The following is a 57,671-nucleotide window of genomic DNA, read 5'->3' as shown; positions in this document are numbered from 1 at the left end:
CTGCAGCTGATACGATTGTATCTAACGCTTCTTGTACTACTAACTGTTTAGCACCTTTAGCTAAAGTAATTAACGATAACTTTGGTATTGTTGAAGGTTTAATGACTACGGTTCACGCTACAACAGCAACTCAATTAACAGTTGATGGTCCTTCTAAGAAAGACTGGAGAGGTGGTCGTAGTGCCATTGCAAACATTATTCCTTCATCTACAGGAGCAGCAAAAGCAGTAGGTAAAGTGATTCCAGAATTAAATGGTAAATTAACAGGAATGGCATTTAGAGTTCCAACTCCAGATGTATCTGTTGTAGATTTAACAGTAAGAACTGAAAAAGCAGCATCCTGGGATGATGTAAAAGCTGCATTAAAAAATGCTTCTGAAAACGAATTAAAAGGTATTTTAGGATATACGGATGAAGCGGTTGTTTCTCAAGATTTCGTATCAGAATCTATGACAAGTATTTTTGATGCTGAGGCAAGTATTGCTTTAAACGACAATTTCCTTAAATTAGTGTCTTGGTACGACAATGAGTTTGGTTATTCAACTAAATTAGTTGACCTTGCTCAGCACATTAGTAAAATATAATTTAAGTAGAATATAAGATTATTAACAACTCCACAGGTTTATTGTACATGGTTACTAACTGTGGAGTTTTTATTTTTAACATATGATTTTAATAGTTGATAGTGGTTCTACCAAATCAGATTGGATAGCGGTAGATTCAAATGGTAATAAATTACTTGAAAAAATACGTACGAAAGGTTTAAATCCAAATATTATTTCTGAGAGTAAGATCAAGAAAATAATAAAAGGAGATGAAGATCTAAAAGCTAACAAAAAGGTAGTAACACACGTATTTTTTTATGGAGCTGGATGTGGCACAGAGAAAACTAGAAATATTTTAAAATCGGCGTTAGAAGATGTCTTTAAAAATGCCGAAGTTCATGTGCAAGAGGACACTATGGCTGCTGTTTTTGCGACTATCAATAACGAAAGTGAAGCTGCAGTTGTTTGTATTTTAGGTACAGGATCAAATTGTAGTTACTATGATGGTAAAGAGTTGCATCAACGTGTAAACTCTTTGGGATATATCATTATGGATGATGCCTCAGGTAATTATTATGGACGTCAGTTAATTAGAGATTACTACTTTAATCGTATGCCAGAAAATATTAAAATTGCTTTTGAAAGTAAGTATAATATGGATACCGATTATATTAAATACAATATTTACAAGAAGCCAAATCCAAATGCTTACTTAGCTCATTTTGCTGAATTTATGTTTTTAAATAAGGATTCAGAATACATTATTAATCTGATTAAAGATGGTATTCGTTTATTTACAAAAACGATGATAATGCAATACAAAGAAGAGCTAAAAACCGTACCTGTACATTTTGCAGGATCCATAGCGTATTTTGCGCAAGACCAAATTAAAGAAGTTGCTCAAGAAATGGGCTTTGTTGCTGGTAACTTCGAGCGTCGTCCTATAGAAGGTTTGGTAGCTTTTCATACCAGTAAATTATAATATTCAGTTTAATAAAAGTAGCTTTTGAATCATCATATAGCAGTTTATATAAACAATAAGAATAATAAAGAACATCTTATTGATTGTATTCAAACAGGCGATTTTATTTATGATTTTTCAGAATTGAATGGTGTACTTTTTTCAGAAATAACATTAAACAAATTTATTTCAGAAGAACGTATTCATGGACATTACGAAGTATTTACCGATACCAAGAACACTTTAGAGCATGCTTCATCAGGTGAGAGAAAAAAGGCATTACTTAAGTATCTTATTGCTCAGAATCCGGAATATATTATTGTTGATAATGTATTTGGAAATTTGGATGTAGCCGCTCAAAAAGATATTATAAATCAGATTTCAGATTTAGCTGCATGTATTCCTGTGATTCAAATTACCAATAGAAAACAGGAAATATTGCCTATTGTAAATAAGGTTTATCAAATAAAGGAAGACAATACTCTAGTATTGTTTGATTCAAGTTTTAATACTGTAGCCTCTTCAAATACTAATTTTATTAACGCTTTACCACAAGATTATCAGTTCAAAAAAGAGCGCTATAATCCTGTGGTAAACTTTAAAAATGTTTCAGTAGCTTATCATGAGCGCCCTATTATAAATGGCATTAACTGGGAAATTAAGACTGGGGAATTTTGGCAACTTATAGGACCTAACGGTTCAGGAAAGAGTACGATGTTGAGTATGATTTTCGGAGATAATCCAAAAGCATATGGGCAGGATATAATCTTATTTGGCAGGCAAAAAGGTAGTGGCGAATCGGTTTGGGAAATTAAAAAGAAAATCGGTTATTTTTCTTCAGATATGTTGCGAGGTTTTAACCGTCGAGATTCTATTGGAAATATGATCGTTTCGGGTTTTTTTGATACCATTGGATTATATAAAACGCCAACCAATCAGCAAATTAAAATTGCGCATCAATGGTTACGGGTTTTAGGAATGTTTGATATAAGAAAGCAATGTTTCTTAACCTTATCTCGAGGGCATCAGGTATTAGTTTTAATTGCCCGCGCCATGGTGAAACATCCACCGTTATTAATTTTAGATGAACCTACCAATGGTTTGGATGATTTCGATGTTAAAATATTTACAGAATTGGTAAATAAAATAGCTTTAGAAACAGAAACTGCTATATTATATGTTTCTCACAGAAAAGAACAAGGATTGGAACCTGATTATATTTATAAATTAACCCCAAATGAAACTGGCTCAATAGGTCAGGTGGTGGAATAAATTATATTTATAAGGGTCTAATACCAACGGGAATCGTTATTTTGTTTTTGCTAGCACTGTAAATACCCCGTTTTAGAGGAGGGACATTATTATAATTACAACCTCACACCACAATGATATGTTGGTTTTGAGGTATTTCGTTATTTGTTGCTCTGAAATTTACCCGTCCAAAGCCAGGAAAAAAGTTCTGTTCAGGCATGTAAATAAAAAAGTATAAAAGAATGCAAAAGGCTTAATTTTCAGTTATTTGAATTATTAACGATTTAAACATGAGTCATATTTTTAAGTGAAATATTGATAATTTAAAGGTTACTCGACGTTATTATCGAGCGATTCAAACTACCTAAAATATTTACATTTAGAATAGCTGTGAATTCTTCGACGTCTGCTTAACACACATCACTTTAATTAGTAAGTATCAACACCTTTAAATGTTAAAATTTATTACATTTAAAATGGGCAGCTGTAATTATTATTCAGTGTATACTCTGTTTTCTTGTTCGTTTACTCTAATAAAAGTGGTGCATTTGGTTAGATCTTTTAGACGTTGTGCCCCAACATATGTACAAGTACTTCTTAAGCCTCCTAAGATTTCTTGGAGGGTGTTTTTAACCTCACCTTTAAAAGGTATTTCCACCGTTTTGCCTTCACTAGCTCTGTATTCTGCAACACCACCAACATGTTTATTCATAGCTGTTGAGGAACTCATTCCGTAAAATTTCCGATAGGGTTTTCCTTGTTTTTCAATAATTTCACCACCACTTTCAGTGTGTCCGGCAAGCATACCTCCAAGCATAACAAAATCCGCACCACCTCCAAAGGCTTTAGCGACATCACCAGGTGTTGCGCAGCCCCCATCGCTTATAATTTGTCCACCTATACCATGTGCAGCATCGGCACACTCAATTATAGCTGAAAGCTGAGGGTATCCAACACCTGTTTTTACTCTTGTGGTACATACAGATCCGGGACCAATGCCAACTTTTACCACATCAGCACCTGATAATAATAATTCTTCAACCATTTCTCCGGTAACAACATTACCCGCAATAATAACACAATCTGGATATTTCGAACGAGTATCACGAACAAAATGAGCAAAATGTTCAGAATAACCATTAGCTACGTCGATACAGATATATTTTAAGTAACTATTATTTTCAATAATTGAGGCTAATTTTTTTGAATCGTCCTTACTGATTCCAGTACTAACAGCTATGAGGTCTTTAGCGTTATCGGGTAACGTGGATGAGAATACACTCCAGTCGTTTAAGGAATAGTGTTTATGTATAGCTGTAAATAAGCCTTGCTCTGATAAAGCTCTAGCCATTTCAAAGGTGCCAACCGTATCCATATTAGCAGCAATAATTGGGACTCCGGTATACACATGTGGACTGTGTAAAAATTTAAAACTTCGTTCTAAGGAAACTTCCGATCGGCTCTTTAATGTAGATCGCTTTGGGCGTATCATAACATCTTTAAAGCCTAATTTAATATCATATTCAATTCGCATAGTTCAATTCAATTGATGAACTCTAAATTTAAGGTTTTTTAAATGAAAAAGTTAAAACTTTAAGGGGAATAAATTCCGTTTATAATTTATATCTTTAAATATTATTACGACAAATATTCAACATTAGTTGAGCTTTATATAAATGAAAAATAACAATTTTAGAAAAGTATTATTCTTTATAATTACAGGATTAATCACTGTAGTCCTGTCTATTGGATACCTGACTGTTGAGCATAATTTACCCACTAAAGTCCTTTTAATAACCCTTTTTGTGATTATCTCAATTCAAATAGTTGTATTGCAATATTTTTATAAAAAGCAGTTGAAATACGACATGTTAATTTCTAAAATGAAGGATAAGGTAACTAAGCTTCAGGGTGAACAAGATGCTACAGCTAAAGAAGTAGATTTGAATAACTTATATCTAAACAATTTAAGTTATGAAATAAGAACGCCTTTAAGTACTGTGATGGGTATGCTCAATATGCTGAAGGAAACTAATTTAGATGCAGACCAGAAAGCTCAGGTTGAAATTGCGGCGTATTCGTCTAAAAATATGATGCAGTTAGTAGAAATGATAAGTAATAATGCTGAAGTAGATGAAGGAGAAATTAGTTTAAATTTAAAAGCGGTTGATTTAAAAGCGAATCTGATACATTTGTTTAAAATGTTCGAATATCAGGCCTGGGAGAAGGACCTTCATTTTAAAGTTGAATTTTTAACAGGAACAGAAAGTAAACATTTATTAATTGCGGATGCCTTTAGAATTCAGCAAGTATTGGTTAATTTAATAAGTAATGCCATAAAATTTACAGATTCGGGTCAGGTAACGGTTATTGTAGACCAAACCGTATCAATAGAAAACGATCAGATAGTTAGCTTTTATATAAAGGATACAGGCATGGGGATTCCACAGGAGGAATTACATCCCATTATAAATACTCCATCGAATGATAAGTTAGAAAAACAGAAAGTAACAAGTTCGCAGGTAAAGCGAATGGGTTTAAATATAGCCAAACAATTAGTAGAGTTAATGGGAGGAGAATTAAACGTTGAAACCAGAAAAGAACAAGGTTCAACCGTTTATTTCAGTTTACAGCTTAAAAAAACGCTTAACATAAAATCAGATAAAGAAGCCTTTAATCCTACGTTGGTTAGTAATTTTAATGTTTTGGTTGCTGAAGATAATAGAATGAACCAGAAATCCATTAAATTTCTGTTAGAGCAACAAGGTGCGGATTGCACATTTGTTAAGAATGGCGTTGAAGCTCTTGATTTGTATGAAGTGCTTGATTTTGATATGGTCTTTATGGATATTTTTATGCCTGATATGGATGGTTATGAATCTACTAAGGCTATTAGAAACACGAATAAATTCAAAGTAAATAAAACACCTATAATAGGGATTTCTGCAAGTGCCTTTGAGGACGATATAGAAAAGGCTAAAACAGCGGGAATGGTAGGGTTTTTATCAAAACCAATTGATGTAGCAAAACTAAAATCAATTTTGTTGAAGTACAGTGAAAAAGATCAACCAGCCTAGGAAAATAGGCTGGTAAGATATATTATTTCATTGCGATTACACTAATTTCTACATTTACATTTTTAGGTAATCTGGCAACTTGAACGGTTTCACGTGCTGGAGCCGTAGCATCATCAAAATAACTGCCATAAATCTCATTTATTAATCCAAAATCATCCATGTTACTAATAAAAATAGAAGATTTAATGACGTTGCTAAAATTCATGCCTGCAGCTTCTAATACGGCACTAATGTTTTTCATTACCTGTGTGGTTTCAGATTGAATATCTTCTAAAACTAAGTCACCAGTTTCTGGATTAATGGCTATTTGACCAGAGGTATAAAGGGTGTTTCCGTATAATATAGCCTGGCTATAAGGCCCTATAGGAGCAGGGGCTTTTGAGGTGTTAATTATTGTTTTCATTTAAGTAAAATGTCAGTTTTTAAAGTTGAATATCTGGTTGTCGACGTTTTTCGTATTTAAGATCCTTAAGCATGCTAGATTTAATACCTATAAAGAAATTCCAGGAGCTACGTTCGCTAAAAGGTACCCAGCTAAAATTCATTCTCCAACTTAATAAATCACGCTCAAAGCGTAATTGGGTATAGGTGAAGCCAAGATTTTTTAAATCGTAACCTGATGAAGCACCCACAGACCAACGATCTGATAATTTAATATCTCCAGAAAACATAAGCGAATGTGAGGATATTTGATTTTCTCGTCTGGAGTTTGAATAGTTTACTGCATAAGCTACTCTTAAACTCCAAGGTATCTTATAATTATAAAGCGAGTTTTTAGCGTTGTTTTCATCATCATCTTCATCGTTATCTTGGTTGTTAAATTGTTCACTGGCGAAATCTTGAGAAATACCAAATAAATCGTCATCACGACCCCCGTTTCTAACATTTTCTTCAATAGCACGCTCTTTACGTTTATCAGATTTTGAGTCTTTACTTGAAATAGACCAACTTGTAGTTAAGTTTGCACTAGTAAGTCTAAATAAACTTCCGCCGTTATTGATGTTAAATTCGTCAATCCTATTGTTATTATTATCTAAAGCATAAGGGTCTAATGTAGCTCCAAAATTAACGCTCATTTTGTTGTTAAAAAACTGTGTACCACCACTGACTCTTACAGGATTCCATTGTAATGAATCGCCAGCAAAATTATAGGCAGTAGAAAAGTTTAAATTATTAAGTAGAATCACTTTTTTTGGTTCTGTGGCTGTACTGTCTTTATCCCGTACTTTGGCTTCAAAATTATTTGAAAGTGATAAGCCCATAGAACTAGAGAAATTTTTATTTGGTGTACCAAATAATCCTTGTTCAAATCTGCTATATTCTACTTCAGAAGTGGTTAATCCATCCGCGCTAATAACTTCATAGGTGTCATAATACTTATCAAATCCTGGATTTACGTTATAACTCACAGACGGACGCATAACATGTCGGATGGCTTTTATTTTTCGATTTGTTCCTTCCTTTTCGAAATTGAACATACCGTAAACAGTAGTTCCTAAACTGGTACTGAAATTGTAAGTTCTGAATAAGTCGAAACCTTCAACATCTTCAATAATCGTTTCACGTTCTATAGGATCGAAAGATTTGCTGATGGTTTTAAAGGTCCAAACTTCGTTATAGTTAGTACTAGCACTTAAACTGAAATGTTTAAAAACTTTAAAGTTAGTGCTTAAAGGAATGGAGTGTTGAAAACCAGCCTTGGCATCGTCGAACATTTCTTTCTTAAAAAATAAAGAATCTGTAGTTGTTATTCGATTCTCACCACGGATATTATATTGTAAATTTACATTTTGAATGATACCTTTTTTCGATCCCGATTTTGAGGCAAACGGGTACATTCTTCCAATACTACCTTGAAATGTTGGCAGGGTCATATTAATAACTTCGGTGTTTGTATTTTGAGAATGCGTTGCCGTTAAACTCATATTTACCTGTGGTTCTCCGGGAAAAGTTTTAGAGTAAGATACCGAAGACGACAACGTATTGTTCAAGAACGAACCTGAATTGTTTTGGTTTAAAGTATTACGATAGTATTTACTACTACCAAGGTTTACAGAAGCCGAAAATCGTGAATTGGGACTTGCTTTAGAATCTTGACTATGCGACCATCTAAGATTGTATATGGTACTTTTGCTATAATCCGGAAAGCCACGTTCACTGTTAATTAAACTTTCAAACCTTACAGCTAAATTTCCTCTAAATTTGTAACGTTTCGCATAACTACTTTCCAATCGCATACCATAACTTCCATTCGTATAATAATCACCTAAGGCTGCTAAATCAACATAGTCGCTAATAGCAAAGTAATAACCACCATTTTGTAAAAAGTAACCTCTATTGTTTTGTTCACCAAATGTTGGAATAATAATTCCTGAAGTTTGTTTTTCCGATTGAGGAAAGAATCCAAAGGGAAGCCCCAACGGAGTAGGTACATCGTAAATATATATGTTAGCTAAACCTGTAACTATCTTTTTTCCGGGAACAACTTTTGCTTTACGAAGTCTTATATAATACTCTGGATCTTCTAAATTTTCAGAGGTTGTATATTTGGCATTTTTAATAAAGTAAACCGAGTCGTTTTCTTTTTTAGTAACATTAGCGACCACGGTTCCTTCGCCCTGTGCTGATTTACTATTATAAATAAGTGCTTTTTTTGTTTTAGTGTTAAAAACAATAGAATCAGGTTCTACTACATTAGAACCTTGTGTAAAAACGGGTTTTTGGGTATACACATCTGTAGTATCCATAATACCTTTTGCGTAAACGGTATTTTTTGTATAATCGATTATGATACTACCCGCTTTAATATTCATATCGCCATAGTCTATTTTAGCCTCGTTATAGAGATATAACTTGTGTTCTTTTTGATTAAAGGTGGTGTAATCGTTGGCATGATAAGTAACCGTATGTTCTAAAAGTTCTTTTTTAGGTTTTACCGAATCTACCAAAGTAGTATCTTGACTTTTTTCTGACAGTTGTGGGTTAATAAGACTGTCTGCAGATATGACCAAGCTGTCTTTCTCGCTTCTCTTTATGGTTCGACCTTTGGATGGAATATCTTGGGCAAAGCTCAACATGTTAATAAACACTGTGAAACTTAATGCAAAAAGTATTTTAAAGTTGTTTGTATGCAACGCTTTTAAATGTATTTTTGTAAAAGTATGGCTCGGTTTTTGAAAAGTCAAAATTACATATATTTTTCTGTGAATGATTGATAATTCAATTAAAATTTAAATTTTAAACAGTTCCTCGATTTTGAAATTTCTTGATTTAAGAAAGTTCGAAATGCATTAAAAAACGTAACTGTTTAAAATCTAATTAAATAATGGAGTTGTAAGCTTAACAATATAATTAGTCCCATGAAAACGAACAGCAAATTACTTTTCGTATCTTTTATAACATTATTAACGTTTTCCTTATTTACAAAGGGTTTTGCCTCTAATCCACCTAAGAAATTTGTTGTTGTGTTGGATGCAGGCCATGGAGGTGACGACCCTGGTAATATGGGAAATGGTTATAAGGAGAAGGATATTGCCTTGAAAATTATACTTGAAGTAGGTAGTATTATTGAAAAGAACCCTAATATAAAAGTCGTTTATACACGTAAAACAGATGTTTTTATTAGTTTGAAGGAGCGTGGAAGCATAGCCAATAAAGCCGATGCCGATTTATTTGTATCGGTGCATTGTAATGCTCATGGTTCGCAAGCTCATGGAACTGAGACTTTTGTTTTAGGAACTCACCGAAATCAAACCAATTTTGAAGTGGCAAAACGCGAGAATTCTGTTATTTTTTTAGAAGATGATTATGAGGAGAATTACGGTGGTTTCGACCCAAATTCCCCAGAATCTGTAATGAGTATTTTGTTAAGTCAGGAAGAATATTTAGATCAAAGCATTCAATTGGCTAGTTTGATTCAAGATAAGTTTACAGCGAAATTAAAACGCAAAAATCGTGGTGTGAAGCAAGCTGGGTTTGTAGTTCTACATCAAACCGTAATGCCAAGTGTTTTGGTGGAAACTGGTTTTTTAACTTATAAAGAAGAAGGACGCTATTTAAATTCAAAAATAGGACAACGAGAGGTTGCTACGGCCGTAGCAGATGCTATTTTAGAATATAAGCACACGATCGATGGCAATATTGGTTATTATAGTGGGGAAGATGCGATAGCTGCCGCAGAAGATAAAATGGAATCGGACGTTAATTTTTCAGATACCGTTATATATAAGGTGCAGATTGCTGCAAGTTCTAAGGCTATTGAAACAAAGGCTTATAATTTTAAAGGACTCGAAGATGTCTCAAGAGTTAAAGAAGCGAATCTTTATAAATATTTTTATGGTAGCACTTCAGACTATAATGAAACAAATAAATTACAGCTTGAAGCTCAAAATAAAGGTTATAAATCTTGTTTTGTAGTCGCGTTTAAAGATGGTAAAAAAATAAGCTTAAACGAGGCTTTAAAATCAACTAACAATTAGGCGAGATCTTTTAAGGTTTGTCTTAAATTTATCTTAAATTTGTCTCATAAAATTTTTTGCATTTGAAAATATCTAGAGAAGTAAAAACGGGTACATTAGTATTAGCAGGGATTGCCCTGTTTGTTTTTGGGTTTAATTATTTAAAAGGTCAAAATTTATTTGAAGCGAACGCAGTTTATTACACAAAGTTCGATTATAATGCCTTAACTAAATCTTCGGTAGTTACTATTAAAGGTAATACAATTGGTAAGGTTCAGGATATATCATACGATTTCGAGACAGGAAAAACACTAGTGTCTTTTTCCGTCAGTAAAGATTTGAAATTTTCTAATCAATCAAAAGTACGTATGTATGAAACCGGATTGATGGGGGGTAATGGATTGGCTATTTTAATAAGTAATGAAGGAGAGCCTGCTAAACCAGGTGATATGTTAGAATCGGAAGTACAAGTGGGTTTAGTAAGTAGTTTGTCGAAAAACTTTTCTGGATTGAGTATGGATTTGGAATCTACTTTGAAATCGGCAGACTCCTTAATAGTGAGTTTAAATAAGGTTGTTAACGATCAGTCTGAAAGTGGTTTAAGACGCACTGTTGCACAATTAAATGAAACTTTAAAAGCATTTGAGAAAACTTCTGATTATTTAAATGGATATTTAATAGATAATAAGAAGACTATTGCCTCTACACTAGATAATTTTGAAACTTCTAGCGAAGATTTGTCTATAATGCTTGCCGATTTAAAGGAAGCAGATATGGGGAGCACGGTTGAGTCGCTGAATATAACTTTAACCCGTTTGAATAACGTGTTAGCCAATTTAGAAGCAGGAAAAGGTTCAGTAGGAAAGCTGTTAAAAGATGAGGCTTTATATAATAACCTTGAAGGTGCTACCAAAGAGATGGAAGAACTGCTTAGAGATATAAAATTACATCCAAAGCGCTATTTTAGAATTTTATCCAAAAAGGAAATCCCATATCAACAGGAATAACCTATAATTGTTACGCATGCAATATTTACCAAACATACTTTTTCTAGTTTTACTTGTTTTAGGAATTGGATATTTTACTCGAAATGTAAAAAAGCTTATTCGTAATATTAAACTTGGACATAAAATAGATGTGTCAGATAACAAATCTGAACGTTTTAAAAATATGGCCTTGATTGCTTTTGGGCAGAGTAAAATGGTAAGGCGGCCTGTAGCTGGTATTTTACACTTTATAGTATATGTTGGTTTTATTGTAATAAATATAGAAGTATTAGAGATTATTATCGATGGTATATTTGGGACCCACCGTATTTTTTCGCCAATAGGTTCTGTTTATAATATATTAATAGGAACATTTGAAATACTAGCCCTTTTGGTTTTTGTTTCGGTGGTAATATTCTGGATTCGTAGAAATATTATAAAATTACAACGCTTTTGGAAAACTGAGATGACGAGTTGGCCAAAGAATGATGCAAATTTCATACTGTATTTCGAGATGGTGTTAATGACACTATTCTTAATTATGAATGCGACTGATGTACATTTTCAAGCTATGAATTCTGGAAATGTTGTAAGCCAGTATATAGCGCCATGGTTTAGCGAACTTTCAGAAAACACACTTCATATTATAGAGCGCACGGCCTGGTGGTTGCATATCGCTGGAATCCTAGTATTTTTAAATTATTTATACTTTTCTAAGCATTTACATATATTATTAGCGTTTCCAAATACTTATTTTGGCAAGTTAAGACCAAAGGGTGAATTGAATAATTTGGAAGCCGTTACTAAAGAAGTAAAAATGATGATGGATCCAAACGTTGATCCATTTGCTGAACCTGCTGAGGATTCGGATGAAGAAATACCTGCAAAATTCGGAGCGAGTGATGTTACCGATTTAAACAGAATTCAATTATTGAATGCTTACACATGTACAGAGTGTGGACGTTGTACGAGTGAATGTCCGGCAAATCAAACCGGTAAAAAATTATCGCCGCGCAAAATTATGATGGATACCAGAGATCGTCTGGAAGAAGTTGGAAAAAATATAGATGCCAATAGTGGAGAGTTTAAAGATGATGGCAAACAATTATTAGGCCATTATATAACAAATGAAGAAATTTGGGCTTGTACAACCTGTAATGCTTGTACTGAAGCATGTCCGGTAAGTATAGATCCTTTATCGATAATATTAGAAATGCGTCGTTATTTGGTAATGGAGCAATCGGCAGCGCCTATGGAGTTAAATAATATGATGACAAATATTGAAAACAATGGTGCGCCATGGCCTTACAACCAAATGGATCGATTAAATTGGAAAAACGAATAAACTCTTAATCATGAGTGAATTACTTAAGGTGCCAACAATGGCAGAATTTATGGAGCAAGGAAAGCAACCTGAAGTTTTGTTTTGGGTTGGTTGCGCTGGGAGTTTTGATGACAGGGCAAAAAAAATTACTAAAGCATTTGTAAAGCTTTTAAATAAAGCAGGTGTTGAATTTGCTGTTCTGGGGACCGAAGAGAGCTGTACTGGAGATCCGGCTAAACGGGCGGGAAATGAATTTTTGTTTCAAATGCAGGCAGTAACAAATATCGAGATTCTTAATGCTTACGAAGTAAAAAAAATAGTAACGGCTTGTCCGCATTGTTTTAATACCATCAAGAATGAATATCCTTCATTAGGAGGTAATTATGAAGTAATGCATCATACCCAATTTTTGAAAACCTTATTAAATGAGGGGAGATTAACGGTTGAAGGAGGTAAATTTAAAGGCAAGCGAATTACCTTTCATGATCCTTGTTATTTAGGTCGTGCTAATGATGTGTATGAAGCTCCTCGTGATTTAATTCAGAAGTTAGAGGCAGAATTGGTAGAGATGAAAAATTGTAAACGCAATGGATTATGTTGTGGAGCAGGAGGCGCACAGATGTTTAAAGAAGCCGAAAAAGGGGATAAGGAAGTAAATGTAGAGCGTACCGAGCAGGCCTTAGAAGTAAAACCTGAAATTGTAGCAGCCGGCTGTCCGTTTTGCAACACCATGATTACCGATGGGGTAAAATCAAAAGAAAAAGAATCAGAAGTAGCTATTATGGATATAGCTGAGTTAATTGCAAACGCTCAAGATTTGTAAATTTGCAGTAAAAAAGAATTATGCTAGTAGATTTTAATACATTACCTGAAGAATCACGCGTTTGGATATATCAAGCCAATCGTTCGTTTACAGAGCAAGAAATTGAAGAAATTGAATGGAAATTAAATGTTTTTATTGAGAATTGGACTGCGCATGGTAGTGATTTGCAAGCAGGCTATTTAATAAAATATAAACGGTTTATTGTAATAGCTTTAAATCAAAATTTAAATAAAGCAACAGGGTGTTCTATCGATGCTTCAGTGCGTTTTATTCAGCAATTGGAACAAGATTATAAGGTGGATTTGATGGATAAAATGAATGTGTCTTATAAACAAGGTGAATACATAGCCCATAAAACATTGGCCGATTTCAGAAAAATGGCTAAAGATAAAGCGGTTTCTAAAAACACGATTGTATTTAATAATTTGGTGACTAATATTGCAGAGTTTAAGGAAAACTGGGAAGTTCCTGCAAGTGACAGCTGGCATAGTCGTTTTATTAAATAATATTCTAGTCATACTTGCTTTTTAAGCTTTAGATAGATTAAGCGCAAGTCTTATCATGATTCTAATTGGTTTTAAACCGGTCAATCATGAATAAAAAGTGAGAATTTAAAGTGTAATAATTACACATGTAATAGAGGGTTAAAGGCAAATATATTGTCTGCTGGAATTAAGCTTGTAATGGATTAACTGTTTTTGTAATTCTATATTAAAATACTTCTATTTTCCTATTAAAAGTGTTAATTTGGCACGGTTATTAGTATGTAAAGAATACCTAATTAATCCGTTTTATGCGTCAAATCTTAACTTTATCATTTTTCCTATTTATAAATATTATTTCTTCAGCACAAAGTTCTGTAAATCCTTTATTAGCGCCTGATGCTGAAGCTCAGAAGAAATGGGTAGATAGCGTATATAACAATATGACCTTGCTTGAAAAAATTGGTCAGTTGTATATGGTACAAGTCATGTCTAATCAGGATGAAGCTTCAAAGAAAAAAATAGAGAACCTGGTAAAAAATCATCATATTGGCGGAATAATCTATTCAAACGGGGGGCCAGTACGTCAAGCAAAATTAAACAATGAACTTCAGGCTATGTCGCGGGTTCCGATGTTAATTGGTATGGATGCGGAATGGGGACTGAGCATGCGATTGGATTCTACTTATGCCTTTCCATGGAATATGACATTGGGCGCGATTAAAGATAATGATTTGGTTGAACAGACGGGAAGACAAATAGGAGAGCACTGTAAGCGTTTAGGAGTGCATTTTAATTTTGCTCCAGTGGTTGATATCAATACCAATCCTGATAATCCTATAATAGGAAATCGTTCGTTTGGGGAAAATAAAGAGAATGTTACCGAAAAAGCACTAGCTTTTATGAAAGGGATGCAGAATGCTGGTGTTTTGGCAAATGCAAAACATTTTCCAGGTCATGGTGATACAGATCAGGACTCTCATAAAACATTGCCAACAGTAAATTTCTCCAAAGAACGCATTGATAGCATAGAACTATATCCGTATAAAAAGCTTATAGATAAAGGCTTATCCAGTGTTATGGTAGCTCATCTCAATGTACCTAGTTTAGAGTCGCGTGAAGGATATCCTTCGTCCCTTTCAAAATTTATTGTAACTGATATTTTGCAAGAAAGATTAGGGTTTAAAGGCTTAATTTTCACAGATGCTTTAACCATGAAAGGAGCTTCTAATTTTAGTGAGTCTGGTGATATCGATTTGGCGGCTTTTAAGGCAGGAAATGATGTAATGCTAATGTCTGAAGATGTTCCATTTGGAATTTCAAAATTTATGGATGCCTATATACGATCTGAAATTACGGAGACACGTTTGGCACACTCAGTAAAGAAGATATTAATGGCTAAGTATAAAGTTGGGTTAAACAACTACAAGGCTGTTTCAATTAAAAATTTGGTTTCCGATTTAAATAGGGTTGAAGATGATTTGTTGTATGAAACCTTGCTAGAAAATGCCATTACTGTGGTAAAGAACACTGAAGATCTTGTTCCATTTCGTGAACTAGAAAAAAGAACATTTGCTTATGTACCGCTGGGTGACGATAGTGGTTCAGACTTTTTTACTGCTTTAAAGAAATACACCAAAGTACATCAGATAACTGGAGAAACTCTAGAGGAGTTGCAGGCTAAATTACATGATTACAATACTGTTATTATTGGTTTTCATCGTTCTAATGCGAATCCGTGGAAAAGTTATGAGTTTAGTGAGGATGAGTTATTGTGGATTGATGAAATTGCTAAAACGCATGATGTGGTGTTAGATGTTTTTGTGAAACCATATGCGCTTTCTAAATTAAAATCAATAGATAACATTAAAAGTATTGTTGTTAGTTATCAAAATAGCATTATAGCTCAGGAGAAATCGGCACAGGTGCTTTTTGGAGCTATACCATCGATGGGGGAGCTACCAGTTTCGATTGGCACCTATTTTAAAGTAGGTGAAGGAGTGGAGAATAATGGATTAAAGAGGTTGGGTTATGCGTTACCAGAACATGTAGGACTTGATTCTAACATTTTAAAAGGTATTGATTCTATTGCATTGAGTGCCGTAAGACGCGAAATGACACCAGGGATTCAATTGCTTATCGCCAGAAAAGGCAAGGTTGTTTATAATAAAAACTTTGGAAAGCATACCTATGAGGGTAAAGAAATTGTGAAGTATGATGATATTTATGATGTCGCTTCACTTACCAAAATTTTAGCCACTTTACCTTTGGTTATGGAACTTGAGGAAAAAGGCGAAATGAGTTTGGATACGACACTTGCCGATATTTTACCGGAATATAAAGGTTCTAATAAAGAAAATATTACCATTCGGGAAATGCTTTCTCATTACGCTAGATTGCGCCCATGGGAGCCTTTTTACTATCACACGTTGGATTCAGTTACAAAAAAACCTAGTGAAGCCTATTATCGGTCTGTGAAAACCGATGAATTTAATATTGAAGTGTCTAAAAATATGTATTTGCGCTATGATTATCCAGATACAATTCAGAAGGTTATAAGAGATTCGGAATTACTGGAAAATCTAAAATACCGTTACAGTGATTTCCCTTATTATATTCTAAAGAAATTTTTAGAAGAGTATTACGACAGAACTTTAGAACAATTGGTTCAAAGTCATTTTTACGAGTCTCTCGGGGCAAACTATACCATGTATAATCCGTATTATAAAATTAGCAGTAAAAAAATCATACCAACTGAAATAGATAACTATTATCGTTTTCAAGAAGTACATGGCTATGTACATGACATGGGGGCTGCTATGCAGAATGGTATAGGTGGTCATGCCGGTATTTTTAGTAATGCCAACGATGTTGCTAAAATTATGCAAATGTATTTACAGAAGGGTTTTTACGGAGGTAAGCGTTACTTAAAAGCAGAAACCATTGATAAATTTAATACCTGCTATTACTGTGATGCCGATAATAGACGCGGTGTAGGTTTTGATAAGCCTCAACTGGAAGGTGATGGCCCTACCTGTGGGTGCGTGTCGTTAACTAGTTTTGGGCATTCAGGTTTTACAGGAACCTATGCCTGGGCAGATCCGGAGGAGGAAATTGTGTATGTTTTTTTGGCGAATCGTACGTATCCCAATTCAGATCATAATTTATTGTTAAAGGAGAATATTCGAACCAATATCCAGGAAATTATTTACGAAGCTATAATCGATTAATTTAAATTTGTAGAAAAGACAAAAAAGCGCATGAAAATAGGAATTGTATGCTACCCAACATTTGGAGGTAGTGGGGTTGTGGCTACTGAATTAGGTTTGGAACTTTCAAAACGAGGACACGAAATTCATTTTATCACTTATAATCAACCAGTTCGGTTAGAGTTAATAAGTAATAATGTACATTATCATGAAGTGAATGTGCCTGAATATCCACTATTTCATTATCAACCATACGAATTAGCTCTATCAAGTAAGTTAGTCGATATGGTGAAACTTCATAAAATTGAAATTTTACATGTGCATTATGCTATTCCACATGCTTACGCAGCATATATGGCAAAGAAAATGTTGTTAGAGAATGATATATATGTGCCTATAGTTACCACTTTACATGGCACCGATATTACGTTAGTGGGTAGTCATCCGTTTTACAGGCCTGCGGTAACTTTTAGTATCAATAAATCTGATGCGGTTACAGCGGTTTCACAAAGTTTAAAAGATGATACCTTACGACTTTTTAATATAGAAAATGATATACATGTGGTTCCTAATTTTATCGATTTAGATAAATATCATGAAGGTTTTGAAGGTTGTAGACGGGGTATGTTAGCACAAGATCATGAAAAGATTATAACGCACATTAGCAACCTGCGTGCCGTAAAGCGGGTTCAGGATGTAATAAAGGTGTTTTATAACATACAAAAAGTAATGCCTGCAAAGTTAATGTTGGTGGGAGAAGGACCGGAACGAGAGCACATTGAAATGCAATGTCAGGAGCTCGGGATTATGGATAAAGTTATTTTCTTCGGAAAAAGTAATGAAATAGATAAAATTTTAAGTTATAGTGATTTGTTTATATTACCCTCAGAATCTGAAAGCTTTGGATTGGCGGCATTAGAAGCGATGGCCTCGGGAACTCCTGTAATTTCAAGTAATACAGGTGGTCTACCTGAGGTTAATATACAAGGTGTATCAGGATATTTGAGTGATGTTGGAGATATTGAAGACATGACAAAAAATGCTATACATATTCTGAGTGATGATAATCGACTTAGAAGTTTTAAAGACAACGCACGTAAAGAATCATTAAAATTCGATTTGCATAAAATAGTACCGCAATATGAAGCCATCTATCAAGATACATTAGCAAAATGCGTGGTGAGTTAATTTTACTTGTAGTTCGTTGAAATTAATTATTATCAGAATCAAATAAATAATGAATGCTATCCAGACTGGATGTTCAATTAGCATTTTTCTTTCTTATTTTTTTAGGTTTCATATCTCTTCATCCTAGATTTAGGATTTACTTTAAATAAAAAAAGCACCTTAGAGGTGCTTTTAATAATATATTTATTTCGAATTAGAATTGGTAGCGAATACCTAATGCTATATCGAAATCTAAATCATTGTTATTGTAAGTGCTATTACCAAAACCAAGTTCTGGTCTAAAATCTAAGGATATTAATAGCGGGATATCGAAGTTGTATTCAATACCAATGTCTCCTGCAGCAAAAACGAATGTATCGCTATAATCTTTACTAGGATCTGTTGAGCTGTCATAATTGAAAGACCCAAATCCACCACCAGCACCAACATACCAGTTAAAACTGCCATCTAGTGGAAATACCCATTGGTATAAACCGGTTAATTTAAATCCATCAAAGTTGTTACCATCTCGCCATCCTAAATCCACTTCTAAGCGATTAGCTGTGCTTAAAGCATGTTGGTAAGAGATTTCAGCTCCAAATCCATCGCTATCGCCTAATCTTAAACCAATGGCGTTTTTAGAGATTTCTTGAGCATTTGATGTTAAAGCAAATCCTAATACTGTAATTGCAAATAAAAAAAGTTTTTTCATAAAGTGTAAGTTTTTGTGTACTTGTTCATATTTACGATACTTTTAAAAAAAAAGATCATATTTTTTTAATATTCATTGGTCAAACAAAAATAACACCAAAAATGTGTTTATTTTTAAACATTCAATAGAATTATTAACAATTTTATTTAGGTAATGGTGGAAAATATTCATTTACAACAATTAAGCGGTGAGCTATCAGGAGAATTATATTTCGATGATTTAATAAAATCCATTTATGCTACCGATGCGTCGGTGTATAGGAAACTTCCTTTGGCTGTGGCTTATCCAAAAAATAGTGATGATTTAAAGAAATTGATAGCTTTTTCTACTAAGCACAAAACCTCTTTAGTGCCAAGAACGGCAGGTACATCATTAGCGGGACAATGTGTTGGTGATGGGATTATTGTAGATGTTTCAAAATATTTCACAGAAATTATTGATTTTAATGAAGAAGAAAAAACAATAACAGTTCAACCTGGTGTGGTTCGTGACGAACTGAATAATTACTTAAAACCCTTTGGACTATTTTTTAGTCCCAATACATCAACATCCAATAGATGTATGATAGGAGGCATGGTTGGGAATAATTCATCTGGAACAACCTCTATTCAGTACGGGGTTACACGTGATAAACTTGTAGAAATGCAAGTTATTTTAAGTAATGGGAGTGAAGTTGTTTTTAAAGCAATTAGCCCTGAAGACTTTCATGAAAAAACGAAGCAAGGTGATTTAGAAGGTGAAATTTATAAATGTATTTATGCAGAACTTCAATCGTCAGAGGTCCAAAAGGAAATTGATAAACAGTATCCTAAACCTGAAATACATCGAAGAAATACTGGGTATGCCATTGATGAATTAATAAAATCACAGGTGTTTTCAAATGGCGAAACACCTTTTAATATGTGTAAACTGCTGTCGGGGAGCGAAGGAACCTTAGCATTTACTACCCAAATAACCTTAAAACTTGATAAACTGCCTCCACAAGAGAGTATTATGGTGGCTGCACATTTTGAAAGTATTGAGTCGTGTTTAAATGCCGTAGAATTAGTCATGAAACACAATTTGTACACCTGTGAAATGATGGATAAAACAATTTTGGATTGCACGAAACAGAATAAAACGCAGCAGGAAAATAGAAGTTTTATTATTGGTGATCCTAAAGCTATATTGATGTGCGAAGTTAAGGCAGATACTCAATACGAGGTAAATTCATTGGCTGCAACCCTAATAGAAGATATAGTAAAATCCGGTTTATCTTATGCGTATCCACTATTATTAAATGAAGACATTAATAAGGCGAATAACTTGCGTAGCGCAGGTCTGGGGTTGCTGGGTAATATTATAGGAGACAAAAAATCTGCTGCATGTATCGAGGATACTGCCGTAGCATTGCCAGATTTATCAGCCTATATTTCTGAATTTACAAAATTGATGTCCGATTACAATCAGGAGGCTATTTATTATGCACATGCTGGTGCTGGTGAATTACATCTAAGGCCAGTATTAAATTTGAAAAAATCGGAAGATGTTGCCTTATTCAGGAAGATAACAACTGATGTTGCTCATTTGGTTAAGAAGTATCAGGGAGCTATGAGTGGTGAACATGGCGATGGAATTGTTAGGGCAGAGTTTATTTCATTTATGATTGGAAAACGGAATTACGACATATTAAATCGCTTAAAATATGCTTTCGATCCACATAATATTTTCAATCCCGGAAAGATAGTGGATGCTTTACCTATGGACGAAAGTTTACGATATGTCCCAGACAGGATAGAACCAGAAATTACAACGCTTATGGATTTTTCTGCATCTCAAGGGATTTTAAGAGAAGCGGAGAAATGTAACGGTTCAGGTGACTGTAGAAAATCAACTCAATTTGGAGGGGTTATGTGTCCTAGTTATCGGGCAACGCGAAATGAAAAAGATACTACAAGGGCACGAGCGAATGCATTACGAGAATTTTTAACTAATTCGGAGAAAAAAAATAAATTCAATCACAAAGAATTAAAGCAGGTGTTCGATTTATGTTTAAGTTGTAAGGCCTGCGCAACTGAATGCCCAAGTAGTGTGGATGTGGCAAGTTTAAAAGCAGAATTTCAATATCAATATCAGAAAGCTAATGGCGTTTCCATGAGGAATAAAATTATGGCTTATAATAACCTAATTAACCATGTGGGAAGTATAACACCTGGTGTAGTGAATTTTATGTTTAGTAATGCAATGACCTCAAAAACATTAAAAAAAATGACAGGTATTGCAACTAAAAGGAGTTTGCCTTTGATTTCAAGTAAAAGTTTAATTAAAATATTTCAAAGTATTAAAAATAAGTTTAATAATAGTATTTTTATTAAAACAGTTTATTTGTTTAATGATGAATTTACAAATCATTTAGACGCTTCTATTGGTGAAGATGCCATTAACTTGTTGTTAGGGTTGAATTATGATGTTCGCCTTGTTAAACATGATGAATCGGGACGCGCATTTATTTCTAAAGGGTTATTAAAACAAGCTAAAAAATGTGCAAATAAAAACATTGACATATTTAAAGACTTAATTTCTGCCGAGAATCCATTAATCGGAATAGAGCCTTCAGCTGTTTTAACCTTTAGAGATGAATATTTGAAATTAGCAGATGATAAAAATTCGGCATTAAATATTTCTCAAAATTCATATTTAATTGAGGAGTTTTTACAACAAGAAATACGATTGGGGAATATCAAGCCTTCTCAATTTACAAAAGAATATAAAACCATAAAATTCCACGGACATTGCCATCAAAAATCATTAAGTAATCAATCTTGTAGCTTCGATGTTTTAAATCTTCCAGAAAATTATAAAGTAACAATTATTCCAAGTGGTTGCTGCGGCATGGCAGGGAGTTTTGGTTATGAAAAGGAACATTATGAGGTTAGTATGAGTATTGGAGAGCAAACCTTGTTTCCTGCGATTCGAAACACTTCAAGTGATGTCGAAATATCGGCGAACGGTACGAGTTGTAGACATCAGATAAAAGATGGTACAAGAAGACATTCAAAACATCCAGTAACAATTTTAAGAGAAGCTTTATTGTAATTGTTATTTACTATGTCTATCAATAATGGTTATGGCGGCTATTAATTCTTTTATTTCCATATTGTTGAATTCATCATCTATTACAAAAGGCGCTAATTTATCTTTGTTATAGTTATAAATTTTCCAACGTTTAAATTGGTATTCGAGTGCTGTGAAATTTTCAACCCAATCACCAGAATTTAAATACATTGTCTTACCAAACTTATTTTCGAAGTATGCCATTTTAGGTTGATGGATATGCCCACAAATGACATAGTCGTAAGCATTTTCAATGGCAATATCAGATATAATGCGCTCAAAATCATTGATATATTTTATTGCACCTTTAACGCCGTTTTTCACTTTTTTTGACAGGGAATAACGTTCTTTTCCTCGACGTTCTAAATACCAATTTATTAAGCGGTTCACCAAAGTTAGTAAATCATAACCATAGCCACCTAGCTTAGCTAACCATTTAGCGTTTTGTATGGAGACATCAAAAACATCACCATGAAAAAACCAGGCCTTCTTACCATCAAGTTCTAAAGACAACTTATTAACTATTGATATGTTTCCAATAGTAGTGCCGCTAAATTTTCTAAGCATTTCATCATGGTTTCCAGTAATGTAAATGATTTCGGTACCACAAGCGGATAGATCCATAATTTTTTTAATAACCTTTAGATGTGATTTCGGGAAATATCGCTTGCTAAATTGCCAAACATCAATAATATCACCATTAAGAATTAATTTTTTAGGCTCAATGCTGTTTAGGTAAGTTAATAAATGTTTGGCGTGACATCCGTAGGTGCCTAAGTGTACGTCTGAGATAACAGCAATTTCTATTTTTCTTTTAATTTTCAAAAATTTCTGATTTTGATAATGTAAAATACGCTTATAAATATTACTCAATGATTATTTAATAATTATTTAATTATAAGCGTATTGTTAAATGATTGTTACTTAAAACAGGGATATTTTAGTGCGCTTTATTCAAAATCATTTTAATATCTCTAATAATAAATTTACTTTAGCGACAAATTTTTATTTATGGCTGGGAATTCTTTTGGAAAACTGTTTACTTTAACTACATATGGTGAGTCACACGGACCTGCATTGGGAGGTGTTATCGATGGTTGTCCATCTGGTATTGAGTTAGATTTAGAAGCAATACAGAACGAATTAAATAGAAGAAAACCGGGGCAATCAGCAATTGTGACACAACGTAAAGAGCCTGATACCGTGAAGTTTCATTCAGGGATTTTTGAAGGAAAAACAACGGGGACTTCTATAGGTTTTGTTATTGAAAACACGAATCAGAAATCTCACGATTACTCTCATATAAAAGACAGCTATCGTCCAAGTCACGCCGATTACGTTTACGATCAGAAATATGGTTTTAGAGATTATCGTGGAGGTGGTCGCAGTTCGGCAAGAGAGACCGCTTGTCGCGTCGTTGCTGGAGCCGTAGCTAAACAAGTGCTCAAAGGTATTCAAGTTGATGCTTATGTGTCTGGGGTAGGAACTTTAAAGCTAGACAAACCATATAATCAGTTGAATTTGGGGCTTACTGAAACCAATCCAGTAAGATGTCCAGATAGCGAAATGGCTAAAAAAATGGAATCTTACATTAAAGAAGTTCGCTCAAAAGGAGATACCGTTGGAGGCATTGTTACCTGTGTGATAAAAAATGTACCCGTAGGTTTAGGAGAACCTGTCTTTGATAAATTACATGCTGAATTAGGAAAAGCTATGCTGTCTATTAATGCTGTTAAAGGTTTTGAGTATGGCAGTGGCTTTGAAGGCAGTACTATGTTTGGTAGCGAACATAACGACGCATTTAATACCGATGGTACAACGAAAACTAATTATTCTGGAGGTATTCAGGGAGGAATTAGCAATGGTATGGATATTTATTTTAATGTAGCCTTTAAACCAGTGGCAACTTTAATTCAAAAGTACGAAACCATCGATAAAGAAGGTAAGGTAGTTCAGATGCAGGGTAAAGGACGTCATGATCCATGTGTGGTTCCAAGAGCGGTTCCCATAGTTGAAGCTATGGCTGCTCTGGTTATAGCTGATTATTTACTGCAAAGCAAGGTTGCAATGTTGTAGAAAGTTCCTGCTATTGGTATTCTTTTTACTTGAGTATTCTCTAGTAAACATGAAGCATTAATTCGCAAAAAAGAGCTTCTGTATAGTTTTAATATAAACTAAACAGGAGTTCAAATAATTTATTATAATCTATTTCGAAAATTAAATCAATTTATGAAAAAGCTCGCGTTACATTGGCAGATACTATTAGGAATGGCTCTAGGGGTTGTTTTTGGATTGCTAATGAGTACGTTCGATGGAGGTAGAGAAATTATTCAGGATTGGATAAAACCCTTTGGTAATATATTTATTAATTCTTTAAAGTTAATTGCGGTGCCTTTAATATTAGCATCGCTTATTAAAGGAGTTTCCGATTTAAAAGATATATCGAAGCTTTCTAAGATGGGAGGTAGAACTATTGGAATTTATATTATTACCACAGTAGTTGCGGTTTCAATAGGCTTATTAGTAGTTAATACTATTAAGCCAGGAAATTCTATCAGTGAAGAAACACGTTTAGAATTAGTTAGTAGTTATGAGGCAGAAGCGGGATCTAAAATAGCAGCTGCTGAAAAACAAAAAGAATCGGGACCGTTACAAGCATTGGAGGATTTGGTGCCAAGTAATATTTTTAGAGCAGCAAGCGATAATGGTAATATGCTTCAGGTAATCTTTTTTGCAATCTTTTTTGGAATTGGGTTAATTTTAATACCTGAAGAAAAAGCGAAACCCGTAAAAGATTTTTTCGATGGATTTAACGAAGTTATATTAAAGCTAATCGATATTATCATGTTAGCAGCTCCTTATGGAGTGTTCGCTTTATTGGCAGCATTAATTGTTGAATCGCCAAGTGTTGACCTTTTTAAAGCCTTAGGATGGTATGGTTTATGTGTTATATTGGGGCTTGGGTTAATGATATTTGTATATGTGATGTTGGTTTATGTGTTTACTAAAACTTCACCAAAGACATTTTTTGATGGTATTGCGCCGGCTCAATTATTAGCGTTTTCTACAAGTTCTAGCGCCGCTACCTTACCGGTAACCATGGAACGAGTTGAAGAGCATTTGGGAGTCGAAGAAGAAGTGACAAGTTTTGTTTTACCTATTGGAGCTACCATTAATATGGATGGAACCAGTTTATATCAGGCAGTGGCAGCCGTATTTATAGCGCAGGCTTTTGGTATGGATTTAAGTTTTAGTGTGCAATTAGGCATTATTGCAACGGCTACATTGGCTTCTATAGGAAGTGCAGCTGTACCAGGTGCAGGTATGGTTATGTTGGTTATTGTATTAGCTCAGGCGGGAATTCCAGAAGCTGGTTTAGCGCTTATTTTTGCAATAGATAGACCGCTGGATATGTGTAGAACAGCGGTTAATGTTACTGGTGACGCATCAGTATCTATGATAGTGGCGAAATCGATTGGGAAATTAGGCGTTCCAAAAGTTAAGAACTGGAATGATCATATTAAGAAATAGATTTGATGTATGAGTTCTGATATTAATATTCCAAGTCCGATAGTAACCGTTGATTGGCTTTATCAACATTCTAATGCTGAAAATTTAATCATCTTAGATGGAACGATTAATAAGGTTTTTGATAGTGCTTTAGGGCAAATTCCAAAAGCTAGATTTTTTGATATTAAAAATAAATTTAGCGATATAAACGAACCGTTTCCAAGTACATTTCCTACCACACAACAGTTTCAGGAAGAAGCCCGCAACTTAGGTTTGAATAATAACAGTGCTATTGTTGTTTACGATGATAAGGGTATTTATTCCAGCGCGCGCGTATGGTGGCTTTTAAAAGCGTTCGGGCATGAAAATGTAGCTGTGCTTAGTGGCGGCCTGCCTGCTTGGAAAGTAGCTGGATATAAAACGGAGCCTATGGAAAAATACACCGGAAACAAAGGTGATTTTGTTGCTATTTACCAAGCTAAATCTATGCGCTTCTTTTATGATGTAAAAAAGGCTTCGGAAGATAAAACACATACCATTGTTGATGCGCGTTCTGCAGCACGTTTTAATGGTATTGAAGGTGAACCGCGTGAAGGACTGCGCAAGGGAACCATTCCAAATTCTAAAAACCTACCCTTTACCGAATTATTAAGTCAGGGGTTGTTAAAACCTAAAGAGGAATTAGAAGAACTATTTGAAAAGGTAGCTAAGAAGGATGATGATATTATTTTTTCCTGTGGATCAGGTATTACCGCCTGTGTTTTAGCATTAGGAGCTACTATTTGTGATTACGAACACATTTCTGTTTATGATGGTTCATGGACGGAGTGGGGTAGTATAGAGCCAGAATAATTACTCCAGAAATTTACTTTTTAAGTCGGGAGTAGGAATCATACAACGATCTCTTTTTCCAAACCACCTATACCTGTTTTTCGCTATAAAATCGTAGATTCCATCCCGAAGACTGCTTGGAATAACTAGAAAAACACCTAATAAGTTATTTGGGAATTTTAGGTGGTACGCAATTTTTAGGGCTGCCGTAGATTTTGTTACGATGCCTTTGTCTCGGTGATATAATAAAATAGAATCAGTCTTTTCAATATCTATTTTATGTGATGTTATAATAGTTTTCGCAATATCACTTTGTAGTGTAGAGAACATGAAAATGTTGTTTTTATCATGTTTTATTACGTATTGCACACTATAATTACATAGATTGCAAACCCCATCGAATAAAATTAGTTTCTTATGTTTGGGTAAGGAATTAGGCATGTAATAGGGGTTAATTTTTCTTTACGGCCTCTACTAATTCCAGTTCATCTAAACTTACATTTGTGGTAAAAATGCCGTAATTTACAATGGCTTTATTCTTTTCAATTTTATCAATACTACCTATAGCACGACCATCGTTCATTCTTACACGATCACCTATTTTTAAAATAGGCTTTGGTTTTGGTCTCTCGATAGCTTTTTTCTTAACTTCTTTTTTCTTCTCGCGAATAACTGTAACTGCTTGTTCTACCTCTTGTTTTACTTGTTTTTCCTTTGCTTTAACAGCTTTCTTTTCTTTAGGAGATACTTTTTTTCGTTTTGAGTTTTCTATTTGTACCATTTTAAACAGTTCGCCCATTAAATCACGCTTCTGTTTGTTTTCGAAGTATTTTTCGGCTAAATCATTAACTTTTTGTCCAAGATAAATTAAGCGTTGATTACTATCGTATAACTCCTGATAGCTTTCCAGTTTCTTTTGAATTTTTGAATTAATTTCTTCAAGTCGGTCAGCCTCCTCAATTTTTTTCTTTTCATTTAATTTTAATGATTGCCCCGTTTTTTCAAGTTTAGAGCGCTCTTTTTGAAGTTTCGCTATAGTAGCATCAAAACGTACCTTGCTGCGTTCAATCTTTTTCTTTGCGCGATTTATTAACCCATACGGGATGCCGTTTTTTTGAGCAACTTCAAAAGTAAACGAACTACCTGCTTGCCCAATAACCAGTTTGAATAATGGTTCTAAAGTACGCTCATCAAAGAGCATATTTGCATTTAGCATATGAGGTAATTCATTTGCTAAAATTTTTAAGTTTGAATAGTGCGTTGTAATAATTCCAAAGGCTTCGCGATGGTAAAACTCTTCTAAAAAAGTTTCTGCTAAAGCACCACCTAACTCGGGGTCACTTCCAGTACCAAATTCATCAATTAAAAACAAGGTATTTCGATTGCATTTCTTTAGGAAGTAATTCATTTGCTTCAATCGATAGCTATAGGTGCTCAAATGATTTTCTATGGACTGGTTGTCTCCAATATCACTTAATATTCTATCAAATAAGCAGATAGAGCTACGTTCGTGAACAGGTATTAATAAGCCACTTTGAAGCATTACCTGCAACAAACCAACAGTTTTCAAGGTGATACTTTTTCCGCCGGCATTAGGACCTGAAATAACAATGATGCGTTTATCTTCTTCTAGTGTTATCGTTTGCGGGAAAGTTTCTGCTTTTTTCGCCTTATTTGTTAAATACAAAAGTGGGTGGTAAGCATCACGAATGAACATGCTACGTGCTTCGGTAATTTCCGGAAGGATAGCATTCATAGATTGAGCATACTTCGCTTTAGCAGAAATAACATCAATTTCTATTAGGAAATCCAGGTACTTTTTTAGGAGGCCTGTAAATGGACGAATAAAATTTGTCACTTCTTTTAAAATACGGATAATCTCTTCTTTTTCTTCGTATTCTAAATTATTGAGTTCTCGTGTATATTGAAGGGTGGCTTCAGGCTCCATATAAACTATGCTTCCTGTTTTGCTGCTACCCATGATGTTTCCTTTAACCTTACGGCGATACATAGATTTTACTGCAAGTACCCGTCTGTTTTCAATAACAGATTCTCGAATATCGTCCAAGTAATCTAGGCCGTGGTACGTATTTAAGGCGGTTACGAAACTTTGATTTATTTTCCCCTTTACATTGTTTATGGATTGTCTTAAATCTGCTAATAGTGGAGAAGCGCTGTTTTTTATGTCGCCAAATCGATCAACTATACCATTGATTTTTTCTATAATGATTTTAGTAACTTCAATATGTGAAGCATAACTAGATAAGCCAGGGTAATATTCTTCAAACTTTTTTAGAAACGTTATAATTTCATTTGAAGTAACTGAAATCGCTGCTATTTTTCTTAAACTAAAGACTTCTAAATAAGTGTTTTCTATTTTTAAAAGTTTAATTTCCTTTTCAATGGTATCGAAGCTATGGTTTGGAATGCGATTGTCATTGTAAAATGAAGATAAATACTCATTGGTTAATTGTAGACTATCCATGAGTTCTTCTTTGGTTCTGTATGGACTTATCTGTAATGCTTTTTCGTTACCTAAGGGCGTTATGCAATATTCGCTTACCTGATACAAAACCGTTGGGAATTCTAAATCTTGTAATGTTTTTTCGTTAATGTGAATCATTCTTAACTTCTAAATTTAATAGGGAACAGGCAAAGTTAAACAATCTGTTCAAGATACCTAAAGCGAGATAAAAGCTTGTTGGGAAATTGTTAATTAACTAAGAGGGTAAATTCTTTAACAAAACCCTAACACTAGGGTGTTGATTTTGTTTATACCTTGATAGTCAGTTATTAATCATCAATCAAACTACTAATAGTTTTGTTCTAAGCTCAACTAGCCCCGGTTGAGCTATTAACTGATGTAATTCCATATATTTTTAAATTTACTCAGAGCTTTATAGGTGTTCAGAATGACTTGATTGTCTAGATTTGACAATTTAGGATCTTCCTTTAGTATCTTTTTAGCGTGGTAGCGCGCATGTTGAAGCAAATCTTTGTCTTTAACAATATCAGCTATTTTAAGGTTTAAAACGCCGCTTTGTTGTGTGCCCATTAAATCACCGGGCCCGCGTAGTTTTAAGTCTACTTCAGCGATTTCAAACCCATCAGTAGTCTTTACCATCGTTTCAAGGCGGGTTTTGCTGTCGTTGCTAAGTTTATGCCCAGTCATGAGTATGCAATAACTTTGTTCTGCACCACGCCCAACACGACCCCGCAATTGATGAAGCTGGGAGAGGCCAAAGCGCTCGGCACTCTCAATAATCATTACAGAAGCGTTGGGGACATTAACACCTACTTCAATAACCGTTGTAGCTACCATGATTTGTGTTTCACCTTTAGCGAAGCGTTGCATTTCATATTCTTTATCTGCCGGTTTCATTTGCCCGTGAACTATAGAAATTTGATAGTCTGGCATTGGGAAATCTCTCGAAATACTCTCGTAGCCATCCATTAAATCTTTATAATCCATTTTTTCGCTTTCCTGAATTAGGGGGTACACAACATATACTTGTCTACCTAGAGCAATTTCCTCTCTTATAAATCGAAATACATTTAGTCGATTTTTATCATAACGATGCACCGTTTTTATAGGTTTTCTTCCAGCGGGTAACTCATCAATTATAGATATATCAAGATCACCGTAAACCGACATAGCTAGGGTTCTTGGAATAGGGGTAGCAGTCATTACAAGCACATGTGGAGGCGATGTGTTTTTGTGCCATAATTTACTGCGTTGCGCAACACCAAAACGGTGTTGTTCATCTATAATAGCTAGGCCTAAATTTTTAAATTTAACCTTATCTTCCAGTAAAGCATGTGTGCCAATTAGGATTTGTAACTCCCCATTTTCAAGGGATTCATGAATTTCTTTTCGTTCTGAAGTTTTACTTGAACCTGTTAATATTTTTATACTGATATTCAATTTGTTACACATTTCAACTAGTCCATTATAATGCTGTACTGACAAAATTTCAGTAGGAGCCATTAAACAAGCCTGAAAACCGTTGTCAAGTGCCATTAACATTGCCATTAAAGCTACAATGGTCTTGCCAGATCCCACATCACCTTGTAAAAGTCGATTCATTTGTGCATGACTGCCTAAATCGGCTCGAATTTCCTTTAATACACGTTTTTGTGCATTGGTTAATTCAAAAGGTAAATGTGATTTATAAAATGTGTTAAAATAGTTGCCAATTTCTGTAAAAGGAAATCCTTTAATTTTTGATTTATGCAATTGATTTTTGATGATTAATTGCAATTGAATGTAAAATAATTCTTCAAATTTTAATCGAAACTGCGCTTTGCTAAGTAACTCCTGACTCTTCGGAAAATGAACATTAAAAAGGGCTTCACTTTTAGAAATGAGATGCAGTTCTTTTTTTAAATTCTCAGATAATGTTTCGTTAAAATCGCCTTTCGTTTCAATAAAGAGCTGCTGAATAATTTTACTGATTGTCTTATTGGAAATGCCGCTATTTGTTAATTTTTCTGTGGAAGGGTAAACCGGTTGCATAGCCGATCTTAAATTTTTTTCGTGTTCTTCCAATAATTCCAGTTCGGGATGCGGCATAGAAAATTTGCCATTAAACCAATTGGTTTTCCCAAATGCAACATAAGGTTTGTTTAATTTTAAATTTTCACGAATCCATTTTTGTCCTCGAAACCACACCAGTTCCATAGTGCCTGTATCATCCTGGTAGGTAGCAACTAGACGCTTTCCTCGTTTTTGCGCCACCTCCTTAAAGCTCGTAATTTTTCCAATAATCTGTACATCAGCATTATTTTGTTGTAACTTGTTTATTTTATAATACTGAGTTCTATCGATATATCGATTAGGGAATAAATTAATGAGGTCCTGATAGGAGTGCACACCCAATTCCTTTCTAAGTAAATTGGCACGATTGGGACCAACGCCTTTCAAGTAATCGATTGGAATTTGTAGGTTATGCTTCATAAAAGCGAATTTAAACAAATCATTTAAATCCTAAAATGCCAATTTAACTTTTAGATGGAACAAACAACCTTATTTGAATTATGGAATTCTTAATAAGTTTATTAATTTAAGGCATTTTTATAGGGTCAAAACTAATCTTTTTAATTTTTTTTAAAATTGACAGAGTTATGGTTAATAATTCTGTATCAATGGTTAAATTTGATGCAACGTAAGCAATTTATAGACTTTTTAATTGATGAGAAAACTCAACGAATTTATTTGGGAAACACATGGTATTCATGCAGGAACAGAACAGGATCATGTAAAGCATGGTATAGATAAATTAGAAGATATTATAGATAAAGCTATTGAAGCTAATCACCCAAGTATTACTTTTATTATTCACTCTCCGAGGCTTACGAGTTTTCGATATACTGCGGAGCGCGATACTAATGTGAAATTTATTAGAGGTAATCGTTCCTATTTAAATTACCCAAAGCGTATAGCCAATTTGCGTAAGAAGTATGAAGGTAAAATAAATATTAAATACGGAGTTGAGTTAGAGTGGATGGGACCTGATCTTGGGTTGCAGTGGAGTCGTTCAAAGATTTTTCAGGCCGAAGATGCTGATTATGTAATCGGCTCTGTGCATTTTGCTCCTGAAGGCCTGCCTTATGATGGTTCGAAGGAAGAGGCTATGGAACTTTTAAAGATACGAGGAAGTTTAGAAGCTTATTGGGATGGATATTTTAATGAAATGATTCAAATGATTGAATGTTTCGGGGATATGATTCAAATTATAGGGCATATCGATTTACCTAAGCTGAATGTTGATATGCCGGAAGCTTTGATTAATTTTGAAACAAGCGCACATCCTTTAGCCAATAAATTTCGAACGTTGTTAGAATTAATAGCCGATAGAAACCTGTCTTTAGATGTGAATATGGCAGGTAAATTTAAAGGAGTTGGGGTATATCCAATACAAAGTATTTTACGTCGTGCAAACGAACTTCAGATACCGGTTTGTGTAGGTACAGACACCCATCATGTGCGTTATTATGGGTTAAATTTTAAGGAAAGTTTAGAATATATTCAAGAAGCTGGTTATGAAAGCTACGTGAGCTATTCGAAATTAATTCCGGAAAACAGAACGATTTTCGATGATCATGATCTAAAAGTAAAATACACAGTTTTAAACAAGGGGATAGAACTTTTAAATCAACGGCTAGATAACGAACAACGACGTATAATTCCAGATTTTTCGTTCGGAGGTTCTTTTTCTGAGTTTGTAGATATTTATAAAAACTCCACTAGTATGGGGGAATATAATGCGATTAGAATTCGAAAATGGGGCAAGTCTATTACCGTGACTAACGAGATTCCAAAATCAACAGGAGTAAAGCTTAATGGGTTGTTTTCTGAGCATAAGGATGAACCTGGGGTAGTATCTTCTCTTTTCAACACTCTGGCGTCGGAAGGAATTAATGTGGAAACTGCACGATTAAAATCGAATAAAGATGGAACTTCGAAAGCCTTTTTAGCAATAAATAATCAGAATGGTAATGTAGATAGTGCTATTGACTTCATTAAAGGGACAGATTTGGGTTTGTTTGATAAGTTAACCTATAAAGAAGATGCTGAGTTGCCAAATTATTATACAGAAGGCGTCTATTTACTTGAGATGGATGGTGTACGGTTAAATTTACTTTTAAGTGATAAAGTTATATTAACAAAGCATCATAATGCCCCTGGGGTGTTATTGATTTTACTATCAGCCTTAGCTTCAAAAAATATTAATATTATCGATTTAAGACTTGGTAAGCTAAACGATGTAGGGTATTCGGCTATTTCTACCGATGGAGACAGTAGAATCATAAGAGATTTGCTAACCAAGTTAGGCGATCAGTACTATGAAGCTAATTTAATAGAGTTTCATAGTATGTAATATATTACTTGTCTTAGAAACGTAAGCAGGATTTTTTTGTATTTTGGCATAGCTATTGATTTTAATTGAAAATGCAAAAACTCCTACTTACGTTTTTTTATTTTACTTGCAGTTTATTATTTGCTCAGCAAACCGATTATGTCGATTTTATTCGAGCAAAAGCACACATTCATTTTGGAGACCTCAAACAAAATGAAGTTCTTGGAACAGTAAATTATCAGTTTAAAATACTAAAAGACATTGATTCCATTTATCTAGATGCTCAAAATTTCAATAAGGTGTCTTATTCGTTAAATGATGCTGCTGTCGATAGTTTGTATGATGGTAAGTATATTGTTGTAAAAGAGAAATTTAAAGCTAACACTAAACATCATATCAAGGTAACTTGGCAGACATCTCCCAAAAAGGCAATGTACTTTATTGATTGGGAATATGATTCAAAAAGTTTCGACTCAAATGTCATTAGAAAGCAAATTTGGACGCAAGGACAAGGTAAATACACAAGTAATTGGTTTCCCAGTATCGATGATATGAATGATAAAATTGAATTCGATCTTTCGGTTGAATTCGATAAGAATTATGAAGTAATAGCTAATGGGAAATTATTAAGTAAAGAGGTTGTAGGAGATCATATTATCTGGAATTATGATATGGTACAGCCAATGTCGAGTTATTTGCTGGCCTTGGTTATTGGAGCATTTGACAAAAAAGTGGAACTCTCAAATTCTGGTATTCCTCTTGAAATGTATTATAATCCCAAAGATTCTTTAAAGGTTGAACCAACATATCGCTATTCGAAACAGATATTTGATTTTCTAGAATCGGAAATAGGTATACCATTTCCATGGCAAAATTACAAACAAGTACCTGTAAAAGACTTTTTATATGCAGGCATGGAGAACACGGGTACAACGGTGTTTTCAGATGCTTTTGTAGTAGATTCCATTGGGTATAACGATAAGAACTATATAAATGTTAATGCTCATGAGTTAGCACATCAATGGTTTGGAGATTTGGTAACCGAGACTTCAGGAACCCATCATTGGCTACAAGAAGGATTTGCTACTTATTATGCACTATTAGCGGAGCGGGCATTGTTTGGAGAAAATTATTATTACTGGAGATTATACGAATACGCAAACGAACTTCTAGATCAGGACAGAGCGGGAGCAGGGACTTCTTTACTAGACCCGAAATCAAGTAGCACGACTTTTTACAAGAAAGGAGCTTGGGTGTTGCATATGTTACGAGAACAGGTTGGAGATGTTGCTTTTAGAGCCGCTGTAAAGTCTTATTTGAATACATATCAGTTTAAGAATGTTGAAACAAATAATTTTATATCTGAATTGGAAAAGGTGGGAGGTGTAAATTTAAAATCCTTTGTAGATAACTGGCTTAAAGAACCTGATTTTAAATATGATAAAGCAATAGAAAGTCTTAAGAAGTCTGCATTTATTCAAGAGTATTTAATGGTAGATTGTGAAGCATATAATTCAAAATGTAAGAATTATTTAGATTCAGGTATTTCAGATGAAGCCAAGATTAAAGTCATTAGTCAAACTAAAGAAACTTTTAAGAATAATGACTTTAAAAACAGCTTAAAAGTAAGGCAGGCATTAGCGAATAGAATAACGACTATTCCCATGGCGCTAAAGAAAACCTATGAATCGCTGCTTGATGATAACTCTTATGTCACAATTGAAACAGTATTATATAATTTATGGAATAATTTTCCCGCAGATAGATTTTATTATTTAGATAAAACCAAAAATATAGATGGGTTTAGTGATAAAAACATCCGAATACTTTGGTTGGTATTAGCTTTAAACACAGAAGGATATGATGTTATTAATACTTCTAGGTATTTTAACGAATTAGTTGGGTATACAAGTGCAATTTATAGTGCAGAAATTAGGAGAAATGCGTTTCAATATTTAACTTGGATGAACAGTTGCAATGACGCTTGCTTAAAGAACTTGGTAGAAGCGACCAAACATCATAGTTGGCAATTTTCTAAATTCGCCAAACAACTTTTAGAGAGCAAGCAAAATACAAAATAAGACATTTTAATGAAAGCACTTGTCATTTCAGGGGGAGGTAGTAAAGGAGCGTTCGCAGGTGGAGTGGCTCAGTATCTTATCGAAGAATTAGATCGCGATTATGATATATTTATAGGAACTTCGACAGGTAGTTTGTTGGTGTCGCACCTGGCATTAAAGAAGATAGAAAAAATAAAATCGGTTTATACGAGTGTAAACAATCACAGTATATTTAACGTATGCCCCTTTATAGTTAATCAAAAACATGGAGGTCAAAATATTGCGATTCATCATATTAATGTGCTTATTAATTTTATTCGAGGAAGTAAAACCTTTGGTGAAAGTCATAATTTGCTAAAACTAATAAGAAAAACTATTACTGAAAGTGATTTTAATGAACTAAAAGAGTCATCGAAAGAAATTGCTGTAACTGTTTCAAATCTATCATTAAACCAAGTAGAATATAAAACCCTAAAGGATTTTACTTATAAAGAATTTACCGAGTGGATCTGGATTTCCTGCAATTATACACCTTTTATGACTTTGGTTAAAAAATATGGTTGTGAATATGCCGATGGTGGACTTGGTAATATGGTGCCCATCGAGGAAGCGATTAATCGCGGAGCTACAGAGGTTGATGCTATAATTCTTCAAACAGAGGTTTTGCAATACAACAGAATGCCCTCTAGAAACCCATTTTCGTTAATGACCAATATGTTTACCTTTATGCTAGATCGGATAGAATCTCAAAATATTAAGATTGGTAAGCACGTCGCTTCCCATCATAATGCCATCATAAATTTTTACTACACGCCAACCATTTTAACAACGAATTCCTTAATTTTTAATAAAGAAAAAATGACTCAATGGTGGCAAAGTGGTTACGATTTCGCCCGTTTCAAAAACCAGGAAGTTAGCCAGCTGGAAGATTAGTTGTATAACTCACTTACTTCACTCTTTAAAAAAGAAAGTGCAGCATCGCTAGGTGATCGTCGTTCCATCATTTCAGTTAATACAACTTCTCTTAGTTTGTCGGCCGAATTAGTTTTATCTAATAGTGACGCTTTTCGAATTAGTTGAATGGTCGCATTTTTAGAGGCGTTAATGATATTCCAGCATTTTTCACTAACATAAATTTGTTGCGTTAAATTATGTTCAAATTCCTGCTCAATAGTTTGTATTAGTAAAGCTTCATAAGATTCTTTACTGGAAGCGGTTGGAGCAACACGTATAAGTAGCTTAGAAGGTGAAATACGTTCTAAAAAAAGGGTTAACCTTTCATAGGCCTGAAGTCTTGTGGGAAGTGAATTTACCTGCAAATCTTTATGCAGTAAAAAGCGTCTTCTTCCGTCTTCATTTTTGGTGTGTTCTTTAAAAAAATAGTATGCTATTAATCCTGTGATTAAAGAGGGGATAGCAAAAAAAAAGATATCTATAAATCTTTGAGAATCCATAATAGTTTATAGGTTAATTGGGTTTTTTACCTCCCAAATATACGCATTCTTTTAAATCTTGCATGGACTTAAATGGTACAAGTGTTTTGCTATATGTGTATGCTCTATTAAGTTCTGTAGAAATATTATGATCATCGACATTAATTTCAATATCACTCATTTTAAACTGGCAAGGGTGCTCGTAACCAGAAGCATGTGTAATTTCTATTAATTCCTTACGGAAGGTTTTAAAATATTGAGCAAGCCGTTCTGATTTTAATGTGGGGTCAATCCCATTTTGAAGCCATTTATTTTGAGTAGCCACACCGCTGGGGCAACGATTAGTGTGGCATACCTGAGCTTGTATACAGCCAATACTCATCATGGCTTCTCGTGCTACATTTATGCAGTCGGCTCCCATGGCAAAGGCCATAGCTGCTTTGGCGGGAAAGCCTAGTTTTCCACTCCCTATAAAGACTATGCGATTGGTGAGGCCTTTTGCTTGAAACAATTTATATAAATCGCTAAACCCATAAACCCATGGCAAGGATACATGGTCAGCAAAACTTGGAGGTGCAGCTCCTGTACCGCCTTCACCACCATCGACGGTTATAAAATCGGGACCTTTTCCTGAAGATTGCATAATTTTGGCTAATATTTCCCATTGTTCCAACTTTCCAATTGCAGCTTTTATACCTACAGGCAGTCCGGTAGCATCGGCAATAGTTTCTATAAAATTATACAGTTCTTCTATATTCGAAAAAGCACTATGGTTTGATGGTGAAAGCACATCTTTTCCTTTTTCTACACCTCTTACATGTGCAATTTCTTTAGTTATTTTAGACGCAGGAAGCACCCCTCCTTTGCCAGGTTTAGCACCTTGTGATAATTTAATCTCTATAGCACGGATAAAAGGATAATCCTGCGTAAGTTTAACTAGCTTATCTAAAGAAAATGTACCATCTTCATTTCTTACTCCGAAGTAACCAGTTCCAAAGTGAAAAATAACATCACCACCATGTTTATGATAAGGCGAAAGACCGCCCTCACCCGTATTATGATAAGCATTAGCTATTAAAACACCTTTATTTAAAGATTCAATGGCTTTAGCTGATAGCGACCCAAAACTCATTGCTGAGACATTAATAATAGATGCAGGTCGGTAGGGTCTTTTCCGATTATTATAAAGTCCCATAACTTTAGCACACGGCAAAAAACCATTCTCGCTATAGTTTGGGTGATTATGATCAATTTTAAAAGGAATCATGGCGTTATTGATAAAAATATGCTGGTGCGCATATATATCTCGGTCGGTACCAAAGCCTTCGTAATTATTTTCTTTTTTTGCAGAAGCATAGATCCAGCCACGTTCTATACGATTAAATGGTAATTCTTCACGGTTGTTTGCAACAAGATATTGACGTAATTCAGGGCCTATTTTTTCTAACATATAGCGTAAATGCCCCACAATTGGGTAGTTGTGACTTATGGTGTGTTTTTTCTGAAGGAATATATCTCTTATTGCAATTAAAGCTAAAATAATAATCAGCCATTGCCACCAATTAAAGTAAGAAAAGAAACTTGATATTGATAATAACATAACAGTAGTAAATATTTTATATAAATAAATAATCTGGGATTTGTAGTTCGTTTTTAGGTGTATTAATCATTTAAAAAATCAAAAGTTATTTGGGTAAAAGCTTTTACACCTAAAAGGAGTCCTGATTCATCTATAAAGAAATCTGGGGTATGGTGAGGGAAAGCATTTTTATTTCCAGGAGTCATGCCTCCAAGGAAAAAGTAGAAACCAGGAACAATTTCCTGATAAAATGAGAAATCTTCACCGCCAGTGGTTGCTTTTGTAGTTATGACATGGTCTTTACCGGCAACTTTTTGTAATGAAGGGAGCATTCTGATTACTAGGTTAGGGTCGTTATAGGTAATCGAAGTAAAGTTTTCAAACTCAATAGAGGCTTCACCACCATAGGCTGTTGCGATTGCAGTTGTCATAGCTTTCATGCGTTTAATAATCTTAGTTTTCATTTCAGAATTTAAGGTTCTAACTGTACCTATAAGTTTAGCGCTCTCTGGTATGATATTAAATCGAGTACCGCTAGTAATTTTGCCTACTGTTATAACTGCAGCTTCCTCGGTTAAATTAGCTTCACGGCTTATAATGGTCTGTAAACCATCTATGATTTTGGCTGAAATTAAAATAGGGTCAACGCCGGACCAGGGCTGGGAACCATGGGTTTGTTTGCCTTTAACGTTTATCACGAAGCGTTCTACAGCAGCCATAACACCTTCTGTTTTATAAGTTATGGTTTCAATAGGAACTTCTGAGTCAATATGTAATCCAAAAATAGCATCTACATCAGGATTATTTAAAACTCCCTCCTTAATCATGAGTTTGGCGCCGCCTTCCTCGCCTGGTGGGGGACCTTCTTCTGCAGGTTGAAAAATAAATTTAACCGTCCCTTTTATTTTATCTTTGTTTTGAGATAAAATTTCCGCGACTCCCATTAAAATAGCAATATGGGTATCATGTCCACAGGCATGCATAACACCGGTTTCAGTACCTAAAAATGTGGTTTGAACTTCAGACTTAAAAGGCAAATTGTTTCGTTCTGTAACGGGTAGTGCATCTATATCAGCCCGGAGTGCGATAACTTTACCAGGTTGTTTTCCTTTTAAAATGCCAACAACCCCAGTTTTTGCTATGCCCGTTTCGGTTTCAATACCAAGAGATTGTAAATGCTCCGAAATTATTTTTGATGTTCGAAATTCACGGTTTGACAGTTCGGGGTGTTCGTGAAAATCTCTACGCCAATTAATTACCTTTGATTCGATATTTGCAAAAGATTTTTCTAAATCAGTTTGGGCATTTATGCTAGGAAATAACGTTACAGCTATGATAGCGAGGAAAACTTTCATTTTAAGTGTTTTAATATTTTAAAGATATCTAAATTTTATTAAACCTAAACCAGCGGCTCGATTGTTTATAATTATTTGTAATTCAATTTAGATTAACGGAGTACAATGGTTAATTTTATGCCTTTAAAATAAAAATTAGTTTGGAGAAGTATTTAAGTCAATTAAACGATGCGCAATTAGCGCCAACCATTCAAAAAGATGGTCCCATGATAGTTATTGCAGGTGCAGGTTCAGGGAAAACACGTGTGTTAACCTACCGCATCGCTTATTTAATGAGTCAGGGTGTCGACCCTTTTAATATTCTTTCGTTAACTTTTACAAATAAGGCTGCACGCGAAATGAAAGAGCGTATTGCTAGCATTGTAGGTAGTACAGAGGCGAAGAATTTATGGATGGGAACGTTTCACTCTATCTTCGCTAAGATTTTACGTATTGAAGCTGATAAATTGGGGTATCCAAGTAATTTCACCATTTACGATTCTCAGGATTCAGATAAGTTGATAGGTTCCATTATCAAAGAAATGAATCTTGATAAAGATATTTACAAGGCGAAGCAGGTGCGTTCGAGGATTTCTTCATACAAAAACAGTTTAATTACAGTTCGAGCGTATTTTCAAAATCCAGACCTTATTGAGGCTGATACTATGGCGCGAAGACCCAGGCTAGGAGATATTTATAAAGAGTATGTGGATCGCTGTTTTAAAGCTGGTGCTATGGATTTTGATGATTTACTTCTGAAAACCAACGAACTATTAACGCGTTTTCCTGAAGTACTTATGAAGTATCAAAACAGATTCCGTTATATTTTGGTAGATGAGTATCAGGATACCAACCATTCGCAATATTTAATTGTAAGAGCTTTGTCTGATAAATTTCAGAATATTTGTGTGGTAGGGGATGATGCTCAAAGTATTTATGCTTTCCGTGGGGCTAATATCAACAATATTTTAAATTTCCAGAAAGATTATGACGATGTTAAGTTGTTCAGATTGGAACAAAATTATCGTTCTACAAAAAATATAGTGAATGCCGCTAATTCTATTATTGATAAGAATGAAACCAAACTCGATAAAGTAGTTTGGACAGCGAATGATGAAGGGGGTAAAATTATAGTTAACCGTTCCCTTACCGATGCCGATGAAGGGCGCTATGTAGCAAGTACCATTTGGGATAACAAAATGCAAAATCAGCTTAAGAATAGTGATTTTGCAGTGCTTTACCGTACCAATGCCCAGTCACGTTCTATAGAAGATGCCTTGAGAAAACGTGATATTCCTTATAAAATTTATGGCGGATTATCATTTTACCAACGTAAGGAGATTAAAGATGTACTCTCGTATTTAAGATTAATTATTAATCCGGCAGATGAGGAGGCTTTAAAGCGGATTATTAATTTCCCACCAAGAGGTATTGGGGCTACTACTATGGATAGGCTAGTAGTTGCAGCAAATGGTTATAAACGTTCTATTTTTGAAGTTATAAAAAACATTGATAAAACTGATATTAAAATCAATTCAGGTACTAAAGGCAAACTTTTAGATTTTATTACAATGATTGAAAGTTTTCAAGTAATGAATCAAAATGCCGATGTATTTGAATTAGCCGATCACGTAACCAAATCCACTGGATTAATCCGTGAGTTTAATAAAGATGGTACGCCTGAAGGAGTTACTAGAATGGAAAATATTGAGGAACTTCTTAATGGTATGAAAGATTTTGTTGAAGGGCAGAAAGAAGTTGCTGATACAACAGGTTCCTTAGCTGAATTCTTAGAAGATGTGGCTTTAGCTTCAGATTTAGATTCGGATGAGGAAGATGCTGATCACGTAGCATTAATGACTATACATTTAGCTAAAGGGTTAGAGTTTCCTTATGTTTATATTGTTGGATTAGAAGAAGATTTATTTCCAAGTGCGATGAGTTTGGGAACGCGAAGTGAATTAGAAGAAGAGCGCAGGTTGTTTTATGTTGCCTTAACACGTGCAGAAAAACAGGCGTATTTAACTTATGCATTATCCAGATATCGTTGGGGTAAATTGGTCGATTCTGAACCTAGTCGTTTTATTGAAGAAATTGATGAACAGTATTTAGACATTGTTACACCTGTTGAAGAACGTCGATTTAATCCGATGCTAGACGCCGATATATTTGGAGATGTACCAGACTCAAATAAACGTGCCGATTCCAATACCATTAGATTTAAACCAGCTAAGAAGCAACCGCCAATTAAAAAAGCAGGTCATACTAAGAAAGAACCAGAAAAGTTTCAGGTTTCAAAGCCAAAAAACTTAAAACGTGTGAGTGCTGCTACAAATAGTTCCGCAGACGCAAATTTATTTGACAATAATTTGGCGGTGGGTAATTTAGTGAAGCATATTCGATTTGGTACCGGCGAAGTTCTGAAAATTGAAGGAGCCGGAGCTGACTCTAAGGCTGAAATTAAATTTCAACACGGCGGTACTAAAAAACTGTTACTGCGTTTTGCTAAATTAGAAGTAATAGGTTAATTACTGTGCATGGGTTGAAATAAAAGTTCTAAGTTTCGCCCATGTGTCTAATAAATCCGAACCTGTCCAACCATGACCAGCATCTGGGTATAAAGTAAACTCATGAGTTACGTTTAGGCTTTCAAGTTTGTCACGCATTGCTGTACCTTGAGAGATAGGAACTAAAGGGTCTTGTCCACCATAAAATAGAATTGTTGGAGGTGCAGTGTTGGTTACTTGATGATATGGACTTACTTCAACTAGAAAGTCAGTAGTAGGACTTGGTCCATAAACGAGTAATAATGCTTGTAAAGCCGGATCGTTACTTTCGGTATAGGCAGAATCCGTAAAGTTTGTAGGACCAACAATACTGCAAACCATGTTTACTTTTTCAGCTGTGTCAAAAGCATAGCTCCATAATAAAGATAAATGTGCGCCTGCACTAGTACCTATAAATGAGATGTTATCTGATATATTATAAACGGATTTGTTTTCCTTTAAATATGATATAACCGATGAAATATCATGTATTTGCATGGGATATGGTGGGTTATTTTCATCTGCTAAACGGTAATTTATATTAGCAACGGCCATATTGGGGAAGTCGGTTCTAATTAAGTCTTTTAAAATATTCATGTCCGATTTATCACCACTTATCCATCCGCCACCATGAACGAGTATTATAATTTTAGTATCTGTGTTTCTGTTGGCAGGTAAATAGAGGTCGAAAGTTTGATTAGAATCATCACCGTAAGCTATATCTAATTCTTGGTAGGACTTTGTCGAATCTAATTCTCCTGTCTTTTCTATTTTTTCAATATTTGAGCAATTATAAAAAAGAATAGTAAGTGTTACGCTGTAAAATAGTTTTTTTATAAATGCCATAAAACGGTGAGTTGGTTAGTTAAAAAATTGTTTATAGTTGATTTCGTTTAAGTTGGGCGAAATATAAAAAATAGTATTTACTTTGTAAAGTAAAGCAAGTAAAATATTATGGCTGAGTTTATACGTATTTATGAAGAAAATCCAAATCCAAAGGAAATTAGCAAAGTTGTAAATATCCTAAAACGAGGCGGACTCATTATATATCCAACCGATACGGTTTATGGTTTGGGCTGTGATATTAATAATATTAAGGCTCTTGAACGTGTGGCTCAAATTAAGCAGGTAAAATTGGAAAAATCGAATTTTTCATTTATTTGTCATGATTTAAGTAATTTAAGTGATTATGTAAAGCAAATAGATACTACAACTTTTAAAATATTAAAGCGAGCACTTCCTGGTCCTTATACGTTTATTCTACCTGGATCAAAATCGCTTCCAAACCCTTTTAAAAGGAAAAAGACGGTGGGTATACGTGTGCCAAATAATAATATAGCCCGTGAAATAGTGAAAAAATTAGGAAATCCAATTATTTCCACTTCTATACGGGATGAGGATGAAGTAATAGAGTATACCACAGATCCGGAATTAATACTTGAAAAATGGGGTAATATAGTTGATTTGGTAATCGATGGAGGGTATGGCGATAATGCGCCTTCTACAGTAATAGATTTATCAGAGGAAGAACCCTTAATTGTTAGAGAAGGGAAGGGTGCCTTAGATATTTTATAGTTTAAAAAGTAGTTCTTAATAAAAAAATAAAAAAGCCCAACTTTTTAGTTGAGCTTTTTTTATATTATAATGATAATCTAGATTAGTTTCCTGTTTCTAAATTTTTCATTTCAGTTTCAATCATTTCGTAGAATTGATCAATTTTTGGTAACATAACAATACGTGTACGTCTGTTTCTTGCTTGGTTTTCAGCCGTGTCATTGTCTACTAACGGAACATAAGAACTACGTCCAGCTGCAATCAATTGAGATGGGTTAACATCTAATTTCTCTAATTCTCTTACAACTGAAGTTGCACGTTTTACACTTAAATCCCAGTTATCTAATAACACGCCTTTAGAATAAGACCTGCTATCGGTGTGCCCTTCAACCATACATTCGAAATCTGGTTTACTATTTACAACTTTAGCAACCTTAGCTAATACTGCTTTTGCTTTTGAAGTAACATTGTAGCTAGCTGTAGAGAATAATAATTTATCAGCAATAGAAATGTAAACAACACCTTTTTCAACAGTTACTTGAATGTCTGGATCGTTAATTCCAACTTCGCGTTTTAAACTTGTAACAAGCGCTAAAGTAACACTGTCTTTTTTAGTGATAGCATCTTGAAGACGAGAGATTTTTAAATCTTTCTCTTTCATACTCTCTAAAGTCTTTTCTATATTAGAAGCACCTTTAGCAGAAAGCACTTGTAAATTGTCATTATACTTTCTTAAATCAGCTACTTGTTCTTCTAATGCAGTTGCTCTTGCAGATGCCGATGCACGGTCTTCAATGCAAGAGTTTAATTTTACTGTTGCAGAGTTTAATAAATCTTGGCTTTCGTTATACTTTTCCTCAAGATCTGTAAATTGTTTTTTAGAAACACATGAACTTAGTAATACCGCTGCAGATATCCCAAGTAATAAGATTTTTTTCATAATTATTTTCTGGATTAAATTTTCTTGTTCTCCTACAAAAGTATATAAAAATAGGGGATTTACAGCAATGTTAACAAAATTTTATTGAACTATTTAAAGCTTAGAAACAGTTTTCTTTCTTTTAAAAAAATAATCGAATACAATAGAATTGGTTTGATAGTATTTCACCCTCTTGGAATTGTTTTTTCGCTGCCTTAATAATACTTTTAAATGCATATAATAATAAAAGTGAGCTTTTAAGATAGCCCATGTATGAAGAGGTTTTAATTCTAATAAAAATTTAACCCCAGCGATTCCATCTAAAATTAAGCGTACAAAAACAGTTATTAATAAGGGGCCTGAAGCATTCTTTGTTAAAGTATATAAGCTGTTTCTAAAGTTTAAATAAGTTTTTTTAGGATTTGTAGACTTTAATGTAGCGCCACCCACATGATAAACAGTAGAAGTTCCAACATATTTAATAGTATGCCCCAAATTTTTTGCGCGCCAACATAGATCTATTTCTTCCATGTGAGCAAAAAAATATTCGTCGAAGCCTTTTAATTCTTGAAAAACTTCTTTTTTTATAAAGAAACAAGCTCCTGAGGCCCAGAAAATATCACTATTGTCATTGTATTGACCTTCATCCTTTTCAACAGTATCTAAAATGCGGCCACGACAATATGGGTAGCCATATTTATCTATAAAACCACCAGCGGCACCAGCATATTCAAAATAGTCTTTAGCTTTAAAATCTAATATTTTAGGCTGAATTATAACCGTTTCTGGATTAATTTGAAACTCATTAATAACCGGCTTTAACCAGTTGGGAGTTACTTCAACATCACTGTTAAGTAAGCAGAAAATATCCGCATCTATATTTTTTAAAGCATCGTTATAACCTTTAGCGTAACCTCCATTTTCCTTATTTTGAATAATGTTTACTGATGTAAAATTTTCTATAATGAAATTAACAGAATCATCAGTTGAAGCATTGTCGGCTACATAGATTTTTGCTTCTGAGGAATGTTTTATAACCGCTGGTAAAAATTGTTCCAATAATTTTTTACCATTCCAATTTAATATAACAACTGCTAGTTTCATGACTCGTAATTGGGAATATCTCTTAAAAAATCGTAGCGCTCGTTCTCGAAATCCATCTGACAATAATAATGATTAAGTCCGTTTGTAACCATTAAATATGTTGCGTTTAATACTTTATTGTACTGCGCAATTTGATCGAATGTAGCCTGATTTATTGTAATAGATGGCGCTTTACATTCTACAATTAATTTTATACTTCCGTCAGGGTTAAAGACCACAATATCGTAGCGTTTTTTTAAATCGTTGATTATTAGTTCTTTTTCAATATTTATGTGTGATTTAGGGTATCCTTTAAACTCTATTAAGTATTGAATACAATGTTGTCTAACCCATTCTTCAGGTTGTAAAACCACAAACTTTTTACGGATATTATCAAATATAAAAATTTTATTTTCGCTACTTTTGAATCGAAACGAAAACTTAGGGAAATTGAGTGTTTGCAATAGAACAGATTTATATTTTTCAAAGTTAGTGTACATTAACAAAATACCAAATTCTAATTCTTAATTTAGTTTGGTACCATTAAATATAAGGTTCAATTTTGGATGAAGTAAAGCAACTGGTAACAGATATTAAAAATCGTAATTTAAAGCCTATCTATTTTTTAATGGGGGAAGAGCCGTATTATATTGATAAAATCTCCGATTTTATTGAGGAAACGGTACTAAAGGAAGAGGATCGTGGTTTTAATCAAATGGTGCTTTATGGGCGTGATGTAAGTATTGAAGACATTGTTAGTAATGCGAAGCGATTCCCGATGATGGCAGAGTACCAGGTAGTTATTGTAAAAGAGGCCCAAGACTTATCTCGCAGTATTGAGAAATTGGTCGACTATGCCAAAAATCCTCAGCCATCAACTATCTTGGTTTTGAATTACAAATACAAAACCATCGATAAGCGCAAGGCTTTATATAAAACCTTGAATAAATCGGCGGTTATTTATGAAAGTAAAAAACTGTATGAAAATCAAGTAGCCGATTGGATTCGTCGTGTTTTAGCTTCAAAAAAATATTCTATTGAGCCTAAGGCAGCTCAGATGCTTGTGGAGTTTCTTGGTACTGATTTAAGCAAAATTAATAATGAGCTTGAGAAGCTTAAAATTATTTTGTCTGAAGGGAGTAAAATTACACCTGAAGATATTGAGGAAAATATTGGTATAAGTAAGGACTTTAATAATTTTGAGTTACGTAAGGCGATTGGAGAACGAGATATAATGAAAGCACATCGCATTATTAATTATTTTGCAGATAACCCTAAGGATAATCCTATGGTTGTAACTGTATCGTTGCTTTTTAATTTCTTTATTCAGTTGTTAAATTATCATGGCTTAAGTGATAAATCTCCAAGAAATGTAGCTTCGGCTTTAAAAGTGAATCCATATTTCGTGAGCGAATATGTTACTGCCGCTAGAAATTATCCTATGAAAAAAGTTAGTTTAGCAGTCGCAACCTTAAGAGACTTTGATGTAAAAAGTAAGGGTGTTGGGGCTAACAATGTTTCTCAAGGTGATTTACTTAAGGAACTTTTAGTTAAAATATTGAACTAATTTTACAAATACACAGAAGCCGTTAGAACAATTGTAATGAATATCACCAGTATAATAACAAGTGGCATTACAAATTTCAACCATTTATCATAGCCAACTTTCACTATAGCTAAAGAAGCGAGAATTAAACCTGTAGGGTTTATAAAAGCAAATAAACCCATACCATATTGATAGGCATTTACAATAAGTTCACGCCCTATACCAACACCATCGGCTAATGGTGACATGATTGGCATGGTTAACACAGCCATTCCAGATGAAGAAGGAATAAAGAAGGATAGTCCGCCAAAAATATAAAGCATGGTGTTTATAAACAGGCCTTTATTCATACCTTCGGTAGCATTACTAGCGTAATATAGCATGGTATCACTTATCTGACCATCATTCATTAAAACTGTTATCCCTCTTGCAATTCCAATAATTAGAGCAACACCTAATAATTCACTTGCTCCCTTTACAAAGACATCTACAAACGTTTGTTCATTAATTCTAGCTATAAGACCAATTAGAATGGATCCAACAAAAAATACAACAGTCATTTCTAAAAACCACCAATCTAAGCGCGAAACTCCAAAAATCATGGTAATAAAACACATTGCAAAAATTAACAAGATGAGTCTATATTTATTATTTAAACCAATGGCTTTATTTGTGTTTGAATTAAACATGTTTTCAATAGCCTCTTTTTGATGAAATATAACTGATTTACTTGGGTCTTTTTTTACTCGTTGTGCATACCAAATAATGTAAAAGATGCAGATTAAGGTGCCAAGACCAAGTGTAATCAGGCGACCTGCAATGCCGGTGGTCCAGTTTATCCCAGAAGCATCTGAAGCTATAATAGTACTAAAGGGATTTGTCGTTGAACACATGGTGCCGATGGAAGATCCTAAGTAAATACAAGCTAGTGCTACCATGGCATCATATTTTGCCGCTAAAAATATGGGAATTAAAATAGGGTAGAAAGCAATGGTTTCTTCAGCCAATCCAAAAGTGGTACCTCCAGCAGCGATTAATATGGTTACTAAAATAATTAAGAGAAACTCCTTTCCTTGTAAATTGCTAGCTAACCAAGATATCCCGGCATCAAAGGCGCCTGTATAATTCATTATACCAATAAGGCCACCTATAAATAACACTAAAAATATAATATCAGAGGCTTCGATAATTCCTTTTATGGGTGATTGAATTAACGCAATAATACCTTGCGGTGTAGATGCTACTGTTTTATATGAATTTGGGATACTTATAGGTTTCCATATATCTCCATTTGTAAATTTCTCTAGTGGAATTTTTATGTTAAGGCTATCTAATGTATGCTGACTAGCAGGGAGATTTACAGACTTTTCTGAATAAATAGCTGTAAATTCATGAGTGTTTTTATTATAAGTTAAAGAATTGAATTTTCCAGAAGGCACAATCCAAGTTAACATGGCCACTAATCCTGCAATAATTAATAAGACGGTTTGTGCTGTTGGGAATTTTATTTTTCGCATACAAAAATTTTTACGCCCGCAATTTATTTCTTTTTCGGCAATAAAAGTAGCATATTGCTTTATTCGTTTTTAAATTCGCATCATGAAATTAGATCTACATCCAAGTTGGAAGCCACATTTAAAAGAAGAATTTGAGAAACCTTATTTTAAGGATTTATTGTTTTTTTTAGATGAAGAATATCTAAATAATACTTGTTTCCCGAAAGTTGAAGAAATTTTTAATGCTTTTAATAATTGTCATTTTAATGACTTAAAGGTTGTTATTATTGGGCAAGACCCATATCACGGACCTGGACAGGCGCATGGGCTTTGTTTTTCTGTAAATGAAGGAGTTAAACATCCGCCCTCATTAGTCAATATTTTTAAAGAAATTACGGATGATCTTGGAAAACCATATCCTGAAAGTGGTAGTTTGTTATCCTGGTCGCAACAAGGGGTATTACTTTTAAATGCTACTCTCACTGTTCGTGCCCATGAAGCTGGTAGCCATCAAGGGAAGGGTTGGGAAACCTTCACGGATCAGGTAATTAAAATTATCAGTAACAAAAAAGAGAATGTCGTGTTTTTATTATGGGGTGGATATGCTAAGAAAAAAAGTAAGCTTATTAATTCTAAGAGGCACTATGTTTTAAGCACAGGACATCCTTCACCATTAAGTGCCAATAGAGGATACTGGTTTGGTAACAGTCATTTTAGTCAAACTAACGACTATTTAGAAAAATCTAATTTAAAGCCAATTAAATGGTAGGCCTGGTTAATTAACTACCTGTATTACCATATTCACGAGCTTCTAGATCTAAAGTAGCTTGGTGTGTAATAATAGTAGGTAATTTGTTAGATTTTCTTTTTTGATTTGTTTTATTGCTGCTAAACTTTAATAATAAAAAATTCACAGCAACTAATGCAGTTACAATAAGGGTAATGTTAATTACCATAGGCGTTTGGGTTGATAACAGAAAAACACACATAAACGTTAATTTACGTGTTTTTAACTGAATTAGATTAATAGCGCTACAAATGTAATAAAAAAATACTGACAGTTTATTAATACAAATGTTAATTGTGTATTACGCAAAATACATTGTCATTTATTTTGGAATTATTGAGGATATATTTGCTAATTAGGAAATTATCAAATTAATTAAAGTTGAAATCTTTATCAAATTCATAATTAAGAATAGCATGCGAGAAGACTACATCGGTTAAGATAAATACAATTTAATTCAATTTCATTCATTCGGTTTGTAAAATAAAAATTAATTTTGGGCAAAATCATAAAATAATGGAATCAATAAACTGGGTAACCGTAAAGGAATATGAGGACATCACCTATAAAAAATGTGATGGAGTTGCTAGAATAGCCTTTAACAGACCAAACGTAAGAAATGCGTTTAGACCAAAAACAACAAGCGAGTTATATGATGCGTTTTATGACGCTAATGAAGATGTGAATATTGGAGTTGTTTTGCTTTCAGCCGAAGGTCCTTCAATAAAAGACGGAATTTGGAGTTTTTGTTCTGGTGGAGATCAAAAGGCGCGAGGACATCAGGGCTATGTAGGTGAAGACGGATATCATAGATTAAACATATTGGAAGTACAACGATTGATTCGTTTTATGCCCAAAGCTGTTATTGCCGTAGTTCCTGGCTGGGCTGTAGGTGGAGGTCATAGTTTGCATGTGGTTTGTGATTTAACGCTAGCCAGTAAAGAACATGCTATATTTAAACAAACCGATGCAGATGTTACAAGCTTTGATGGAGGGTACGGATCGGCTTATTTAGCCAAAATGGTTGGACAGAAAAAAGCACGTGAAATATTTTTCTTAGGAAGGAATTATTCGGCACAGGAAGCTTTCGATATGGGTATGGTAAATGCAGTTATTCCTCATGATGACTTAGAAACGACAGCTTTCGAATGGGCTCAGGAAATTTTAGCAAAATCACCAACATCGATCAAAATGTTGAAATTCGCAATGAATTTAACCGATGATGGTATGGTGGGTCAACAGGTGTTTGCCGGTGAAGCTACAAGATTAGCTTACATGACTGAAGAAGCCGTGGAAGGAAGAAATGCCTTTTTAGAGAAGCGTCAGCCTAATTTTGAAAAAAAATGGATTCCATAAGATGAATAGAGTTTCAGTTTGGATTTCATCCATGCGTTTGCGAACGCTGCCTTTATCGATTTCAGGAATCATTTTAGCTTCAGCTTTTGCTGAATACAACGGCTATTTTAATTGGGGTATTTTTATACTTGCTATTTTAACAACCCTTAGTTTTCAGATATTATCAAATCTGGCGAACGATTATGGTGATGGTGTTAAAGGAACAGATAATGAAGATCGCGTGGGGCCTGAACGTGCCATACAAAGTGGGGTTATTACTCCTAGTGAAATGTATGCGGCTATAAAAATCAATATTCTTATTTCAATAGCCTTAGCATTCCTTTTAATTTTTGTAGCCTTTGGTGTAAAGCACTTTTTACTTACTCTTCTGTTTTTTCTATTAGGTATCGCATGCGTGGTGGCGGCAATTAGATATACGGTTGGTTCAAAAGCATATGGTTACCGAGGATTAGGTGATTTGTTTGTGTTCATATTTTTCGGATTAATTAGTGTTATTGGGTGTTATGTATTATATGCAAAAACAATAGATCATGTGGTATTTTTACCTGCTTGTACAATAGGCTTATTAAGTGCAGCGGTTCTAAACCTCAACAATATGCGAGATATAATAAGTGACAAAAAATCTAACAAAATTACTTTAGCCGTTAAACTGGGTATTAAAAATGCAAAACGTTATCAGTTAACTTTGGTTATAACAGCTATGGTTTTTTCTAGCTTGTTTTGTGTTTTATATTATACATCCCCTTTTAATTTGATGTTTTTAGTAACATATATCCCTTTGATAAAGCATATTATAGTGATAACAAAGAATAAGAATTCTGAAGATTTAGATCCTGAATTAAAGAAAGTAGCCCTAACCACAGTATTACTGTCTCTGTTAATGGGGATTGGGTATTTGTTATAAAATTTGTATTTTAAAGAGAAATTAAATAAACACTTTTTTATGAAAATTACGTTTTATGGACATGCTAGTTTGGGCATACAAATAAATGATATAAATATTCTTGTAGATCCTTTTATAACAGCTAATGAAAAAGCATCACATATAGATATAAATGGTCTTAAAGCTGATTATATTTTAGTAACGCACGCACATCAGGATCATATTTTGGATGTCGAGGCTATTGCTAAAAGAACAAATGCTGTAATCATTTCGAATTTTGAAGTAATCTCACATTTTCAAGGTCTTGGTCTTGAAGGGCATCCAATGAATCACGGAGGAAGTTGGGATTTTGAGTTCGGTACTGTAAAATATGTTAACGCTATTCATACATCGTCGTTTCCAGATGGTTCTTATGGTGGTCAGCCAGGTGGTTTTGTGATCGAAGGAGAACATAAAAATATATATATAGCTGGAGATACGGCTTTAACATACGACATGAAATTAATTCCTTTGAAGACAAAATTAGATTTAGCTATTCTTCCAATAGGAGATAATTTCACCATGGGTATTGATGATGCGATCTTAGCCAGCGATTTTGTAGAATGTGATAAAATATTGGGTTATCATTTCGATACCTTTGGATATATTGAAATAGATCACGAAGAAGCGAAGCGTAAATTTTTCGATAAGAATAAAGATTTAATGTTATTGAAAATCGGCGAAAGTATAGAACTCTAAATGATAAAAGCAACCTGTAAAAAATATATTCTTAATTTTAAACAAGCTAGCGGTACATCTCGCGGTGTTCTAAAAACCAAGGAAACTTGGTTTCTTTTGTTAGAAAAAGATTCTAAGCAAGGATTTGGAGAATGTGGCTTGTTTAGAGGTTTATCTGCCGATGATAGGGTAGACTACGAAGATAAACTTCAATGGCTGTGTAATAACATTAATTTAGATTTAAACGTTTTATTAGAGGAGCTTATCGAATTTCCAAGTATTCAATTCGGCTTAGAAACTGCTTTACAATCTTTAAGAAACACCATGCCCTTCGAAATTTTCCCATCTGAATTTACAACCAAAGAAGCACCGATTCCTATTAATGGGTTAATTTGGATGGGGTCAGAATCTTTTATGAAGCAACAAATAAAAGATAAGATTGATGCCGGATTTACATGCATTAAAATGAAAATTGGAGCAATTGATTTTCAAACAGAAGTAAATTTATTAAAATCTATTAGGAAACAATTTTCTTCAAAAGACATTGAATTAAGAGTAGATGCCAATGGTGCTTTTACCAAGGAAGATGCATTTGAAAAATTAAAAGTGTTGTCCGATTTAGATTTACATTCAATAGAACAACCAATAAAACAAGGACAGATTGAAGATATGGCGCAATTATGTGAAGTAACCCCTTTGCCTATCGCGTTAGATGAGGAATTAATTGGTGTGTTTTCTAGAACGGATAAAGTAAAATTGCTTCAAACCATAAAACCTCAATACATCATTTTAAAACCGAGTTTGGTTGGTGGTTTTCAGGGAAGTGATTTATGGATTGATATCGCTGAAAAACATAATATTGGCTGGTGGATAACTAGCGCCTTAGAAAGCAACATAGGATTAAATGCAATAGCGCAATACACCTACGTAAAACAAAATCCATTACCTCAAGGACTTGGCACAGGTGGTTTATTTACAAATAATTTTGAATCACCGTTAGAAGTTGAACACGGCTCTTTAAAATATAATTTAAAACTAAACTGGAATTTTAATATATAAAACATGTATATAAATCAGGCATTTAAAGGATTAAACGATTGGTGGCGCTATTTAATAGGTTTATTTATCATAATAGTTGCTGTAATTATTGGTCAAATGCCATTTACAATTGCGGTAGCGGTCAAGGCATTGTCAGCAGGTGATAATATTACGAGTTTAGATCAGTCTACTATGATGACCTTGTTAGAGCCGAATTTAAATTTGTTTCTAATGCTTTTATCTTTCGCAGTGGGATTGGTTGCATTATTATTCGTGGTTCGTTATATACACAATCAAACTTTTACTCAATTAACAACAACCAGAAAAACTATTGATTGGAAACGATTTTGGTTTATTTTTTTAACATGGGGTACGCTGTCTTCTGCCTTGGTAATAGGAGATTATTACATGTCTCCAGAAAATTATGTGCTTAATTTTGATTTGGTACCATTTCTTATTTTATGTGTAATCGCCATTATATTTGTGCCTTTGCAAACTAGCTTTGAAGAGTATCTGTTTCGAGGTTACTTAATGCAAGGATTAGGGGTGATTACCAAAACAAACTGGTTACCTCTAATTATAACCTCCATAGTGTTCGGATTACTTCACATCGCAAATCCTGAGGTTGAAAAGCTAGGTTACGTTATCATGGTCTACTACATTGGCACAGGACTATTTCTGGGAATTATGACTTTAATGGATGGAGGTTTAGAACTCTCACTGGGGTTTCATGCTGCTAATAATTTATTTACAGCATTATTAGTGACAGCTGATTGGACTGCTTTTCAAACGCATTCTATTTTAAAAGATATGTCAGACCCTGGAGAAATGCCAATGTCCGAAGTACTTATTCCTGTATTTGTTTTATTCCCTATTTTATTACTGATTCTATCAAGGATTTACGGTTGGAAAAACTGGAAAGAAAAATTATTTGGAAATGTTATTGAACCTAATGATAATCTAAATCAAATATCAGATACAGATGAAACCTAGTTTTAGAAACGTTCATAATAGATTCAAACTTAATGGTATTCATTTTTCTTTTGAAGAACTAAATGATGTGGCTTATAATTATATTAAGGAAGGCTACCCTTATGAACAGATATTAGGGTGGTTTATACTCGACTGGATTGATGAAAAAGATTATATTTATGCAAACACATCAGGTTCTACAGGAGTACCAAAGAAAGTAAAATTATCCAAACAAGCCATGGTTAATTCGGCGATTGCCACAGGCGATTTTTTTAATCTAGAGCCTGGCGATTCAGCTTTGTTGTGCTTGCCAATGGAATATATAGCCGGTAAAATGATGCTAATTCGTGCTGTTATTTTGGGTCTGGAATTAGATTTAGTAGAACCCACTTCCAAGATTGAATTACCGGTTTCTATAAATTATGATTTTTCAGCCATGGTGCCTTTACAAGTTAGGAATTCACTAAATATTATTGAAAATATCAAAACATTAATTGTAGGAGGTTCACCAATGTCACAAGTATTAAAAGGCGAACTTCAGACATATAAAACCCATGTGTACGAAACTTATGGAATGACTGAAACGGTTACACATATTGCTCTTAAGCAAATCAATAATTTTTCGGATGATGCACCTGAATTCAATGACGTATTTAGAACTTTAGAAGGGGTTACCGTCTCACAAGATGAACGTGGTTGTATGGTAATAAATGCTCCTAAATTAGCAAAAGACATCATTATAACTAATGATGTTATTAAATGGCATTCTCATTCTACTTTTGAATGGTTAGGGCGTTTTGATCATGTTATAAACTCCGGAGGTGTAAAATTATTTCCTGAGCAGATAGAAGCAAAACTTCAAAAGAATATGTCAACTCGTTTCTTCGTTGCGGCCCTACCAGATGAAAATTTAGGTCAGAAACTTATTTTAGTTGTAGAATCAGAGGATAACCGATTGGACAAAAAGGTGTTTTCAGTACTCGATAAGTTCGAAATACCTAAAGCGATTTATGCGGTAAGTAAATTTGAAGAAACTACATCAGGTAAAATTAGACGTAGGGCGACTTTAAAAAAAATAACGATTAATTGTAACAACTAAGCCTAGTTGTATACTAACACAAAAAAAACATTTATATGAATTTTATAAAAAGAGTACTTTCTACTGTAACGGGGATTTTTGTTTTTCTATTTATTTGTTTTGGATTTTTAATTGTTCTGGGTTTAGTGTTAGGTTCTTCTAATGAAGCTGTAGTTACGGTGAAACCAAATACTGTATTAGATTTAAAATTAGATTTTCCTATTAGAGATTATGCTGGAAAAACAGAATTTAAACAATATGCATTTTTAAATGAAGACGAAAAAAACGGATTGTTTAATATTATAGATGCTATTAATTACGCAGCAACAGATAGCAATATTAAAGGAATTTCTATTGATAACAACTTTATAAAAGCAGGAATTTCTCAAACTAAAGCCTTAAGAGATGCTTTAATTAAGTTTAAAGAATCAGGGAAATTCATAACAGCCTATGCAGATATCTATACCCAAAAAGATTATTATTTAAGTTCGGTAGCCGATACTATTTTTATCAATCCTGCAGGCCTAATGGAATTTAAAGGTTTGTATTCTGAACAGTTGTATTTTAAAGATTTTCAGGAAAAATCTGGATTAAAAATGGAAGTGGTTCGTTTTGGGAAGTACAAAAGTGCCGTAGAACCGTTTTTGGAAAATGAAATGAGTCCAGCTAACAGAGAACAGGTGGAAGCTTTTTTAAATTCTATATGGGCTGAAGTTAAAAATGAAATTTCAGTAAGTCGCGGTATTTCTAAGGATGATTTAAATAATATAGCCGATAGTCTCCTTGCTAGAACCCCCAAATTAGCCTTAAAATCTAAATTAGTAGATAGAGTAGGATATCATGATGAATATATTTCAGGATTAAAACAAGCGGTTGGCGTGCCAGAATCTCAAGATTTAAACATGATTAGTATTGAAGATTATGCTGTACATACAGCTACAGAACTACTTACTAATTACAGTAAAAATAAAATAGCGGTTCTTTATGCTGAAGGTGAAATTATTTATGGTGAAGGTGATAAGGGTGTTGTAGGTCAGGGATCCATGAATCGTTCTTTGAAGAAAGCACGCGAAGATGATAATATTAAAGCGATTGTTCTGAGAATAAATTCACCAGGAGGAAGCGCTTTAGCAAGTGAGCTGATTTGGCGTGAAATAGAGTTAACAAAGCAAGTAAAGCCTGTGATTGTTTCTATGGGAGATTTAGCGGCTTCAGGAGGGTATTATATTGCTTGTAATGCTGATAAAATATATGCAGAACCAACGACTATAACGGGTAGCATAGGTGTTTTTGGTGTATTGCCTAATGGACATAAATTAATAAGTGACTTAGGTATTAATGCAGAGCAAGTCGCTACAAATAAAAATGCCGTTACATATAGTTTTTTTGAGCCACTTGATGACAATCAGAGGGCATTCATTAAAGAGGGTATTGTAGATATTTATGAATTGTTTACAACAAGAGTAGCTAATGGACGAGGGAAATTGCAGGATGAAATAAAAGCGATTGCTCAGGGACGTGTATGGACTGGTATCGATGCGTTGGCAAATGGTTTGGTTGATGAACTTGGTGGATTAGACAAGGCTATTGCTTATGCGGCAGAGCAGGCTGATTTAAACGATTATATGTTGAAAGAATTCCCTGTCTACAAGAAAGACTTAGAAAAGATTTTGAGTGATCTAGGCATTGCTGAAACCAAAGAAAGTATTCTAAAAGAAGAATTAGGAGAAGATGCTTATTGGGTTTTGCAGGAAATAAAATCTCTATCAAAAAAAGAAGGCGTGCAGTTATTGTTTCCTTATAGCACTGAAATTAAATAAAAAAAGCGCGATACATATGTATCGCGCTTTTTTTATTGCTGCATTTTAAAATAATAGTCTAAGGAATGTTTGCCTGATCCATAAACTAGGAAAAAACCGCATACTAATAATGTAATACATGCAATCAATAGATTGCCAGTATGCATTTCACCTACGAAATTTATGAGTATGGCACCTATTAA

General features: G+C 34.1%; 47 protein-coding genes (2 of these 47 running past the window's edge). 29 read left to right on the top strand and 18 right to left on the bottom strand.

The window, feature by feature from the left end:
- From gap to H611_RS0100800, 3 genes are all read left to right on the top strand, one after another.
- A protein-coding gene (gene gap, locus H611_RS0100810; RefSeq protein WP_027136561.1) for a type I glyceraldehyde-3-phosphate dehydrogenase crosses the window boundary here: on the top strand, positions 1-584 show its 3' portion. Its footprint begins 418 nt before the window's first position; the window shows 584 of its 1,002 coding nt (coding positions 419-1,002); its start codon lies off the left edge, out of view; the stop codon is at positions 582-584.
- Positions 585-666: 82 nt separating this feature from the next.
- A complete protein-coding gene (locus H611_RS0100805; protein WP_027136560.1) occupies positions 667-1,527 on the top strand; it encodes an N-acetylglucosamine kinase in 861 nt (286 codons plus the stop codon).
- Positions 1,528-1,551: 24 nt separating this feature from the next.
- The gene (locus tag H611_RS0100800; RefSeq protein ID WP_027136559.1) at positions 1,552-2,778 is read left to right on the top strand and encodes an ATP-binding cassette domain-containing protein; all 1,227 of its coding nucleotides are present in this window, start codon (positions 1,552-1,554) and stop codon (positions 2,776-2,778) included.
- Between the two features lie 472 nt (positions 2,779-3,250).
- Here H611_RS0100800 and H611_RS0100790 read toward each other — a convergent pair whose 3' ends face one another.
- Positions 3,251-4,291 carry a GMP reductase gene (locus H611_RS0100790; RefSeq protein WP_027136558.1) on the bottom strand — a complete coding sequence of 347 codons (1,041 nt, stop codon included), beginning with the start codon at positions 4,289-4,291 and terminating at the stop codon, positions 3,251-3,253.
- 142 nt (positions 4,292-4,433) lie between these two features.
- Here H611_RS0100790 and H611_RS0100785 point away from each other — a divergent pair, with 142 nt between their 5' ends.
- Positions 4,434-5,834 carry a response regulator gene (locus H611_RS0100785; protein ID WP_084158110.1) on the top strand — a complete coding sequence of 467 codons (1,401 nt, stop codon included), beginning with the start codon at positions 4,434-4,436 and terminating at the stop codon, positions 5,832-5,834.
- 22 nt (positions 5,835-5,856) lie between these two features.
- Here H611_RS0100785 and H611_RS0100780 read toward each other — a convergent pair whose 3' ends face one another.
- Complete coding sequence (locus tag H611_RS0100780) at positions 5,857-6,237, bottom strand: RidA family protein (protein ID WP_027136556.1); 381 nt, start codon at positions 6,235-6,237, stop codon at positions 5,857-5,859.
- Between the two features lie 19 nt (positions 6,238-6,256).
- Positions 6,257-9,019 carry a putative LPS assembly protein LptD gene (locus tag H611_RS0100775; protein ID WP_027136555.1) on the bottom strand — a complete coding sequence of 921 codons (2,763 nt, stop codon included), beginning with the start codon at positions 9,017-9,019 and terminating at the stop codon, positions 6,257-6,259.
- Positions 9,020-9,193: 174 nt separating this feature from the next.
- Here H611_RS0100775 and H611_RS0100770 point away from each other — a divergent pair, with 174 nt between their 5' ends.
- The 7 genes from H611_RS0100770 to bshA all read left to right on the top strand — a co-directional run bounded on the left by H611_RS0100770 (position 9,194) and on the right by bshA (position 18,303).
- A complete protein-coding gene (locus tag H611_RS0100770; protein ID WP_027136554.1) occupies positions 9,194-10,312 on the top strand; it encodes an N-acetylmuramoyl-L-alanine amidase family protein in 1,119 nt (372 codons plus the stop codon).
- A 62-nt stretch (positions 10,313-10,374) separates the two neighbouring features.
- Complete coding sequence (locus H611_RS0100765) at positions 10,375-11,298, top strand: MlaD family protein (protein WP_027136553.1); 924 nt, start codon at positions 10,375-10,377, stop codon at positions 11,296-11,298.
- 16 nt (positions 11,299-11,314) lie between these two features.
- On the top strand, positions 11,315-12,622 hold the full coding sequence (locus H611_RS0100760; protein ID WP_027136552.1) for a (Fe-S)-binding protein: 1,308 nt from the start codon (positions 11,315-11,317) through the stop codon (positions 12,620-12,622).
- Positions 12,623-12,632: 10 nt separating this feature from the next.
- Positions 12,633-13,424 carry a (Fe-S)-binding protein gene (locus tag H611_RS0100755; protein ID WP_027136551.1) on the top strand — a complete coding sequence of 264 codons (792 nt, stop codon included), beginning with the start codon at positions 12,633-12,635 and terminating at the stop codon, positions 13,422-13,424.
- A 20-nt stretch (positions 13,425-13,444) separates the two neighbouring features.
- Entirely contained in the window at positions 13,445-13,930 is a 486-nt protein-coding gene (locus tag H611_RS0100750) for a hypothetical protein (protein ID WP_027136550.1), read from the top strand.
- A gap of 287 nt (positions 13,931-14,217) precedes the next feature.
- Positions 14,218-17,136 (top strand): glycoside hydrolase family 3 N-terminal domain-containing protein, encoded by a 2,919-nt coding sequence (locus H611_RS0100745; RefSeq protein WP_027136549.1) that lies wholly within the window; start codon positions 14,218-14,220, stop codon positions 17,134-17,136.
- A gap of 30 nt (positions 17,137-17,166) precedes the next feature.
- Complete coding sequence (gene bshA / locus H611_RS0100740; RefSeq protein ID WP_027136548.1) at positions 17,167-18,303, top strand: N-acetyl-alpha-D-glucosaminyl L-malate synthase BshA; 1,137 nt, start codon at positions 17,167-17,169, stop codon at positions 18,301-18,303.
- Positions 18,304-18,496: 193 nt separating this feature from the next.
- On the opposite strand, the gene H611_RS0100735 is transcribed toward bshA, so the two are convergent.
- On the bottom strand, positions 18,497-18,994 hold the full coding sequence (locus tag H611_RS0100735) for a hypothetical protein (protein WP_027136547.1): 498 nt from the start codon (positions 18,992-18,994) through the stop codon (positions 18,497-18,499).
- A 153-nt stretch (positions 18,995-19,147) separates the two neighbouring features.
- Between H611_RS0100735 and H611_RS0100730 the strand changes: the two genes are divergently transcribed.
- Complete coding sequence (locus tag H611_RS0100730; protein ID WP_027136546.1) at positions 19,148-22,069, top strand: FAD-binding and (Fe-S)-binding domain-containing protein; 2,922 nt, start codon at positions 19,148-19,150, stop codon at positions 22,067-22,069.
- A gap of 3 nt (positions 22,070-22,072) precedes the next feature.
- On the opposite strand, the gene H611_RS0100725 is transcribed toward H611_RS0100730, so the two are convergent.
- Positions 22,073-22,912, bottom strand: coding sequence for a UDP-2,3-diacylglucosamine diphosphatase (locus tag H611_RS0100725; protein ID WP_027136545.1), 840 nt, complete (start codon positions 22,910-22,912; stop codon positions 22,073-22,075).
- Between the two features lie 186 nt (positions 22,913-23,098).
- Here H611_RS0100725 and aroC point away from each other — a divergent pair, with 186 nt between their 5' ends.
- From aroC to H611_RS0100710, 3 genes are all read left to right on the top strand, one after another.
- Positions 23,099-24,163, top strand: coding sequence for a chorismate synthase (gene aroC, locus H611_RS0100720; protein ID WP_027136544.1), 1,065 nt, complete (start codon positions 23,099-23,101; stop codon positions 24,161-24,163).
- Between the two features lie 153 nt (positions 24,164-24,316).
- Positions 24,317-25,618 carry a dicarboxylate/amino acid:cation symporter gene (locus tag H611_RS0100715; RefSeq protein ID WP_027136543.1) on the top strand — a complete coding sequence of 434 codons (1,302 nt, stop codon included), beginning with the start codon at positions 24,317-24,319 and terminating at the stop codon, positions 25,616-25,618.
- A gap of 9 nt (positions 25,619-25,627) precedes the next feature.
- A complete protein-coding gene (locus H611_RS0100710; protein ID WP_035483105.1) occupies positions 25,628-26,449 on the top strand; it encodes a sulfurtransferase in 822 nt (273 codons plus the stop codon).
- Here H611_RS0100710 and H611_RS0100705 read toward each other — a convergent pair whose 3' ends face one another.
- From H611_RS0100705 to recG, 3 genes are all read right to left on the bottom strand, one after another.
- Positions 26,450-26,869, bottom strand: a complete 420-nt coding sequence (locus tag H611_RS0100705) for a thiol-disulfide oxidoreductase DCC family protein (RefSeq protein WP_027136541.1) — start codon at positions 26,867-26,869, stop codon at positions 26,450-26,452.
- Between the two features lie 10 nt (positions 26,870-26,879).
- On the bottom strand, positions 26,880-29,051 hold the full coding sequence (locus H611_RS0100700) for an endonuclease MutS2 (RefSeq protein WP_027136540.1): 2,172 nt from the start codon (positions 29,049-29,051) through the stop codon (positions 26,880-26,882).
- Between the two features lie 231 nt (positions 29,052-29,282).
- Entirely contained in the window at positions 29,283-31,385 is a 2,103-nt protein-coding gene (gene recG / locus H611_RS0100695; protein ID WP_027136539.1) for an ATP-dependent DNA helicase RecG, read from the bottom strand.
- Between the two features lie 235 nt (positions 31,386-31,620).
- Here recG and H611_RS0100690 point away from each other — a divergent pair, with 235 nt between their 5' ends.
- The 3 genes from H611_RS0100690 (at position 31,621) to H611_RS0100680 (ending at position 36,281) form a co-directional block, all read left to right on the top strand.
- Positions 31,621-33,309 (top strand): histidinol-phosphatase HisJ family protein, encoded by a 1,689-nt coding sequence (locus H611_RS0100690; RefSeq protein WP_027136538.1) that lies wholly within the window; start codon positions 31,621-31,623, stop codon positions 33,307-33,309.
- Positions 33,310-33,380: 71 nt separating this feature from the next.
- Positions 33,381-35,369 carry a M1 family metallopeptidase gene (locus tag H611_RS13730; protein ID WP_035483102.1) on the top strand — a complete coding sequence of 663 codons (1,989 nt, stop codon included), beginning with the start codon at positions 33,381-33,383 and terminating at the stop codon, positions 35,367-35,369.
- A 9-nt stretch (positions 35,370-35,378) separates the two neighbouring features.
- A complete protein-coding gene (locus H611_RS0100680) occupies positions 35,379-36,281 on the top strand; it encodes a patatin-like phospholipase family protein (protein WP_027136537.1) in 903 nt (300 codons plus the stop codon).
- Here the strand turns inward: H611_RS0100680 and H611_RS0100675 are convergent.
- The 3 genes from H611_RS0100675 to H611_RS0100665 all read right to left on the bottom strand — a co-directional run bounded on the left by H611_RS0100675 (position 36,278) and on the right by H611_RS0100665 (position 39,715).
- Entirely contained in the window at positions 36,278-36,802 is a 525-nt protein-coding gene (locus H611_RS0100675; protein WP_027136536.1) for a DUF7935 family protein, read from the bottom strand. The two genes, H611_RS0100680 and H611_RS0100675, sit on opposite strands and share 4 nt — an antisense overlap.
- A gap of 13 nt (positions 36,803-36,815) precedes the next feature.
- A complete protein-coding gene (locus tag H611_RS0100670; protein WP_051238670.1) occupies positions 36,816-38,381 on the bottom strand; it encodes an FMN-binding glutamate synthase family protein in 1,566 nt (521 codons plus the stop codon).
- A gap of 62 nt (positions 38,382-38,443) precedes the next feature.
- Positions 38,444-39,715, bottom strand: a complete 1,272-nt coding sequence (locus H611_RS0100665) for an amidohydrolase (RefSeq protein ID WP_035483100.1) — start codon at positions 39,713-39,715, stop codon at positions 38,444-38,446.
- Between the two features lie 140 nt (positions 39,716-39,855).
- Here H611_RS0100665 and H611_RS0100660 point away from each other — a divergent pair, with 140 nt between their 5' ends.
- Positions 39,856-42,222: an ATP-dependent helicase gene (locus H611_RS0100660; RefSeq protein ID WP_027136533.1), complete on the top strand. Its 2,367-nt coding sequence runs from the start codon at positions 39,856-39,858 to the stop codon at positions 42,220-42,222.
- On the opposite strand, the gene H611_RS0100655 is transcribed toward H611_RS0100660, so the two are convergent.
- Positions 42,223-43,086: an alpha/beta hydrolase gene (locus H611_RS0100655; protein ID WP_027136532.1), complete on the bottom strand. Its 864-nt coding sequence runs from the start codon at positions 43,084-43,086 to the stop codon at positions 42,223-42,225.
- 108 nt (positions 43,087-43,194) lie between these two features.
- On the opposite strand from H611_RS0100655, the gene H611_RS0100650 reads away from it, so the two are divergent.
- Positions 43,195-43,815 carry an L-threonylcarbamoyladenylate synthase gene (locus H611_RS0100650; protein ID WP_027136531.1) on the top strand — a complete coding sequence of 207 codons (621 nt, stop codon included), beginning with the start codon at positions 43,195-43,197 and terminating at the stop codon, positions 43,813-43,815.
- 82 nt (positions 43,816-43,897) lie between these two features.
- On the opposite strand, the gene H611_RS0100645 is transcribed toward H611_RS0100650, so the two are convergent.
- From H611_RS0100645 to H611_RS0100635, 3 genes are all read right to left on the bottom strand, one after another.
- Positions 43,898-44,734 carry an OmpA/MotB family protein gene (locus tag H611_RS0100645; protein ID WP_027136530.1) on the bottom strand — a complete coding sequence of 279 codons (837 nt, stop codon included), beginning with the start codon at positions 44,732-44,734 and terminating at the stop codon, positions 43,898-43,900.
- Between the two features lie 93 nt (positions 44,735-44,827).
- A complete protein-coding gene (locus tag H611_RS0100640; protein ID WP_027136529.1) occupies positions 44,828-45,817 on the bottom strand; it encodes a glycosyltransferase family 2 protein in 990 nt (329 codons plus the stop codon).
- Positions 45,814-46,260 carry a type I restriction enzyme HsdR N-terminal domain-containing protein gene (locus H611_RS0100635; protein ID WP_027136528.1) on the bottom strand — a complete coding sequence of 149 codons (447 nt, stop codon included), beginning with the start codon at positions 46,258-46,260 and terminating at the stop codon, positions 45,814-45,816. Before H611_RS0100635 ends, H611_RS0100640 begins: the two co-directional genes overlap by 4 nt.
- A 98-nt stretch (positions 46,261-46,358) precedes the next feature.
- On the opposite strand from H611_RS0100635, the gene holA reads away from it, so the two are divergent.
- Positions 46,359-47,363, top strand: coding sequence for a DNA polymerase III subunit delta (gene holA, locus H611_RS0100630; protein WP_027136527.1), 1,005 nt, complete (start codon positions 46,359-46,361; stop codon positions 47,361-47,363).
- Between the two features lie 2 nt (positions 47,364-47,365).
- On the opposite strand, the gene H611_RS0100625 is transcribed toward holA, so the two are convergent.
- A complete protein-coding gene (locus H611_RS0100625; RefSeq protein ID WP_027136526.1) occupies positions 47,366-48,859 on the bottom strand; it encodes a YfcC family protein in 1,494 nt (497 codons plus the stop codon).
- Positions 48,860-48,941: 82 nt separating this feature from the next.
- On the opposite strand from H611_RS0100625, the gene H611_RS0100620 reads away from it, so the two are divergent.
- Positions 48,942-49,607, top strand: coding sequence for a uracil-DNA glycosylase (locus tag H611_RS0100620; protein WP_027136525.1), 666 nt, complete (start codon positions 48,942-48,944; stop codon positions 49,605-49,607).
- Between the two features lie 10 nt (positions 49,608-49,617).
- Here H611_RS0100620 and H611_RS13725 read toward each other — a convergent pair whose 3' ends face one another.
- Positions 49,618-49,794 carry a hypothetical protein gene (locus H611_RS13725; RefSeq protein WP_157515011.1) on the bottom strand — a complete coding sequence of 59 codons (177 nt, stop codon included), beginning with the start codon at positions 49,792-49,794 and terminating at the stop codon, positions 49,618-49,620.
- A gap of 347 nt (positions 49,795-50,141) precedes the next feature.
- Between H611_RS13725 and H611_RS0100610 the strand changes: the two genes are divergently transcribed.
- Genes H611_RS0100610 through sppA form a run of 7 tightly spaced genes read left to right on the top strand, consistent with a single transcriptional unit; the run spans position 50,142 to position 57,489 of the window.
- On the top strand, positions 50,142-50,981 hold the full coding sequence (locus H611_RS0100610) for a 1,4-dihydroxy-2-naphthoyl-CoA synthase (RefSeq protein WP_262486392.1): 840 nt from the start codon (positions 50,142-50,144) through the stop codon (positions 50,979-50,981).
- Between the two features lies 1 nt (position 50,982).
- Positions 50,983-51,885 carry a 1,4-dihydroxy-2-naphthoate octaprenyltransferase gene (gene menA, locus H611_RS0100605; protein WP_027136523.1) on the top strand — a complete coding sequence of 301 codons (903 nt, stop codon included), beginning with the start codon at positions 50,983-50,985 and terminating at the stop codon, positions 51,883-51,885.
- 39 nt (positions 51,886-51,924) lie between these two features.
- Positions 51,925-52,602, top strand: a complete 678-nt coding sequence (locus H611_RS0100600; RefSeq protein ID WP_027136522.1) for a metal-dependent hydrolase — start codon at positions 51,925-51,927, stop codon at positions 52,600-52,602.
- Entirely contained in the window at positions 52,603-53,640 is a 1,038-nt protein-coding gene (locus tag H611_RS0100595; protein WP_027136521.1) for an o-succinylbenzoate synthase, read from the top strand.
- Between the two features lie 3 nt (positions 53,641-53,643).
- The gene (locus H611_RS0100590) at positions 53,644-54,612 is read left to right on the top strand and encodes a CPBP family intramembrane glutamic endopeptidase (protein ID WP_027136520.1); all 969 of its coding nucleotides are present in this window, start codon (positions 53,644-53,646) and stop codon (positions 54,610-54,612) included.
- Positions 54,602-55,690: an AMP-binding protein gene (locus H611_RS0100585; RefSeq protein WP_027136519.1), complete on the top strand. Its 1,089-nt coding sequence runs from the start codon at positions 54,602-54,604 to the stop codon at positions 55,688-55,690. Before H611_RS0100590 ends, H611_RS0100585 begins: the two co-directional genes overlap by 11 nt.
- A gap of 35 nt (positions 55,691-55,725) precedes the next feature.
- Positions 55,726-57,489 (top strand): signal peptide peptidase SppA, encoded by a 1,764-nt coding sequence (gene sppA, locus H611_RS0100580; RefSeq protein ID WP_027136518.1) that lies wholly within the window; start codon positions 55,726-55,728, stop codon positions 57,487-57,489.
- A 32-nt stretch (positions 57,490-57,521) separates the two neighbouring features.
- Here sppA and H611_RS0100575 read toward each other — a convergent pair whose 3' ends face one another.
- Positions 57,522-57,671, bottom strand: the end of a protein-coding gene (locus H611_RS0100575; RefSeq protein ID WP_027136517.1) for a DoxX family protein. The gene runs 273 nt beyond the window's last position; only the last 150 of its 423 coding nucleotides appear in the window; its start codon lies beyond the right edge, outside the window; the stop codon is at positions 57,522-57,524.

The sequence above is a fragment of the Gaetbulibacter saemankumensis DSM 17032 genome, from assembly GCF_000425645.1.
Classification (GTDB): Bacteria; Bacteroidota; Bacteroidia; order Flavobacteriales; family Flavobacteriaceae; genus Gaetbulibacter; species Gaetbulibacter saemankumensis.
The sequence above is the reverse complement of the archived record's forward strand: the minus strand, read 5'-3'. Positions and strand labels throughout refer to the sequence as shown.

Excerpts from the sequence above, each read along its gene's own strand:
- aroC (WP_027136544.1), top strand. The coding sequence starts at position 23,099 with ATGGCTGGGAATTCTTTTGGAAAACTGTTTACTTTAACTACATATGGT.
- H611_RS0100670 (WP_051238670.1), bottom strand. The coding sequence starts at position 38,381 with ATGTTATTATCAATATCAAGTTTCTTTTCTTACTTTAATTGGTGGCAA.
- H611_RS0100715 (WP_027136543.1), top strand. The coding sequence starts at position 24,317 with ATGAAAAAGCTCGCGTTACATTGGCAGATACTATTAGGAATGGCTCTA.
- bshA (WP_027136548.1), top strand. The coding sequence starts at position 17,167 with ATGAAAATAGGAATTGTATGCTACCCAACATTTGGAGGTAGTGGGGTT.
- H611_RS0100745 (WP_027136549.1), top strand. The coding sequence starts at position 14,218 with ATGCGTCAAATCTTAACTTTATCATTTTTCCTATTTATAAATATTATT.
- H611_RS0100735 (WP_027136547.1), bottom strand. The coding sequence starts at position 18,994 with ATGAAAAAACTTTTTTTATTTGCAATTACAGTATTAGGATTTGCTTTA.
- H611_RS0100620 (WP_027136525.1), top strand. The coding sequence starts at position 48,942 with ATGAAATTAGATCTACATCCAAGTTGGAAGCCACATTTAAAAGAAGAA.
- H611_RS0100705 (WP_027136541.1), bottom strand. The coding sequence starts at position 26,869 with ATGCCTAATTCCTTACCCAAACATAAGAAACTAATTTTATTCGATGGG.
- H611_RS0100785 (WP_084158110.1), top strand. The coding sequence starts at position 4,434 with ATGAAAAATAACAATTTTAGAAAAGTATTATTCTTTATAATTACAGGA.
- H611_RS0100730 (WP_027136546.1), top strand. The coding sequence starts at position 19,148 with ATGGTGGAAAATATTCATTTACAACAATTAAGCGGTGAGCTATCAGGA.
- H611_RS0100625 (WP_027136526.1), bottom strand. The coding sequence starts at position 48,859 with ATGCGAAAAATAAAATTCCCAACAGCACAAACCGTCTTATTAATTATT.
- H611_RS0100690 (WP_027136538.1), top strand. The coding sequence starts at position 31,621 with ATGAGAAAACTCAACGAATTTATTTGGGAAACACATGGTATTCATGCA.
- H611_RS0100610 (WP_262486392.1), top strand. The coding sequence starts at position 50,142 with ATGGAATCAATAAACTGGGTAACCGTAAAGGAATATGAGGACATCACC.
- H611_RS13725 (WP_157515011.1), bottom strand. The coding sequence starts at position 49,794 with ATGGTAATTAACATTACCCTTATTGTAACTGCATTAGTTGCTGTGAAT.
- H611_RS0100640 (WP_027136529.1), bottom strand. The coding sequence starts at position 45,817 with ATGAAACTAGCAGTTGTTATATTAAATTGGAATGGTAAAAAATTATTG.
- H611_RS0100600 (WP_027136522.1), top strand. The coding sequence starts at position 51,925 with ATGAAAATTACGTTTTATGGACATGCTAGTTTGGGCATACAAATAAAT.
- recG (WP_027136539.1), bottom strand. The coding sequence starts at position 31,385 with ATGAAGCATAACCTACAAATTCCAATCGATTACTTGAAAGGCGTTGGT.
- H611_RS0100770 (WP_027136554.1), top strand. The coding sequence starts at position 9,194 with ATGAAAACGAACAGCAAATTACTTTTCGTATCTTTTATAACATTATTA.
- sppA (WP_027136518.1), top strand. The coding sequence starts at position 55,726 with ATGAATTTTATAAAAAGAGTACTTTCTACTGTAACGGGGATTTTTGTT.
- menA (WP_027136523.1), top strand. The coding sequence starts at position 50,983 with ATGAATAGAGTTTCAGTTTGGATTTCATCCATGCGTTTGCGAACGCTG.
- H611_RS0100760 (WP_027136552.1), top strand. The coding sequence starts at position 11,315 with ATGCAATATTTACCAAACATACTTTTTCTAGTTTTACTTGTTTTAGGA.
- H611_RS13730 (WP_035483102.1), top strand. The coding sequence starts at position 33,381 with ATGCAAAAACTCCTACTTACGTTTTTTTATTTTACTTGCAGTTTATTA.
- H611_RS0100655 (WP_027136532.1), bottom strand. The coding sequence starts at position 43,086 with ATGGCATTTATAAAAAAACTATTTTACAGCGTAACACTTACTATTCTT.
- H611_RS0100750 (WP_027136550.1), top strand. The coding sequence starts at position 13,445 with ATGCTAGTAGATTTTAATACATTACCTGAAGAATCACGCGTTTGGATA.
- H611_RS0100790 (WP_027136558.1), bottom strand. The coding sequence starts at position 4,291 with ATGCGAATTGAATATGATATTAAATTAGGCTTTAAAGATGTTATGATA.
- H611_RS0100680 (WP_027136537.1), top strand. The coding sequence starts at position 35,379 with ATGAAAGCACTTGTCATTTCAGGGGGAGGTAGTAAAGGAGCGTTCGCA.
- H611_RS0100710 (WP_035483105.1), top strand. The coding sequence starts at position 25,628 with ATGAGTTCTGATATTAATATTCCAAGTCCGATAGTAACCGTTGATTGG.
- H611_RS0100590 (WP_027136520.1), top strand. The coding sequence starts at position 53,644 with ATGTATATAAATCAGGCATTTAAAGGATTAAACGATTGGTGGCGCTAT.
- H611_RS0100805 (WP_027136560.1), top strand. The coding sequence starts at position 667 with ATGATTTTAATAGTTGATAGTGGTTCTACCAAATCAGATTGGATAGCG.
- H611_RS0100675 (WP_027136536.1), bottom strand. The coding sequence starts at position 36,802 with ATGGATTCTCAAAGATTTATAGATATCTTTTTTTTTGCTATCCCCTCT.
- H611_RS0100700 (WP_027136540.1), bottom strand. The coding sequence starts at position 29,051 with ATGATTCACATTAACGAAAAAACATTACAAGATTTAGAATTCCCAACG.
- H611_RS0100595 (WP_027136521.1), top strand. The coding sequence starts at position 52,603 with ATGATAAAAGCAACCTGTAAAAAATATATTCTTAATTTTAAACAAGCT.
- H611_RS0100755 (WP_027136551.1), top strand. The coding sequence starts at position 12,633 with ATGAGTGAATTACTTAAGGTGCCAACAATGGCAGAATTTATGGAGCAA.
- H611_RS0100665 (WP_035483100.1), bottom strand. The coding sequence starts at position 39,715 with ATGAAAGTTTTCCTCGCTATCATAGCTGTAACGTTATTTCCTAGCATA.
- H611_RS0100650 (WP_027136531.1), top strand. The coding sequence starts at position 43,195 with ATGGCTGAGTTTATACGTATTTATGAAGAAAATCCAAATCCAAAGGAA.
- H611_RS0100780 (WP_027136556.1), bottom strand. The coding sequence starts at position 6,237 with ATGAAAACAATAATTAACACCTCAAAAGCCCCTGCTCCTATAGGGCCT.
- H611_RS0100585 (WP_027136519.1), top strand. The coding sequence starts at position 54,602 with ATGAAACCTAGTTTTAGAAACGTTCATAATAGATTCAAACTTAATGGT.
- H611_RS0100645 (WP_027136530.1), bottom strand. The coding sequence starts at position 44,734 with ATGAAAAAAATCTTATTACTTGGGATATCTGCAGCGGTATTACTAAGT.